Source organism: Citricoccus alkalitolerans (assembly GCF_039528175.1).
GTDB lineage: Bacteria > Actinomycetota > Actinomycetes > Actinomycetales > Micrococcaceae > Citricoccus > Citricoccus alkalitolerans.
Map to the genome: position 1 here is coordinate 977,847 of NZ_BAAALH010000002.1, position 56,326 is coordinate 1,034,172.

Below are 56,326 nucleotides of genomic sequence, written 5' to 3' on the forward strand. Positions count from 1 at the left end.
GCGTGGCCGGGGAACTGGGCATCGAGCGCTACTTCGCCGGGGTGCGGCCGGAGGACAAGTCCGCCAAGGTCAAGCAGTTGCAGGATGAAGGCGGCAAGGTGGCCATGGTCGGGGACGGCGTCAATGACGCCCCGGCGCTGGCCCAGGCCGATGTCGGGATCGCGATCGGGGCCGGCACGGACGTGGCGATCGCCTCGGCCGGCGTGATCCTGGCCTCCGACGGCCCCCGGGCGTGCTGTCCGTGGCGGAGCTGTCCCGCGCGAGCTACCGGAAGATGAAGCAGAACCTGTGGTGGGCCGCCGGATACAACCTGTTCTCTGTCCCCCTGGCCGCCGGCGTCCTCGCGCCGATCGGGTTCGTGTTGCCCATGAGCGTCGGGGCGATCCTGATGTACCTGTCCACCGTGGTGGTGGCGCTGAACGCCCAGCTGTTGCGGGAGGTGGGTCTACGGCCGGCCACGGTGGCCGATGGTGCCGGCGCAGGCCTGACGGATCTGCGACTGGTCAGCACCTGACCGGTCTTGCCGGGGCCCTGGCCACCGTGGAAGTCTGGCGTCATGCCTGACACAACGCCGAACCTGCCCGCCGCAGCCGTGCCGAGCCTTGGACCGGTGGACCAGGCCCGCGTCCTCATGCGGGTGCTGCTCGGTCCGGTCATCAAGGGGCCGATCGTCCGCAGGCCGAAGGCGGTGGGGCTGGCCGAGCGGATCGACGCGGACGCTGCAGGCGTTGCCGAGATGCAGCGGCTGCGATCCCGCCACGGGGCCGGGCCGGTCCAGTTGCGCCTGCCGGGCCGCAGGATCGCGCTGCTCCTGGATCCGGAGGACGTGCACCGGGTCCTCAACGGCAGCCCGGAGCCGTTCTCACCCGCCATGCTGGAGAAGCGGGGTGCCCTGAACCACTTCGAGCCCGGCAATGCGCTGGTCTCCTCGCCTCGGCAACGGCTGTCCCGCCGCCCGTTCAACGAGCAGGTCCTGGAGACGGAGCGTCCCGTTCACAGCCACGCCGAGCAGATGGGAGCCATCATCACCGAGGAGGTTGAGGCCCTGCTGGGGCACGCGGACTTCACCGGCACCCTGGACTGGGACGGCTTCGCGGTGATGTGGGGTCGGATGGTCCGGCGCATCGTGCTGGGGGAGGGCGCCCGCGACGATCATCAGGTCACCGATGACCTCCGCCGCCTCCGGGAACGGGGCAACTTCTCCTACCTCGTGCCCCAGAATCGCCGGCTGCGGGACCGGTTCCTCGGCCGGTTGCAGGAGTACGTCGACCATGCGGAGCCGGGAAGCCTGGCCGAGATGGTCGCGCGGACCGAGGCGTCAGCGGAGGCCGAGCCGGTGCAGCAGATGCCGCAGTGGTTGTTCGCCTTCGACGCCGAGGCGTGGGCGACGTTCCGGGCCCTGTCCCTCCTGGTGTCTCATCCCGGCGCCGTCGAGCGGGCCCGTGCTGAGATGCCCCAGGCACCCGACTTGCCCTCCCTGCGGACCACCGTACTGGAGTCCCTGCGGTTGTGGCCGACCACGCCACTGATCCTCCGGGACACCACTGCCGAGACGCGCTGGCGCAACGGGGTCCTTCCCGCGGGGACCGCCGTGGTGATCTTCGCGCCGTTCTTCCACCGCGACGACGCCACGCTGCCGGAGGCGCACCGGTTCAGTCCGGATCTGTGGATGCGGGACCGGGGTGACGGTGACTGGCCACTCGTTCCCTTCAGTGGCGGCCCCGGCATGTGTCCGGGCCGCAACGTGGTCCTCCTGACCTCATCCCTGGTCCTGGCAGAGTTGGTGGGCCAGCGTGATCTGGTGGCGGAGCAACCACTGGACACCGCCGTGCTGCCCGGCACCCTGAACCCGTTCACCTCCACCTTCACCGTCCGCCGCCACTGAGCGGGCCGGTGCCGGGGAAACCTGCCCGGCACCGGCCGGCGTCGCGCTGACCCGCAGGCATGCCGGCGTGCGGCAGCCGGTCTCAGAGCTCGACGGTGTTGCTCTCCCCGGGATGTGCCGGCCGGTCACCGACCATGCCCTTGATGACCTCCACGGCCGTAGCCGGCAGGCCGGGGGAGTCCCAATACTCGCCGGACTCCGGAGTGACCTTCAGCAGCACGATGTCAGGGTCCTCGGGCTTGGACTCACCGAAGAACGCCTCTGTGACCTTGGACCAGTAGCGCTTCTTGCGCTCCATGTCCCCCTCCACGGTGGCAGTGCCGGCGATCGAGGCCCAGAAGCCCCTCTCGGCCACGCTGACGTTGACCGGCTGGCTCCCGGAGACCTCGCCGATCTTCGGCGTACTGACCCTGGTGATGAACCAGATCGTGTGGTCCTCTTCGATCTCCTGGATCGCCATCGGCCGGCTGAAGATGCGCCCATCGGCATCCGTCGTGGCCAGCATGGCCACGCCCGCCTTCTCGGTCTTCTCCAACAGGGTCTTCACGGGATCGTGGTGAACCATGGTTCCTCCTCGGTGGTGTCGATCCGACAGGTCCGCGGACCATCGGGTGGGTGCGGCCAGTCCAACACAGATGACACGGAGCCCGACAGGGGTGCGGGCGAGCCTGGAGGCATGCACGGGAAGCTCCCAGGTGGAAACCGTACTCAGCTCCCCGACTGGCCCGTACGGTGGGGCTCATGACTTCCGAACCATGGTCGCCGTTGCAACTGTCACTCCCCGCCGGCCACGGGCGGCGCGTACTGGTCACCGGAGCCACCGGCTACGTGGGGGGCAGGTTGATCCCCGAGCTGCTGGCCTCCGGGTTCACGGTGCGGGCCACCGCCCGGAATGTGGAGAACCTGTCCCAGAGGTCCTGGGCCAAGTCGGTGGAGACGGCCCAGGCCGACCTTCAGCAGGGTGAGCAGGTGCGGACGGCGATGCAGGACGTGCACACGGTGGTGTACCTGGTGCACTCCATGGGCTCCGGCCAGGACTTCATGGAGCGGGAGGCGGAGATGGCGCACACCGTGGCGCAGGCCGCGGCCGAGGCCGGCGTCCGCCAGATCGTCTTCCTGGGAGGTCTGCACCCGGACAAGCCGCTGGAGGAGCTCTCGGACCACATGCGCTCCCGCGAGCAGGTGTCCCGGATCCTGTTGGCCGGCGAGGTGCCCACGCTGGTGTTCGAGGCGGGGGTGATCATCGGCTCGGGTTCGGTGTCCTTCGAGATGATCCGGCATCTGGCCGAACGGCTGCCGGTGATGCCCGGGCCCAGCTGGCTGGCCAACAGCATCGAGCCGATCGCCATCCGGGACGTGCTCTACTACCTGGCGCACGCCTGCGCCCTGCGGGAGGCGGTGAACCGCACCTTCGATATCGGGTGCGGACAGGCGCAGTCCTTCGCCGCCATGCTGACGGAGTACGCCGACGTCGCCGGCCTCTCGCCGCGCAAGGTCTATGCGCTGCCCATTCCGGCTCCGCGCCTCTCGGGGTTCTGGATCGGCGTCGTCACGCCCATCCCCAGGGGCATCGCCATGCCCCTGTCGGCTTCCATGGCCGAGGACGCCGTGTGCGAGGAACATGACATCGCCGCTCTGGTCCCGGATCCGCCCGAGGGCCTGACGGACTTCCGTGAGGCGTGCCGGCGGGCAATCGAGCGCCAGCGCACGGGAACCGTGGACCGGACCTGGGACGACGACGTCCTGGCGGCGATGGCGATAGATCCGGCTCAGCCGCTGCCCTCGGACCCGGAATGGGCCGGGAACACCGTCTTCACGGACGTCCGGGAGCGTGACGGGGAGGCCCCGCCGGAGGCGGTGTGGGAGGTGGTGGAGTCCATCGGTGGTCAGAACGGCTGGTACTCGGCCCCGGCGCTGTGGCGAATCCGCGGCCTGATGGACCAGGTGATGGGTGGCTACGGCCTGGCGCGGGGCCGCCGGGACGCCCGCCGGCTCCGCGTCAACGACTATGTCGACTGGTGGCGCGTGGAGAGAGTCGAGCCCGGGCACTCGGTCACGCTGCGGGCGGAGATGCGCGCCGGTGGCCGCGCCTGGTTGCAGTTCAGTGTGGAGCCGCTCGGCGGTGGCGGGTCACGTCTGCGCCAGCGTGCGGTCTTCTTCCCCTCCGGCCTGGCCGGCCGGGCCTACTGGCGGGCCATCCAGCCGTTCCATGCCCTCGTCTTCCCGACGATGGCGAAGAACATCCTGGCTGCGGCCGCTCCCCGGGCCAACGGGGAGCGACCCGGTGCCGAATGATGGTTCAGCGCTTGAGCGGGGAGCGGTCCCCTTCTTCCAGCTTCAGCGCCACTCCGAGAGCGAAGAACGTCGGGGTCCATTCGCCGATGAACAGGCCCCAGCGGTCTGACTGCGCCCTCGAATCGTCCTTCTTTCCCCGTGAAACGGCCCAGGACAGAAATGTCAGGCCGATGGAGGCGAAACCGGCGGTGTAGAGGTGGTCGGACTTGATGCCCATGTCGGACAGCTTCTTCAGCATGGTCTTCCTTCCCTTGGAACGGAGTCCGAACCGATGGCTGCGGCCTGGAGGCCGCGGGGGTCGACGTCAGGATAGGTCCGGATGCGAGTATTCGATCATGGCCGGGAACGGAATTGCTAGCCCTGCCATCGAGTGACGCCGTCACGGATCGCGTCTGCTCTACAGATTCGTCGCGAACGCTGCGGCCTTCTGCTGCAACTGCATGATCCGGGTGTTCCGGGCAGCCTCCTGGTCATAGCCCTGATAGGGCAGGGGAGGGTCGCGGCGTACGTTCTCCGAGCAGCTGAAGTCCCGGCAGAGATAGGTTCCCACGGTGTTCCCCTGCCGGCCGGCAGCGCCGGAGCGCTTCGCCCCGTAGAAGACCACGTCGTTGCTGAGCCAGACGTCCTCACACCATGCGCACATCATGCGCAGTCCCACCGAGGCCTCGGCCTGCTTGAACATGATGCCGACCACGCGACCGGTCCCGAGGGGGATGACGGCGTAGGCACGGCCAGGGAGCTTGGGGTCCCGCCATCCGAGGTAGTCGAGGGATTCCCAGGGAGTCGAGGCCCACGACGGCGGGAGGCTCGCGTCGGTCCGCTCGCGTCGGGAGGCATTGACGAAGGAAGAGCGGATGGCCTCTTCCGTCAGGGCGAACATGGTCGGGATGTCCTTCCTACCGGTCTGGAGTGTCGTCAACGGCCTCCGGATCGAGGCAGTCCGCCATCGATTGTAGGAAATCCGTGACGGCCTGGCGGGACTCGTGAGGGACGCTGTGGGCGATCTCAAGCATCCGGCGGTGCATATCGGTCAACCACTCACGGATCTCCGCATGGGCGTGTTCGGTGGCGGTCACGATCACCGAACGCCGGTCGTCGGGATGGGGGCGCCGTTGGACGTGGCCGGATTCGGTGAGGCGGTTGAGCAGTTTCGCCGTGGACGCGGTCGAGATGTCCAGGTGAGTCGCCAGGCCCCTGGCTGTCACCGCTTCTCCCGTCGCGTGGTGGGCGATGATGTGCCGCAGTGCCTCGACGTCCGTCGCATTCAGGTCCATGTCAGAGCTCATGCGCCGCCGCATCCGCTGATCGGCTTGCCGGAAGCGGCGGAGGGCGTGGAGCAGGCCGACGGTGGGATCGGAGACTTCGTACCAATAGGGTGTGGAAGAGGCCCCGCTGCCCGGTGGATTGTCCATGGTGGTCAATGCTAATGTCGTGGTCACTAGACAGGCTAGCTAGATTGTCGAGTGAATTTTCGATCGCGTGAGGGAGAAGCCAGTGAGCACCGTACCGGAGGACCATGTGGTGCTCGTGGACGAACATCGCAACGCCCAGGGCCTCGCGGCCCGAGCCACGGTCCACACGGCGGACACGCCCCTGCACCTGGCGTTCTCCTGCTATGTCTTCCGGCCGAACGGAGACCTGCTCCTGACGCGCCGCGCTGTCACGAAGGTGGCCTGGCCCGGAGTCTGGACCAACTCGTTCTGCGGGCACCCGAGGCTCGATGAGTCGTACGAACAGACCATCGACCGCTACGCGGCCCATGAGCTGGGCCTGCAGGTGCACGGGCTCCATTGTGTCCTCCCCGACTTCCGCTACCGCGCCGTGGATGCCTCCGGGATCGTCGAGAACGAGATCTGCCCCGTCTACGTGGCCATGGCCCACCATGACCCCCAGCCGAACCCGGACGAGGTCGTGGACTACCGGTGGGTCCCGGCCCACGAGGCCGAGGGCCTGGTCCGGGCCGCACCCTGGGCTGTGAGCCCCTGGATGGTCGAGCAACTCTCCGGCGTGCTCGCCCACCGGAAGCGGCCGGCTGCGGGGACGGGAGGGGATGAGGCGTGAAGGACACCCCCGGTCGGGTCACGGAGGAACTGGACGGAGTCCTGGCCTCCGGTCTGGCCCGTTCCTTCCAATTGGGGCAGGATCACCGCGAACTCTGGGAGGCCCTGTCCCTGGCCACCGGTGACGGCAAGCGATTCCGCCCCGGGCTGGCGGTGGCCACCCATGACGCCCTCGGTGGGACCTCGGCCGCGTCCGTGGCACGCGTCGGAGCCGCCCTTGAACTGCTGCACACGGCCTTCGTGGTGCATGACGATGTGATTGACGGGGACGACGTCCGCCGGGGGCGCCCCAACGTCTCGGGGACCTTCGCCGCGGCGGCGCGGGAGCATGGAGCGGATCAGCCGACAGCCCGTCACTACGGTGACGCCGCCGGGATCCTGGCGGGAGATCTGGCACTGGTCTCCGCGGTCCGGTTGGTCGCGCGATGCCAGGCGCCGGCTCCGCTCGTGGAGGAGCTCCTGGACCTGCTGGAGGACACCGTGCACGCCACGGCCACCGGTGAGCTGGCGGACGTCCGGCTCGGACTGCACCTGACCGGCCGCCCGGTCACCCTGGGCGAGGCCCTGAGGGTGGCTGAACAGAAGACCGCCGTCTACTCCTTCCAGCTCCCACTCCAGGCCGGAGCCATCCTCGCCGGCGCTCCCGCCGAGGTGACCGCAGCGTTGGCCCACCTGGGCCGACTCGTCGGCATCGGCTTCCAGCTGCTGGACGATCTGCTCGGGGTGTTCGGCGACGAGACCCGCACCGGCAAGAGCGCCCTGACGGACCTGCGCGAGGGCAAGCACACCGCCTTGCTGGCCCATGCCCGCACCACTCCGGCGTGGGCCGACCTGCGAGGGCTGGTCGGGGATCCTGACCTGGACCACCGGGACGCCGGCCGTGCCCGTGGGCTGCTCGAAGACTGCGGCGCGCGGTCTACCGTCCAGGAACTGGCCGACCATCACCTGGAGGAGGCGCTCGCCGCAGCGGCTCGGGAACCGATCCCCGCCGCTCTGGCCGCAGTCCTCACCGAGCTGGTCGGAGAGATCCGGGACACCGCTGTCCTGGCACTGCATGATCCGACCCAGGGCAGGAGACCGGACCTCCTGACCCCAGCCTGGCTGACCAGCTCGCCCCGGGGCGCCCGGTGAACGCGCCCTCCGCTGCCGACCGCTACGACCGGGTGGCTCAGGCCAGTGCTGCCGAGGTGATCAGTGGATACTCCACGTCCTTCGGCTGGGCCTCCCGGCTTCTCGCCGAACCCGTGCGCTCCGACGTCCGCAGCATCTACGCCCTGGTGCGGGTGGCCGATGAGATCGTGGACGACCCGGACCCGGCGCTCACGCCCGCCGTGCGGGCGGCCCAGTTGGACGGACTCGAGGCGGAGACCATGAAGGCGCTGGAGTGTGCCCGCAGCACCAACCTGGTGGTCCACGCCTTCGCGAACGTGGCCCGGCGGTGCGGCATCGGCTCCGGGCTCATCCAGCCGTTCTTCGCCTCTATGCGAGCGGACCTGAGCCAGCGTGAGCACGACCATCAGAGCCTCTCCGAGTACATCTATGGCTCGGCAGAGGTGGTCGGGCTGATGTGCCTGAAGGTCTTCACCGCCGGTGACCCCGTGACCTTCGAACGGCTGGCCCCGGCCGCCCGCAGCCTCGGCGCGGCCTTTCAGAAGGTGAACTTCCTCCGGGACCTGGCCGACGACCATGACCTCCTGGGACGCACCTACTTCCCGGGCCTCGACCCGGGAACCTTCAGTGACACCGAGCGCGACGCACTGCTGGACGACATCGACGCTGATCTGGCCGTGGCCGCGACAGCGATCCCTTGCCTGCCGTCCAGCAGCCGGAGAGCAGTCGGGGCCGCCCATGGACTCTTCGCCGCGCTGTCCCGGCGCCTTCGTCAGACGCCGGCCGCACAGATCCGGCAGGCCCGGGTGCGCGTTCCGGACACCGAGAAGGCACTCATCCTCCTCCGGGTCCTGACGGGTCGGACCGCATGAGCCCTCCAGACCCCTCGAGTGGGAGGGCAGCGCACGATGTAGCGAACGGGGCGTCCCGTTCGGGCGGCGAGAGCCGCCTTGGCCCGCAGGAGGAGTCAGGCTCCCGCCCAGAGCGGGACAAGGTGGTGGTGATCGGCGGGGGCATCGCCGGGCTCGCCTCGGCTGCCCTGCTGGCCCGGGAGGGATACTCGGTCGACCTCGTGGAGGCCCGGGACTCCTTCGGCGGCCGCGCCGGAAGGTGGGAGCACGAGGGCTTCCGCTTCGACACCGGCCCGTCGTGGTACCTGATGCCGGACGTCTTCGAGCACTTCTTCCGGCTCCTGGGCACCACCGCCGAGGCCGAGCTCGACCTGCGGCAGCTCGACCCGGCCTACCGGGTCTTCTTCGAGGGCGACGGCACAGGCGCTGACCACAGTGAAGACGCCGGTTCGGGCCGCGATGCACGCGGTGACTCAGGCGCGGGCAGCCACGAGGGGCACCATCGGCCGGGCCCTCTCGATATCGCCGCAGACCGGGAGACCAACATCGCCCGCTTCGAGGCCATCCAGCCGGGCGCCGGACAGGCCCTGGCGCGCTACCTCGGCTCGGCCCAGCGCACCTACGACATGGCCATTGAACGCTTCCTGTACACCTCGTTCTCCTCCGTCCGGCCGTTCCTGTCCCGGAGCGTGGCCAGCCAGGCGCACCGGCTGGGCCCGCTGCTGCTGCAGTCGCTGGAGCGGTTCGTGGCCCGACGCTTCACGGATCCGCGGATCCGCCAGGTGTTGGGATACCCGGCCGTCTTCCTCGGCTCCTCACCGGACCGCACCCCTGGGATGTATCACCTGATGAGTGCCCTGGACCTCACCGGCGGAGTGCTGTACCCGCAGGGCGGCTTCAGCCATCTCATGGACGTCATGGTCCGGTTGGCCCGCGAGTCAGGCGTCCGCCTGCATGCCGGCACCGCCGCGACCGCCATCCTGACCACCGCCGACGCCGGCCGGGCCTGTTTCGACGCGGGAGTCACCCTGGACTCGGGGCGGCCGGGGCAGCCGACTCAGCCGCGGCGGTCGGGGTGGCGGATCCGGGACCAGCTGACCGGACGTGGCCCGCGTGCCCACGCCACCGGCGTCCGGGTCCGGGGTCGGGGCGGGGAGGAGCGGGAGCTGCCGGCCGACGTCGTGGTCTCCGCCGCGGACCTTCACCACACCGAGACGGCCCTGCTGCCGCGCCCACTGCAGACCTTCCCCGAGGAATGGTGGCGCCGGCGCACCAGCGGGCCGGGCGGTGTGCTGGTGATGCTGGGCGTGCGTGGTCCATTGCCGGAGATACCGCACCACAGCCTGTTCTTCACGCGGGACTGGAAGGCGAACTTCTCCGCGATCGCGGCCGGAACCGTTCCCGCTCCCGCCTCCGTGTACGTGTGCAAACCCTCGGCCACGGACCCGGGGGTGGCCCCGGAGGGGCACGAGAACCTCTTCGTGCTGGTCCCCATGCCCGCCGATCCGGACCTGGGCCGGGGCGGCATGGACGGCAACGGCGATCCGGTGATCGAGTCGATCGCGGACGCCGCCCTCGAGCAGGTGGCCCGCTGGGCCGGCATCCCGGACCTGACCGAACGCACCGTGGTCCGCCGCACCGTGGGGCCCACCGACTTCGCCGAGGACCTGGGCGCCTGGCGCGGTGGCATCCTGGGGCCGGCGCACACCCTGGCCCAGAGTGCCTTCTTCCGGGCCGGCAACGTCTCCCGGCGCGTGAAGGGGCTGTACTACGCCGGCTCCAGCACCATTCCCGGCATCGGCCTGCCGATGTGCCTGATCAGCGCGGAGATCCTGGTCAAGCGGTTGCGCGGGGACCACTCTGCGGCGCCCCTGCCCGAACCGGCGTCGCCGGCGGATCGGTTTCCCGCGGAACGGCTTCCGGCCGACCTGCTCGGCACCCCACTGCCCGGCACTCCACCGCCCGGCGCCCCACCGCCCGGCGCCCCACCGCCAGGTACTCCTGTGTCCACCGCGGGGCGGTCATGACGGCCTTCCTCTACCTGGCCGCCCTGCTCGTCTCGACCGGCTGCATGGCACTGCTCGATCACCGGTTCCGGCTCGTGCTCTGGCGCGCACCGCGGGCCGGGATGATCACCGTGGCCCTCGGCATCGTGTTCTTCCTCGCCTGGGATCTGGCAGCGATCGCCTCCGAGCACTATGCCGCCGGCCAGAGCGCAGGCATGACGGGCATCATGCTCGCCCCGGAGCTCCCGTTGGAGGAGATCATCTTCATCACGTTCCTCTGCTATCTCACCCTGGTCCTGCGTGGACTGTTCGTCCTCGCCCTGGGCCGCACCGGTCATGACGGGGCCACGCCGGCGGCCGGATCCACCGTGCCCGACGCCGGCCAGCGGTCCCCGCGTCCGGCCTCAGGCCGGGAGGTGGGCCCGTGACCTACCTTGCCCTCGCCCTGCTCTTCCTGGTGGTTCCGCTGGCGGTGGCCGGCTACGCCTCCTGGCGCCTCCGGCTCGGACGGAGGTGGTGGACCGCCACGGGGCTCACGGTCGTGGTCCTCGTGGTGCTCACCGCGGTGTTCGACAACCTGATGATCGCCGCCGACCTGTTCCGGTACAACGAGGAGCTGCTCACCGGCTGGCGGGTGGGGCTGGCCCCGGTCGAGGACCTGATCTGGCCGGTGGCGGCGGGGCTGCTGTTGCCCGCGATCAGCTCCCTGCTGATGGCCAGAGGGGAGGTGGAGGCATGACGGCCGGTGCCACCGCCCCTGCGGCGACCCGTCAGCTGCTCGGCTCATCCCGCCCGATCAGCTGGATCAACACCGCCTACCCCTTCGCCGCGGCGTACCTGCTGGCCGGCGGTGGTTCCACCGCCGAGTTGATCGTAGGCATCCTCTTCTTCCTGTTCCCCTACAACCTGTTGATGTACGGGATCAATGACGTGTTCGACTACGAGTCGGACCTGCGCAATCCGCGCAAGGGCGGGGTGGAGGGGATCGTCCTCTCGGACCGATGGCATCGCCTGACCCTGTGGTCCGCCGGGCTGCTCTCGCTGCCCTTCGTGGTGATCCTGCTGTCCGCCGGGACCCTCGTGTCCGGCGCGGTGCTCGTGGTGGTGCTGGCCGCCGTCGTGGGATATTCGGCCCCGCGGATCCGGCTGAAGGAACGGCCGCTGCTGGATTCCATGACCTCGTCCACGCACTTCGTGGGCCCCGCGGTCTTCGGGCTGGCACTGGCCGAGGCCACGCCGAGCCTTCCCGTGGTGGCGACCATGGTCGCATTCTTCTTCTGGGGCATGGCCTCGCAGGCGTTCGGCGCGGCGCAGGATGTCATCGCGGACCGGGAGGCCTGCATCGGCTCCATCGCCACCGCCCTGGGTGCCCGCGGAGCCGTCCGAACCGCGATGGCACTCTACGCCGCCGCCGGGCTCGTGATGCTGCTGACCGGCTGGCCCGGAGCCCTGGCCGGCCTGCTGGTGCTGCCGTACCTTGCCAGCATCCTGCCGTTCCGCTCCCTACCGGATGAGCGCTGTGAGGAGGCGAACCGGGGCTGGCGGCGGTTCCTGTGGCTCAACATGGTGACCGGGTTCCTCGTGACCCTGCTGTTGATCTGGATCGCCCGTGGCGGCTGAGACGCACGGGGGGCTCGCCGCGCGACTGTGGCAGGAGGCCGTGAGGACGTTGCGCGTGGACGGGCCACTGCCGGCCCGCCTGCTCGCCGACGCCGCCGCCCTGCTCACGCTCCTCAGCCTGGTCCTGGGGCTATGGGACAGCACCGTGGCCGTGGCCCTGTATGCCCTGGTGCTCCTGGGCCAGACCGTGGTCCGCCTGGCACCGTTGCGTGCGCCCGTCCAGGCCGGAACGGCCGTCACCCTGCTGTTCGCCGCCTGGGCGGCCATGCTGGACGCCTACCAGTTGATCCCGTGGCTCGACCTGATGGCTCACGTGGTGGCCACGGGCCTCCTGGCGGCCATCGTTGCCGCGGCGTTGTTGCGTGGCGGCTGGCTCCGGCCGGGTTCCACCGCCACCAGTGCCGTGCGCACCGGGCAGACGCTGCTCACCGCCGGGCTGGGTGCCCTGCTGGCCGTGCTCTGGGAAGTGGGCGAGTGGTTCGGCCACACCCTGCTCGATCCGGCCATCCAGGTCGGCTACGAGGACACGGTGGGCGATCTGGCCGCCGGGGTGCTCGGCTCCCTGCTGGCCGGGCTGTTCCTGGACCGGCTCGTGAAGGACGGGCCATGGCCCTGAGCCCGGAGTCGCACCGTTCACCCCGACCACCGGCCCCAGTGCCGGTGAGCGTGGTGATCCCGGCTCGGGACGACGCCGTCCTGCTGGACCGGTGCCTGCGTGCCCTGGCCCGGCAGACCGTAACTCCGGCCGAGGTGATCGTGGTGGACAACGCCTCCGGCGACGGTACAGCGGCAGTGGCGGCAGCCCAGGGGGCTCGGGTGCTGGTGGAACCGGAGATCGGCATCTGGGCCGCGGCCGCCACCGGGTATGACGCCGCCGGCGCCCCGGTGATCGCCCGTCTTGACGCTGACTCGCTGCCCAGCCCCGACTGGATCGAGCAGATCACCGCGGCCCTGGCGCGCCGTCCGGAGGCCGCCGCCGTCACCGGCTGGGGCCGTTTCGTGGACCTGCCCCGGCTGGTCGGGATCCCGGCGGCACTGCTCTACCTGGGCGCCTACTACGCCCTCGGCTATGCGGCGACCGCCCGGGCTCCGCTGTGGGGCTCCAACATGGCCATCCGCCGATCGGTCTGGCGGGAGGTGCGGGAACGGGTGCACCGCACGGAGCGGGAGGTGCATGACGACCTGGACTTGGCCCTCACGCTGGGGCCACACCGCGTCGTGGCCACGGCGCCACGCATCGTGGTGGGCGTCTCGGCCCGCTCGCTGCGGGGGATGGCTCAGCTCGGCCGCCGCTTCCGACGCGCCCTGCGCACGCTGTCCCTCAACTGGTCTCGGATGCCCCCGTGGAAGCGGTGGGCTCTGCGGTTCGTGGGGGAAGCTCGCCATGCACCCCGCTGACGGTCCCGAGTGCACTCACTGGCTTCTGCCGGTCAACCCCGCGGCCCACGTAGAGTACTTGCCCGCGGATTGGCGGACCAGGCGCGACGCGTCGGCGATCTGGGAAGCCATCGGCCGGACCCAGGCTATTGACCGGTGGTGTCTGAGCAGTGGCTTCCGCACCATGCGGGCCGGCGACCGCATCTGGGCCTATCTCTCCCGGCGGCAGGAGGTCTGTGCCGTCGGTGTCGTGCGGGAGATCGTTCGTGAGGCTGGCCGGTGGTTCGTGATGGTCGAGTGGGACGAGTCCCGCACGGACCGGCTGTGCCGTGACCCGTTGGGACGCAGCACTTTCGTCCAGGTTCCCCTGTCGACCTGCCGGGCCGACGCGCACGCGTCCACGGTGCTGTCGCGCCGCTACGTGGACCTGGGTTCCGTCTCCGCTCCGCCAGCTCCGTCCGGCGATGCGGCGCGTTAGCCCGGTCGCTCCCACGACTCCAGGGGCCCCGGAACCACCTCGAACAACGGGTGGACCTGCGGCGCGCTGACACCGGCCAGCCCCGCCAGCCGCTCTGGGGTGCGCTGGCTGATCTTGGCCATCAGGTGCTGCCACTCGTAGGCGACCTGGCCTTCGGTCACCGGGATCCGGGTGACGGGAAACCTGTGGAGAGCGGCGGAAGACCCGTCCGCCGCAGGGTCGGGTCCGACGTCGGACTGGTCCGACGACGGACGGCCGGGTCGGTCGATCCGCGTCAGATCGAAGGTGTAGCCCCGTTCGGCGGCTTCCTCGGCCGTCACCAGGAGGAAGGCGCCGATCGCGGCGGCAGGGTCCGGGTGAGAACGGAACCTCACCAGCTGCGGGTGCGAGCGATATCCCTTGGTGCGCCCGGCCAGCACGGCCTGGGCGAGTAGCGCCTCACGCCACCCGCCGGTGAGTCCCTGGCGGTCCAGGTATCGGGGATGGAGACTCCATAGGCGCATGCACCCATCATCCCGCACTGGCCAGACCGCACGCACGAGCATCGATTCGTGAGGTCGCGCCATGTCACCCGGCCGGTCGAGCCTTTTATCTCGATGATCAACATGGTTACGCTCGAAGTACTTGCACAAGGATCACCCCCCACCCGAGGAGAGACCCATGGATGCCACCGCCCCCCGTACCGTCGGACTCGCCGTCCCTCTGCTGGTGTTGATCAGCGGGATCGTCGCCACCGCGGGGGCGTTCCTGGGCAGCGGTGTGGTCGGCGGGACCCCCGTCGCCGAAGCCGCCGGGGGGTGGCTGAATGAGGACTCCACGCCGTTGGCACCGGCCTCCGGCGCCTTCCGCATCTGGTCCGTGATCTACCTGGGACTGCTCGCCTATGCCGTCTGGCAGCTGCTGCCCGCTCAGCGCCGGTCTGAGCGGCAACGGCTGCTGCGCCCGTGGGCCGTGGCGGCGATGCTGCTCAACGCCGCCTGGATCTGGGTGGTGCAGTTCGGCTGGCTCGTCCTGAGCCTGGTCGTCATCGTGGCCCTGCTCGCGGTGCTCGGCCGCATCATGATGCTGTTGGTCAGCACCGCAGTGGAGGGCCGGGCGGATGCCCTGATCACGGACGGGACGTTCGGTCTGTACCTCGGGTGGGTCACCATCGCCACCGTTGCCAATACCTCCGCCGTGCTGGGGGCCAGTGGCTTCGACGGTTTCGGGCTGCCGGTCACGGCGCTGTCCTCGGTGGTGCTGGCCGTCGCCACCCTCATCGGCGTCGCCACGGCCTGGCAAAGCCGAAAGATCGCGCCCGCCCTGGCACTGGCCTGGGGCCTTGCCTGGATCACCGTCGGCCGCCTGGACGGCGGACTGGAATCAACGGGCACCGCGGTCGCAGCGGGAATCGCGGCGGCTGTGGTGCTGACAGCGGCAGTGGTGTTCCGAGCCAGCGCATCACGTCGGATGAACGCGGGGGACGGCCACTGATATCCCGTCAGAATTCGTGCGATGCCGACTCTGTCAGCCGCTTCAACCGGTCCGCTGCGCGTTCCAATCGCTGTTCGACCTCCATGTCCCACCAGGGATCGGAGCGTTCTCCCAATCCCTCCTTGGCCAACTGGACCCGATCGCGGGCGGCGCGCCGGCCGGCGTCGGACGATGCGGCACGCACCGCAGCACGGGCTTGGCCAAGATGTGAGCGCAACGCTGCCGCCATCGGTTCCGGCAGCTCCGGATCCATGGCTCGCCATCGGCGTCCCCGGACTACGATGTATCGTCCATTCTCCGTGCGCTCCATGGGCCCGAGCCTACGTCGAGACCCGGCTTCGTCGGCCACGGCTCGGCCGGTGCGCCGGCCGCCGCCCACGGCAAGGCCCCGGAGTCCAGCCCCAGGCGCACAGTCGAAGCACGTGGGACACGAGACGGAGCGGGGCCTCTCCACGCCGGTGCAGAGGCGGATGACTTTTCCCGGGCCCGGCACCAACCGAACGGCGGCGAGAGACCAGATGGCACCGGACCACCCCCTGTCCGATCGGGACCACAACCTGGGGGCACTCAGGGCCTGTGCCGCCACTCCGGACGCGTTCGAGGGTGCCGAGACCGGATGCCTCCAGCTGCTGGCGGATTCGATGGCCGTCCTGATGTCCCGCGACGGCCTCAGTGGACCGGACGCGCGACTGGTCTTGCTGGAACGCGCTCGATCCGGGTGCGGGACGATGCTCGAGATCGCCACGGAGGTGCTGGACGGGGAGGGCCACCGCCGGGAAGAGCGGGCACGGTGGCCTTCGCGGTCCTGGACGTGTACGCCCACCGGCCGGATGCCTTCGACCAGGGGGCCGTCGAGACGATCCCCACCCCGCGGTGGCCCACTGAGCCGTCCCATGCACCGGCCGGAGCGGTGCCGCCCGGATGGCTCATGGCCGGACCCTTGCGTCATATGTGACGTGTTACAGGTCACATACTTGGTACGCTAAACGTCACTCTTCGTGTTAACGGTCAAGCAGCGGCCGCGAACTCTTCGAACGACTCTCGAGGAGGCCGTCGTGCCCATCCCTGTTCCATTGACCACCGTCCCGCGCGTCCCCAGCCGGGGGACGGCTGCACTCGCCTCGCCCGCCCGGCCCCCGTGGCCCCCCGGACTGCGGATGCCCAGGGCTGCGTCCAGCCAGCGGGGGACGTGACGATGGGCATCGCCGGAGAGGTCTCCGTCCGGGGAGCGTGGGCAGATACCGCCAGTGTGGACCGGATGATCCAAGCCCTGGACGCGCCGAGGGACGCCGAGAGGGACGCGGGCTGGCCAGCGGAGCCCGGCATCTGTGACTGGGGTTGGGTGGCGGTGGGCCACAGCCCGCCCGGGACCGGAGAGCCGTCCGGAGCCGCTGCGCAATGGCTGCTCGATGAGCGGCTGGGCTGGTGCCTGGTGTTCGAGGGTCGGCTGGACAACGGACCGGACCTGCGGGTGGACCTGGATGAGTGCTTCCCTTTCCGGTCGGGTTCGGACGCCGAGGTGGTCCTCGCGGCCTACCACCGGTGGGGTGAGCACTTCGTGGACCACCTGCAGGGAGTCTTCGCCCTGGCCCTGGTGGATGCACCCCGGGAGAAGGTGCTGCTGGCCCGGGACCGGAAGGGGGCCAGGCCGCTGTACCTGTGGACCGGAGCCGGACGGTTGCGTTTCGCCTCCACTCTGCCTGGTCTGCTGGCGGCGGACGGGACGGACACGGTGGTCGACCGGGCCACGGTGGCACCTGCTCTGGAGGACCACGGCATGGCTGCGGCCCCGCAGGTGATGCTCTCCGGTGTCACGTTGTTGCCGGCCGCCACCCTCCGCGTGCTCGAGGCCCGCGGCCGCGCGCGGGACCGGGCCTTGCTCGACGATGAGGGCGTGCCGCGGCTCGGAAGCGTCGGCAGGAGTTGAGCCGGCACAGCCGTGCCGCGAGGACGATCACAGGAAGGACTCACGCATGCGCACCTTTGGGGTAGAAGAAGAGCTGTTGCTGGTGGATGCCGCCACCCTGGAGCCCTTGCCGGCCGGGGAATGGGCCGTGGACCTCCAGGGTGATGACCACTTGGCCAGCGGACACCGCGTGGCCGTTGAACTGCAGCAGGAGCAGATCGAGGTCATCAGCCCGCCGCAGACCACGGTGGCCGGCCAACTGGAGGCCATCAGAACCGGGCGGGCCCTGGCCGAGCAGGCAGCCCTGCGGGTGGGGGGCCGGGTGGCCGCCCTGCCGACGGCCCCGGGCCGGCTCAGCCCCCACCCAGTGCCGGGTGTGCGCTACCGCCGGATCGGCGAGCAGTTCGGGATCATCGCCGCTGAACAGCTGTTAAACGGCTTCCACATCCATGTGGGGGTGGAATCCCGGAATGAGGCGGTGAGCGTGCTGGACCGCATCAGGGTCTGGCTGCCGACCCTGCTGGCCCTGAGCGCGAACTCCCCCTTCTGGTCCGGCCGGGACACCGGCTATGCGTCCTACCGTTACCAGGCCTGGTCCAGGTGGCCCACAGCGGGGCCCACCGAGATCTTCCGCTCACCCGCGGGCTACGACCGCCACCGGGCCCACATGCTGGACACCGGAGTGCCCCTGGACAGCGGCATGCTCTACTACGACGCCCGGCTCTGTGAGCACCAGCCGACCCTGGAGGTGCGGATCGCGGACGTATGCCTGGACGTTGCCGACGCTGCGGCCCTGGCCGCCCTGGTCCGTGCCCTCGTGGAGACCTCATCGAGGGATGGACGGTGGCCGGTCCCCGAGGTGCCGGCGTCCCTGCTGAGGACCTGGTCCTGGCTGGCCAGCCGGTCCGGAGTGGAGGGGCAGTTGATCGACCCGGCCACGGGCGCACCGGCCCCAGCCGGGGACGTCGTCTTCCACCTGCTCGACTACGTCCGGCCCGTGCTCGCCGAGTACGGGGAGGAAGCCACGGTGGAAACCGCCATGGCGGACATCTTGCGGCGGGGGACCGGCGCTCAACGCCAGCGGCATGCCTACGAGGACCGTCGGGAGGCGCGTGATGTCGTCGCTGATGCCCTCGAGGTCACCCACGCCGGTTCCTCGCTCGGGGGAACAGCCGGCCTGGTGGAGTCGGGCACTCCGGAGGAATCGGACCGCACCGGAGCGAGCCCGGCGGACGAGGAGGGCCTGTCGCCGCTCAGCGGCAAGGACTAGGGCGCACCCGGCCCCTGCCTCCATGCTCTCCGGGAGGCAGGGGTCAGTCGTTCTTGGAGACCAATTGCATGGCCTCGGTCTCGCCCTCGCGCCACAGGCTCACGCCCCGGGCCTCGGGAAGACTGGAGGAGCGGAAGACGGGATTGAGCCCCAGGGCCCGCTGCCGGTCGTAGTCCTTGAGCATCTTCACGGCCAGGCCGCCCAACGGGATGATCGCGATCAGGTTGATGGTGGCCATGAATCCCATGAAGAGATCCGCCACGTTCCAGATCAGGGCGACCGAACCCAAGGCGCCGCCGAAGACGCACAGCACCACCAGGAGGCGGTAGGCGAGGATCCAGGGACGGGCACGTTCGCCGGCCAGGAATTCGATGTTGGACTGGCCGTAGAAGTAATTGCCGAGGATGGAGGACCAGGCCAGGAAGAAGATCATCACCGTCAGGAGCGGGCCGACCCAACCACCCAGCTGGGCTTCCAGGGCCGACTGGGTCAAGGACACACCCTCCACGCTGTCTGCCCCGAAGCTCGGGTTGGACAACAGGATGATGAAGGCGGTGGCCGAGCAGACGATGATCGTGTCGAAGTACACGCCGAGTGACTGGGTCAGCCCCTGCTTCACCGGGTGGGAGACGGCTGCCGTGGCCGCAGCGTTGGGTACCGAGCCCATCCCGGCCTCGTTCGAGAAGAGACCGCGGCGCATGCCCTGCATCAGGGCGGCGCCGAAGGCAGCGCCCGTGACCTGCTCGAATCCGAGGGCATGGCCGACGATGAGGGCGATCATGGCGGGGACCTCGGTGATGTTGATCAGCACCACGATGAGAGCGATCACAATGTAACTCACCGCCATGACCGGCACGATCACATTGGTCACCGAGGAGAGCCGCCGGATGCCGCCGAAGATGACCGCGGCGGTCAGGAGGGCGACGACGGCTCCGGTCACCACGGCGACCGTGGTGGAATCGCCCACATTGGCCTGCACGGAGTCACTGATGGAATTCGACTGGACGGCATTGAACACGAATCCGTAGGTGACGGTGATGATGACAGCGAACAGCGTGGCCAGCCACGGCTGACGCAGTGCGTAGCGGATGTAATACGCCGGCCCGCCGACGAAGCCATCCTTGCCGCGCACCTTGTAGAGCTGTGCCAGAGACGATTCCACGAAGGCGGTTGCCCCGCCCATCAAGGCCAGGAGCCACATCCAGAACACGGCTCCCGGGCCACCGACGCTGATCGCCAACGCGACGCCGGCGATGTTGCCGGTTCCGACCCGGGAGGCCGCGGACACGGTGAACGCACGGAAGGCTGAGACACCCTGCTCAGCATCGTCTCCCCCGGGCCGTTCCACCACCGTGCGGAACATCTCCGGCAGGAATCGGATCTGGACGGCGAAGGTCCGGATGGAGAAGTAGATGCCGGCGATGACCAGAAGCGCGATGACCAGATACCAGTAGCGGTCATTGAACCAGAGGACGTGGCCGGCCAGGGTGTCCATGAAGTTCTGCATGGATCATGGTAGTCACAGCAGAGCGCCGTGGGGCGAGCTGCCCGGTGTAGCGGGCCACGTCAGGGGTCAGCGGTGTGCCTGGGCACCGTCCCGCACGAGCAGTCGATCCGAGGCCGCGAAGGTGTGGTGGAGCACGAGGGGTGCCAGCTCGGGCTGGTGCCGTTCGATGATCTTCCGGACGGCGTTCTCCGCAGAGGGCCCCAGGCCGTCGTAGAACAGGGCGGTGGCCGTGGCGGCGCGTCGCAACGGCGGTTCCTCGGGCAGCAGGGCGTTGGGCAGCCCGGGGTCCTGGTGGACGAGCGGCCGCCATTCGGAGAGGACCTCCGTGCGCAGGCGAAGGGCCTCCACGCCGGTGGGCCACTGGTCTTCCAGGTCTCGGGCCCGGCCCTCCCACCGCAGGGCGAAGGACAGGTACTCCTCGTCCAGGGCGTCCGCGTCGAAGGCCCGGCGCAGTTCCAAGGGGGAGACGAAGTCCGGCAGCCGGGCCCCCTCGAAGAAGGAGACGAGGGACAGCACGGGTTCATCGCCCTGGTTCAGATGGGCGAACGCCTCCTCGGCGTGGCGGCCAGGCTTGATCCACACCCCGTCGTTGAGGTGCCCGAACCGGAGCTGACGCAGGGTGTCCCGCACGGCCCGGCGCAGGGGGGCCGCCGTCTCCGGGACCCGGTAGGTGATGATCGTCCACGTCCCGTCCCAGGGGCGCTCGCGGTGGGCCTGGAAGATCCGCTCGACGCGCTGTGCCTGCGTCTTCCGGCTGCCGGCGTGGACGGAGTAGGAGGTGCGCCGCCCGTCCTTGTGGGCCGCGAGGAATCCCCGCTGCGCGAGCCGCTGGATGGCGGCCCGGGCGCTGGAGGGCGTGATCTCGAGGGCCCCGAGCAACTCGACCAGGGCGCTGGAGGGCAGGGGCTCGCCGCGGCCGAACCAGTAGTCGCCGAGCAGCACCGTGAGCATGCGCTGGGGTGCCACACCTGATTGGTAGCGGGGGAGGCTCCCGCGGCTCGGATCCGTGGGGCTCACGGCTTCCTGTCAGCGGGCCGCAGGGTCAGTGGGATGGAACGGGGGCCGTACTCGAGCCAGTTCATCATCACGATGTCCCCTGCCAGTGAGAAGGTCCCCGTCCGGGCGAGCAACTCCTCTAGGGCGACGAGCAACTCGAGTCGTCCCATCGTAGCGGCCGGGCACTTGTGTGAACCGCGCCCGAAGGACAGGTGGGAGTTCTGCTTGCGCCGCAGGACGAAGGTATCCGGGTCCTCGAAGCGGGTCTCGTCCCGGTTGGCGGAGGGGAAGATCAGGGCGATGGGCTCGTCCTGGGCCACCGCCCGCCCGTGGACTACGGTGTCCCGCTTGGCGGTCCGCGCGAACACCCGGTAGGGGGCGTGCAGGCGGAGCATCTCCTCGATCGCCGAGGGCAGGTCCTCAGGGTGGGTTCGCAGGTGCTCCTGGAGGTCGACGTCCGTGGCCAGGTGGGCGATGCAGCTGCCCAGAACGGCCTGGGGAGCCCCCATTCCGGCCACGATCAGCTGACGGATGGTGGCGACGGCACTGGTCTGGGTGATGGCGGTCTCCGGGTCCAGGGCGGCGCGGTGCAAGCTGGCCACCAGGTCCCGGGACGGGTCGGGATCCTCCGTCAGCCGCCGGTCGTAGATCTCGCGGGCAATCTCATACAGCCGCTTGCTGCATTCCTCGATCACGGGGTTGTCCATGTCCTGGATGGCGAAGCCGTAGCGGACGCCGATCTCCCGGATCTCCCGGGCCTGGTCCCGGGCCAGGCCGAGCAGCGAGGCGAAGCAGTCCATGGCGAACGGCGCCGCCAGATGCCGGACCCCGTCCGGGGAGGACTCCATCAGCATCCCGTCCACCAGGCGGCGGGCGCTGTCCCGGAAGGCGCCGACGTGCTCGGTGACCACTGAGCGGCGGAACACCGGGTCGATGGCGGTGCGGTAGTCGGTGTGCTCCGGCGGGTCGAAGTGCAACGGTGGCCGGCGGGAGACCCGGGGCACGTGCGGGACAACGTTCTGCTTGGCCGTGCTGAACAGTTCGTCGTCCTGCGTGATGGCCAGGATGTCCGCGTAGGTGGTGGCTGCCCAGAAGCCGCCGTAGTCCGTGCTCCAGGGGAACGGGTTCTGTTCGCGCAGGGCCGCATAGTCGGCGTGGGCGGAGCCGAAGGTCTCGTTGCGGTCCGGCGACCACTCGGAGGCACGGGCCCCTCCGGTCGTGGCCGGCCCGGGAACCGCCGCACCGGACATCCCGGTGCCGGGGTCCTCGGGGGCCGAGTGCCCGGTGAAGGGACAGCGGCCGGTACCGGCCGGCGTCGTGCTCGGGGGGTGGGGGGTTGCCATCTCAGATGACCTTCCTGCGCGCCCAGCGCGCCATTTGCTCCACCGCGACCACCACGACGATGAGGCCGATGAGGATGCCGGCGGTGGTCTGGTAGTCGATCGAGGTGACGGATTCGTGCAGCAGGAAACCGATGCCGCCGGCGCCGACGATCCCGAGGACCGCCGATTCGCGCAGCGCCAGGTCCGCGGTGAACAGGCTGTTGCCGATGAAGGAGGGGACGAACTGGGGCCAGGCGCCGGCCACGAAGGCCTGGAGTCGGCCCGCGCCCACGGCCTCGAGGGCTCGGATGGGGCCTGGATCGATGTTCTGCAGCGCATCCGTGAAGAACTTGGAGGCGAGCGCCGTGCAGGAGATGGCCAGCGCCAGGAAACCGGCGAACGGACCCAGTCCCAGGGCGGCCACGAAGATGATCGCATAGACGATGTCCGGCACGCCGCGGACGACCACGATGACACCGCGCAGCGCCCACCCGAGCACCGGCACCCGCACCAGATGGTCCGTGGACAACACGGCGATGATCAGTCCGATCAGCACGCCGAAGGTGGTGGCGGTGAAGGCCATCAGCAGGCTCTCGAACAGGCCCAGGGCGATTTCGGCAGTGAACACCGGCGGCACGAACCCGGCGAGCATGGCCACCGCGTTGTCCCAGCCCCGGGCCAGCCGGTCCGGGGAGACACTCAGGGCGGACAGGGACAGAAGGAAGAGCACGACGCCGGCCAGCAGCCCCGCGCTCCGGCCCACCCGGGGTGCGTTCCAACCGGGGGTGGCGAGGTCCTTTCCCGGGGGGAAGGCCATCGAGTGCTCGGTGTCCCCGGCGTGCTCGGACACGGCGCGCTGCACTAGGTTCGAGATGAGCTCGAGGACGAGCAGCAGCACGATGATGACGGCGATGATCCCGGCGGCGCGGGGGTAGTCCAGGCTGCCGATGGAGCGCTGCAGGGCCACGCCGATGCCACCGGCGCCCACGAGGCCGAGCACGGAGGACGCGCGGATGTTGATGTCCAGGCGGTAGAGGACGAACGAGGTCATCTGCGGCAGGGCCTGGGTGAAGGTGGTGGCGATGAAGACCTGCAAGCGGTTTGCGCCGGTGGCGTTCACGGCCTCGCGGGGGGAGGCCGAGATCTCCTCGAAAACATCCGTCATCATCTTGCCGATCATGCCCACGGAGTGGAACGCGATGGCCAGCGCGCCGGCCGCCGGGCCGAGCCCGAAGATGCGCACGAAGATGATGGCGAAGACGAGGGAGGGCACGGCGCGGCTGACCACGATCAGCGTGCGGCAGAGCCACTGGATCCAGCGCGGCCCGGTAAAGGTGGTGGCCGCGCCGGCCGCCAGGGGGATGGAGACCAGGGCGGCGATGCCGGTGCCGGCGATCGCGATCTGCAGGGTCTCCAGGACGAGCGCCGCCAGCTCCGGCACGGGGCCGGTGGTGGCGGGGAACATCCGGCCCAGCAGGCGGGTGATGTCCTCGAAGCCGGCGGCGATGGCCGCGGGGCGGACGTCGATCCACCACAGGCCGAAGACCGTGACGGCCCCCAGGATCAACGGGATCACCCAGGTGGCCGCGGTAGCCCGGGGCGGCCGGGCCGGCGCGGGATCCGGTGTCCGGCCCCGCGTGTCCGGCGGGGTGAGAGTGGTGGGCATGTCAGGCACCCCGGTGGGCTTGGTAGATGGCGCGGATCTCCGGCTCGTCCGTGGTGTGCGTGGGCTTGTCCAGGATGAACTGACCGTCCCGCACCGCCACGATCCGGTCCGAGACCTGCAGGGCGAGGTCCACCTGGTGCAGGGAGCACACCACGGTGAAGCCGTCCTCGGCACTGAGCTTCTTCAGGGTCTCCAGCACGGAGATGCTGGCAGCCGGGTCCAGGGAGGCCACGGGCTCGTCCGCCAGGACCAGCCGGGCGTCCTGCATCAGCATGCGGGCGATGGCCACGCGCTGCTGCTGGCCGCCGGAGAGCGTGTCACACCGCTGGAAGCGCTGGTCCACCAGGCCGACCCGCTCCAGGTTCTCCACGGCGCGTTCGCGCAACTGCTTCGGGTAGGTCATGATTCCGTAGCGGGGCATGCTCAGCGAGCCCAGGGCGCCCATCAGCACGTTCTCCAGCGCGGTCAGGCGGCCGACCAGGCCGAACTGCTGGAACACGAAGCCGATCTCGGTGCGCAGGCGCCGTAACTCGCGCCGGCTGCAGCGGGCCGGCTCCCGGTCGAGGACCCGCACGTGGCCCTCTGTCGGGGAGTGGCTGCCGTTCAGCAGGCGCAGCAGGGTCGACTTGCCGGCGCCGGAGGGGCCCACGAGGGCGATGAACTCACCCGGGTGGATCTGCAGGTCCACCCCGTGCAGCACGGTGTTGTCCCCGAACCGCTTGACGACCCTGTCCAGGGTGATGCTGGGGGAGTGCTGCGCGGTCTCGGCCGCGGGCTTCTCAAGTGTCATCACGGCAGACCTCCGCCTGGGTGGTCTCGCAGATCTCTCGGATCGGGTCGTAGTCGGCGTCCGTGGCCGGCTCGAAGGCGAAGGCGCCCGTGCCGCCCCACTCGCAGGCGGGGCTGCCGGCCACGTCCTCGCCCCAGGGGGCCGGGGCCTCGCGCTGGGCGTCCTCCTCGCAGAACCCGGCCTCCACGGCGGAGACGGCGTCGTACTTCTCCATGGCGCGGACCACGCCGTCCTTGATGTCCTGGGAGAGCCAGGAGCCCACCACCATGGGCGTGCCCGGGATGGGGTCGGAGGTGAAGAAGGTCTCCGTGTCCCCATCCTCGATGATGCCGCGGGCCGGGAGCAGTTCCGTCACGAAGGTCTCGGCCACGAACGCGGCATCACAGTCACCGGCGATCATCTGCGTGACCGCCACGTCATGGGAGCCGGCGAAGACCGGGTTCAGGTCCTCCTCCGGATTGATGTCCGCCTCCATCAGGGCTGCGGCCGCGGCCAGGTACCCCGTGGTGGAGGCCGGATCCGTGAAGCAGACGTCCTTGCCCCGGAGATCTTCCAGCGTGCTGATGCCGCTGTCCGGCGCGGTGACGCCGAGGGAGCTGACCGAGCCTGAACCGGGCTCGGGGGAGAGCTGGTCCTTCGCCACCGGCTCCACCTCCGCCACGTCCGAGGCCAGGTAGTAGGAGAACGCCCCGTAGACCGCGATGTCCACGCGCTCGGAGACCTGGGCCTCGATCACCCCGGCATTGTTGCTGACCGCCTGGATCTCCACCGGCAGGCCGGTTTCCTCCTCGATGGCCGCGACCACCGGTTCGAAGGAGGCCAGCAGCTCCTCGCTGTTGTCCGTGGGGACCACGGCGAAGACCAGTTCGGCGGGGGCATCACCGGTGGTATCTGCCGGTCGGGCGTTGGGGCTCTCGCCGCACGCCGTCAGGGCGATCGCGGCTGCGGCCAGGAGGCCCAGGGTCTTGAGACGGGTGCGCATGGTCTCTCCTCGGGAAAGTCCAGATGGGGGTCAGAGGTGTGTCGGGTGCGAAATCGATACAGGTCAGGTGGATGTCTGACCGACGGGATAAGTGTGGCCAATCGAAGTGTATGACTGACGGTGCAGAGTGAACGTGTTTCGTATCACACCAGAATCCGTTGTGGATGTCAATGGAAATCTCGGACGCATAAGCGTTGACAGGCATTCATGGGCATGCCACGGTATGAGCCATCCCACGTAGTTCCCCGAGAACGGCGGCGGTCATCAGCCGCAGTTAGTCATTGAAGCGGTACGAAATATGCAGCCCGTGTGACCTCCCGCCGATCCGGGGGGCCGACGTTGGCGCAGCGGCGTGCCCCATGATCCGCATCCCCCTGCGTCTCGTGCTCGTCTCGTGGTCCCTCTTCCTCGTATCTCCAGCACCGAAGGCGAGCTCGACACCATGTCCACTATCCCTCCCGAGAACTCCTCCGACCGGAGTCACGACCACCACCGTCGCCGGTCCCACGCCGGCGTCTCCCTGCCACCTCGCACGGATCACGCGCCGCGACGCCGGCGCGGACGCGTCCTCGCAGGCGCCACCCTGGCGGCTGCCCTCGCCGCCGCACTGCTGGTTCCCGTGCCCGCGCTGGCCGGCCCGGCGGGCGCGGTCGGTGCCACGCCGACGTCGTCCACGGACGGGACGACGGGTGGTTCTGAGACCATCCGCGGAGACCTTCCGAACGGGGGGCACTACGTGCTGATGACCCCGGAGCGGTGGAACGGCACCGTACTGGTCTGGAACCCCGGTTACGGTGGCGGTGGTTCCAACCCCTCGGCCGGGCCCAGCGAAGGACTGACCGATTGGCTCGTGGAGCGCGGTTATGCCCTCGCGGGGACCTCCGCGGCCGAGGGCGGATGGGCCGTGGAGGGGCTGCTGGAGAACCAGCCGCTGGTGATGGACGCCGTCCGTGACCGGCTGGGGGAGCCCGAGGACGTCATTGCCTGGGGCTCGTCCATGGGCGGGCTGACCTCCGTGGCAGCCCTGGAGCAGCATGCCGACGTCATCGACGCGGCCCTGCCCCTGTGCGGGTCCGTAGCCGGGGCCATCCCCATGCTCAACGGCAGTCTGGACGGCACCTTCGCCCTGCGGACCCTGCTGGCTCCCGGGGATGAGCGACTCCAGCTGGTCAACGTCAGTGATGAGGCCGAACGCCAAGCCGCCTTCCGCGAGGTGCTCGACGAGGCGCAGGCGACTCCGGAGGGCCGCGCCCGCATCGCGCTCGCCGCGAGCCTGGCGCAGATCCCGACCTGGACGCAGGCGGATGACGAGAAGCCCTCGGCGCGCGACTGGGCCGCCCAGCAGGACCAGCTCTACCGGGCGTTCATGTTCGGGGTCGTCTCACCGCGGCAGCCTCTCGAGGACCAAGCCGGCGGCAATTTCTCCTGGAACGCCGGCGTCGACTACACGAAGGCCCTGCACGGCTCGGACCAGCAGCAGTTGGTGCGGAACCTGTACCGCCAGGCAGGGCTCTCCCTGGACCAGGACCTGGAGACCCTGGCCGGCGCCGAGCGGGTCTCCGCCGATCCGGAGGCGGTCGCCTACATGCAACGGAACGCGACGCCGGCCGGCGAGATCGACGGTCCCGTCCTGTCCCTGCACGAGACCGGGGACACCGCCCCCACCGTCACCCAGGCCCGCACCTATGCGGACCGCGTGCGGGAGAACGGGAACGAGTCGCTGCTGCGCCAGGCCTTCGTGGACCGTCCCGGCCACTGTGACTACGCCGATGCGGAGATCGCCGCGCTCGTGGAGGCGCTGCAGCAGCGGCTGGACACCGGGCGCTGGGGCTCCACCACGAAGCCGTCACACCTGAACCGGGCCGCCGATCAGATTGCCCGCCAGGACGGCCTGGACCGCGGTGGCTCGTACGCCGCCGTCCGCCCCGATCCCCAGAACCGACCCGAACGGGGACCGGCTCCGGCGGCGGTCTCCCACCAGGGGACGTTGGACGGGGAGCGAGCCTTCTCCCTGCACAAGCCGGCCGACTGGAACGGTGACCTGGTGGTGATGCCGGGCCGTGACGACCTGACGGGGACGACCGCCCAGTGGTTGGCCGAACAGGGGTACGGCACGATCGGATACGAGCTGAGCGATGGCTGGGACCTCGAACTGGACGAGGCCAACGCCGGGGCTGCCGTGGACACCTTCGAGCAGCTGGCCGGAGCGGCGGACGACGTGGTGGTGGCAGGCCGGTCCCAGGGCGGGCTGACCACCAGGATCGTCGCCGACACCGCGCCGGAGTGGCTGGACGGTTCCCTGCCGATGTGTGGCGGCGGCGCGGGGGCCGTCAGCACGTGGAACTACAAGCTGGACACCGCCTTCGCCCTGCGCGAGCTGGTGGATCCGGACTCGGCCATGCGGATCCAGGGCATCGAGGACCGTGCGACCGAGCTGGAGGCCATGAACGAGCTGGTGGCGCTGGCCGATTCCACGGACGAGGGCCGCGCCCGGGCCGTCCTCGCCGCCGCGCTGAGCAAGATCCCGGCAGTGGACCCGGAGACGGGGCAGGAACTGCGTCGGGGCCAGCTGGAGAAACGGATCGACCGGTACATCGAGCACCTGCCGTTCGCGATGGGCAGCCACGTGCGGGCCGGCTATGAGCAGACCGTGGGCGGCACGTTCTCCTGGAACACCGGCGTGGACTACCAGCGTGAGCTCCAGCGCTCAGGCCGCTGGGCCGAGGTCCAGCAGGCCTACCGGGAGGCTGGACTGTCCCTGACGGAGGACCTGAGCACCCTGGACCGGGCCGAACGGCTCTCCGCCGATCCGGAGACGGTACAACTCGTGGAGCAGACCGCCACCTTCACCGGAGAATTGGACTCCCCGCTGCTGTCCCTGCACACCACGGGGGACGGTGCCGGGACCGTGGCGGACGATGCGGCCTACCGGTCCACCGTGAACGCCGCCGGGTCTGCGCGGCAACTGCGCCAGACCTTCGTGGCCTCCGAGGGGCACTGCACCTTCACCCCCGCGGAGGAGGCCGCAGCCCTGACCGCCCTGTTCGACCGGATCGAGACGGGGCGGTGGCAGTCCACCGCGCCTCGGCAGCTCGACCGTCTCGCCGCCCGCCTGGACGCCGGTTCGGATCTGGACCTGGGCGCCCCGCGGTTCACCTCAGGCGAGGCTCCGGGCCAGCCTGCGCGGATGTGGGACGTGCGGAACTGGGGTGACTACCAGGGCTGAGCGCGCCTCACCCGAGCCCCGAGGTCTGAGTCTGGATATCCGAGCCCGAGAACCTGGGGTGGTTTAGTGCGGGGCGGACCGGGACTGTCCGGTCTGCCCCGCAGGAGTTGTGCGGCAGTCCAGCACGTCGAGGTCCTCCGGCACCATGAACTCGCCGGAGAAGCGCGCGCCGGCATTCAGCCAGTGCTCGCGGGCCACGGTTCCGGGAACCAGATGGTGCAGGGCTAGTCGCGGGACGCGGGCCTGCTCGGCGACGCGAAGGGCATCCGCGACGGAACTGTGGGACTTGTGGTGGTGCTCCAGCGAGGCCACCGAGGTCGGGTCGGGGCGGTCCTGGTACTGCCGTTCCATGAACTCGAAGTCCAGGGCCTCGTGCAGCAGGAGTCCCGCCCCCGTCGACAGTCGTACGAGGTTGTCCGTGAAAGCCGTGTCTCCGGAGATGACGACCGCGCCGTCGCTCGTATCAAACCGGAAGGCGAAGGCGGGTGCTATCGGTGGGTGGCGCACCAGCGTGGCGCTGACGACCACCTCCTCGTCGCGGAAGATCACCCAGGGCTCCATGTCCGGCGTCGGATTCTCGTTGGGGTGGTATCCCGAGCCGTCCGGTATCTCGATGTCCTGCGCACGGAAGATCTCCGTGGGACTCGGGCGCAACGCGTCCATGACGCGGTCATTGATGTCCGTGGCGTGGGCCTCCATCAGCTTGCGGAACATGACCTCTGTCCCCGGCGTAGGGTGCGCGGGGTTGAAAGGTACCGGGGTTGTCCTCGCCCGGGTGGACGGCGGTGGGAGGACGCCACGGTCGCCCGGCCCGAGGATCGGCACCGGACTGCCGCGGCGGTACTGCAGCGCGGTGAGGGAGAACAGGGCCACGCCGTTGAGATCCACCGTGTGGTCCGAATGAAGGTGGGTCAGGAAGATGCCCTTCAGCCGAGCCGGATCCAATCCAGCCCGTATCAATTGACGGCCGACGCCCTGGCCGCAGTCCACCAGATAGAAACCATCCGGGACGACGACGGCCGTGGCAATGCCGGAGCGGTCCGTGTTGCGCCAGAACCTCGGCCCCCCGGCGGTGCCGAGGGTGATCACCCGGGTCTGCGCTGACTCCATGGTGGTCGGCATTCAGGCGTCCACCCCGGTCCTGGTGCTCTCGGCGGACTGATCGAGCCGATCGCGGGACGAGCGCCGGCGGATGAGGCGCACGACCTGTGGCACGGCGATGAGCAGGACGGCCAGCCCCAGGATGAGCAGTGCGATGGGACGGTCCAGGAAGATGGACAGCGTCCCATCGCCGATGGCCAGTGAACGCCGCAGCTCGGCCTCGACCATGCCGCCCAGCACCAGACCGAGGACCAGCGGGGCAACGGGGTAGCCATGCTGCTTCATGAGGACGCCGAACACGGCCAGCCCTGCCGCCAGGAACGCATCGAACAGCCGGGAGGACACCGCATAGGCGGCCACGACCGCCACGATCAGCACCACGGGATACAGGTAGGTGTACTTGATGCGGAGCACGGAGGCGAACACCGGGGCCAGCGGCAGGTTGAGCGCCAGCAGCAGGATGTTGCCGATGTAGAACGAGGCGATGAGACCCCAGACCAGGTCGCCCTGCTGCTCGAAGAGCTGGGGGCCGGGTTGGATGTCGAACAGGATGAAGGCCCCGAGCAGGATGGCCGTGGTGGCCGATCCTGGGATTCCCATGGTCAGAGTGGGGATGAAGGCACCATTGACCGCTGCGTTGTTGGATGCCTCGGGACCCGCCACGCCGCGGATGTCTCCGTGGCCGAATTGTGACTTGTCCTTGGCGATGCGTTGTTCCACGCCGTAGGTGAAGAACGTGGCCAGGGTGGGACCTGCACCCGGCAGGACGCCGATGATGAACCCCAGCAGGCCTCCTCGGCCGATGGCGCCACTGGCCTTGCGAAGGTCCTTCCGGGACAGGACCATGTCCCGGAAACGGGTGCGGATCGGCTTCAGGTGGCCCGAGGCTCCCTGGGTCGCCAGCTCGGCCAGAGCCACGATGCCCACCACGACAGCCACGAGGCTGACCCCGGAGTACAGTTCCGCGCGATCGAAGGCGAACCGCAGGGTAGAGGTCTGTGAATCGATGCCGACCATCGCGACCATGGCGCCCACCACGGCCATGAGAATGCCCTTGAGGGGATTCCGGCCGATGATCCCGCTCACCGTCAGCAGTCCGAGCAGCATCAGGGCGAACATCTCCGGAGGGCCGAAGTTGAGGGAGACGGCTGCGAAGAACGGGGCCAGCACACTGAGGAACACCACGGAGAAGGTTCCCGCGACGAACGAGGAGATGGCCGCGATGGCCAGGGCCTGTCCGGCCCGGCCCTTGAGCGCCATCTGGTGACCGTCGATCACCGTCACCAGGGCCGCGCCATCACCGGGCGTGCTGATGAGGACGGCGCTGATGGTGGAGCCGTACTCCGTGCCGTAGTACAGGCCGGCCAGCATGATCAGCGCGGTCACCGGGTCCAGGGTCAGGGTCAGGGGCAACAGGACGGCCACGCCGGAGGCAGAGCCCATGCCAGGCAGCATCCCGATGACAGTGCCCAACAGGACGCCGACGAGGCAGAACAGGAGGTTCTCCGGTTCGAGCGCCACGCTGAAGCCGTTCAGCAAGTTCTGCATCAGATCCATGTCAGAGTCCGATCAGGTTGGTGGGGAACCGGATGGAGAGGAGCTGCTGGAAGACGAGCCAGAGCATGAGCGCGGTGACAGCGGCCATGATCAGCGCCGGCACGGGCTTCAGCTTCTCCACGAACAGGGCGATGGCCAACACCACCAGCGGCATCGCGATCATCATGCCGACGACGGGGGTCAGCATGAGGCCTGCGACGACGATGAGCAGGATGAGCACGGGCTTGACGAGATCCCGGACACCGGGTTCCGCGACCTCGGTCGGCGCGATGCCCTGAGCTGCCGCAGCAGCTGCCTTGCGGTGGGTCCGGACCTCCTGCATCAGCAGGACCAGGCAACCCACAACGAGCAGGATGCCCAGGGCGGCCGGTGCGGCTCCCGGTCCCAGCGGATTCGTCTCGGCAGACAGCCCGTAGGACAGGGACATGGCCACATAGGCGATGCCCAGTACCGCCAGGAAGACCAGGAAGGCCATGCCCACGTAGTTCGGCCGGGGTGGGCCCCCAGAGTGCTCCCGAGCGAGGGAGCCTGTCGGCAGGGGATCTTGCCGCCGTTCCGCATCGGTCATCATCGGGATCACTCCGTGTTCTCGAGCAGGTCCTGCTCACTGTCCTCGATGTACGAGGTCAGTTCGTCCCCGGTCACGAGCGCGGGGGACAGGGCGTTGCTCTCGATGTACTCGTCGTAGGCGTCGCTCTCGGTCCAGGCCTCGATGGCGTCCATCCAGTACTCCTGCTGTGCCTCGTCGAGGTCCGGGGCACCGAAGATGACGCGCCATTGCGTGGAGAACCGCTGATCCGTGCCGAGGTCACTGGCCAACGGAACGTCGGACAGTTCGGCGTGCTCCGCCGGCTCGGTCCCCGTGCTGAGGACGACGTCCAATTCGCCGGCCTCCACCTGGGGGAGGAACTCGGCGGCCTCCAGCACGGCCAGTTCGACGTCACCGGACAGCACGCCGCGGATCGAGTCGCCGCCACCCTCGTAGACCACCGGCTTGAGGGTCATGTTGAAGGCATCCGCCAGTTGCCCGGTCAGCAGGCTGTCCGCGGCGCCGGAGCCGACCTGGGCGATGGTCAGCCCTTCTCCGGAGGCCTGCTCGATCATCTCCTCGGCGGAGCTGAAGACACCGGACTGGGCGACCACGTAAGAGACGTCCTCGGCCACGAGGGCCAGCTGCGTGTAGTCCTTCCAGGTGTACCCGACGTCCTGCTCGTGGGGGCGGACCACCATGTTCGAGTAGTTCCCGACCCCGACGATGTCGGCCTTGCCGGGTTCGTTCTTGACGATCAGGACGCCCTCCACCGTGTCGTAGTTCTCGACGACGGCCGAATCACCGGTGTGTTCCTCGACCCCGGAGGCGAAGGCGCGGCCCAGGATGTCGCTGCCTCCGCCGGGCTGGGCTCCGACCGCGATCTCGACTGTGCCTGAGGGACTCCAGGTGCCGTCGTCGTGGGTCTCACCGCTGGACCCTTGGCCGCAGCCGGTGAGGAGGAGGAGGGACAGGGCGGAGGTGGTGGCGACGATTTTCCGATTCATGAGATGTCCTTTCGGTGGTGCAGTGGTGCGGTGGTGTGGAGGATCGGGGTTCAGCCCAGGGTGGAGGCGGTGTGACGGATGGATTGGCCTGCTTCATGGAGCGCCGAGAGCTCGTGGTCTGACAGCTCGGGCAGGGTGGCGCGGGGCCGGCCGTCCTCCAGGTGTGTGGGGAGTGCCATGAAGGTCTCGGGAAGACCTTCGATGCCCGAGGTGGAGACCGTGGTGATGACCTGTTGACCGGCGGCCAGGGAACGGACGAGGTGCATGACGCCGGTGCCGCTGGCCCAACCGGAGCTGCGCCCCGGTTTGAGTCGGGACCACCGCTCGAACCAGCCGTCGACGTCGGCCCGTACCCGGTCGACGGCACCGTCCGGCCAGGCGACGGGTTCGCCGTTGACGCGCACCGTGGAGAAGACCGGAACCTGGCCCTTGCCGTGCTCGCCCAGGACGCTGGCCGTCACCGAGGTGACTTCCGTGCCGAGCTCCCGGGCGATGGCCAGCCTGAACCGGGCGGAGTCGTTCAGGGCGTAGCCGATCAACCGTTCTGCGGTGAAGCCGTGTTCGCGGTGCAACCAGTCGGCCAGGATGTCCACGGGATTGGTCAGCAGCAGCACCAGGCCCTCGTCGCCGGCCTCTCGGCGGATCTGCTCCGCCAGCGAGGCGAGCAGATGCGCGTTCGCCGCCAGGAACTCGCGCCGGTCGCCGTCCGGGGTCTCCGGCAGGGAGGCGGCCACGACCACGAGGTCGGCGTGTTGTTCTGGAGAGCCAGCAAGGATGCGGGGGCGGTCGACGCCCAACACCGCCTGAGCATCGGAGAGGTCGATCCGGTGCGCCTCGACGAGGTTGTCCCGGCGGTCCTGCAGGTACAGCTCCCGGCCGATCCCCTGGGTGGCCAGGGAGGCGGCGGCCGAGGAGCCGACCAGGCCGGCTGCGCCGATGATGGAGATCCGTTCGGGCCAGGAGGGCGTGCGGGCGCTCATGCGATCCGGTACTTCGAGAAGGTCTCGTCGGTGAACTCGATCCCGTGACCGGCCGCCGTCGGGACCATCGCCCGTCCGTTGGCGATTTCCAGCCGGTTGGTGGTGTACGGCTCGAGGAAGGGGAAGTACTCGACGTAGACGGTGCTGTTCGTGGTGGCGGCCAGATGGATGTTGAGGTCGGTCATCAGGTGGGGGGCGAAGCCCACGCCGTGCGACTCGGCCAGGTGCATGATCCGCACCATCTCGGTGACGCCGCCGACCATGCAGACATTGGGCTGGACCATGGTGAAGGCCCGTTCGGTGACGTAGTCCAGGAACTCTGCGGAGCTGCAGTGGTGCTCTCCCCCGACAATGGGCATGGGCAACTGCCGCGCCAGTTCTACGTGGGAGCGCCGGTCCGTGTACACGACGGGCTCCTCGAACCAGAAGATGTCATGCTCGGCCAGCTTGCGGCCCAGCGACAGTGCGCTGGAATAACTGAGGCGTTCGTTGGCATCGATCATGATTTTCACGTGCTCGCCCAAGGCCGAGCGGACGGCGGCAATGCGCGCGGGGTCCTCGTCCAGGTCCCGGCCCACACGGATCTTGACGGCGTCGAAGCCGGAGTCCACGTACTCCTGGGAGAGCCGGACCAGTTCATCCACAGAGAGGCGGCCGCCGGCCTTCCCGGATCCGTACACGGGGACGTCGTCCGTGATCTGGCCGATCTCGGCGGCCAGTGAGTGGCCGTTCGACTTGGCCTTGAGGTCCCACAGGGCGATATCGATGCTGGCCATCGCGAACCGGTTGATGCCGGTGCCCATCCGATGTGTGAGATCCTCCATCGCATTCCAGATCCGCTCGGGCTGCGAGGCGTTCTGTCCGCAGAGGTACGGGACCAGGAGGTCGTCGAGCAGGGCCTTGACGGAAGTGCCGCCGGCATGGTCGGTGATGAAGCTGTATCCCATCCCGGTGAGTCCCTCGGAATGGACCGTCACCCCGATCAGCTCATGGTGGGCATCGTCGAAGTCGGCCGTTTCCCGCAGGAAGGGCACCCGCAGGATCCAGGTGTCGATGTTCTCAATCTTCATGCCGCTCGTTTCGTGATGGTGCTGGCGATTTGCGCCGTGAGATGGAACAATGATGTTCCAGGTGGCACAAATGATCGTGTCTCACGTCACACTGTCTGTCAACAGGTGCGGGCGAATTCCGGATACGCGTCCGGTTGACGACCGTGCTCTCACCCCAGGAGAGATGCCCATGCAGGTCGTCACCAACACCCTTCGCGTTGTCGAATGCGTCATCATCCACCAGCCCGTGGGGGTATCGGAGATCGCCCGGCAGCTGGATCTGCCGAAGTCGTCGGTACAGAGGGCCCTCGAGGTCCTCCAGCGGAACGGCTGGCTCAAGCGGGACCGCACCAATCCACGGCAATGGATCCAGACCCCGCGCATCTGGACGCTGGCCCACGCCGGCCCGGGGCTCGAGATCCGCGAACTGACCTGGGAGGTCCAGCAGTGGCTGAACGAGAGAACCGATGAGAGCATCCACGTCACCCACCAGGAGGGGGACAACATCGTGGTCATCGACAGGGTGGAGTCAACGAAGTCGATCCGCGTGTTCGATCCCATCGGCACCACCGTGCCGATGCACCTCTCCGGATCAGGCCGGGCGCTTCTGGCGAGCTGGGACACGTCCGATCTGCAGGCGTACATAGACCGTCAACTGGCTGCGCTGCCTGCCGAACAGCGTCCGGATCCGGAGCATCTCCTGGCCGAGGTGGACGAGATCCGGGGCCGAGGCTTCTCGGTCAACCGCGGCAGCTGGCGTTCGGAGATCTCAGGGGTGGGCATTGCCCTGCCGCTGGCCGGGCCGGGGAATCAGGCCGAATACGGATTGGCCATCGCCATTCCCAGTCACCGTTTCGAGGAGGACAAGGTCGTGTACTACGGCGAGCTCGTGGAGGAGGGGCGTGATCGAATCCTGGCTGCGGCTGGTCTCCGTCCGATGGCCTGACGGTGCACGTCAACGGGCTGAACTCAAGGCGAGCCGCCGTTCCATCTGGTCGACGAACGGCCGGAGGCGGCGGGCCAGAGAGCGGGCATCCTCTGACCGACTGAGCCGCAGGTAAGGAACCGTGACGGTCACCGCGGCCACCGACTGCCCGGAGCCGTCCCGGACTGGCATGGCCAGTGCGGCCACTCCGGGCTGCGCCTCGCCGACCTGGATGGCCCAGTCTCGGTTCCGCACCTTCTTGATCTCTGCCTTGAGCTGGGCCCAGTCCTGGATCGTTCCCGGCTGGACCGTCTCCAGGGTGGCCTTCTGGTACCGGGCCTCCAGGTCGTCATCGGTCAGCCCGGCCAGCAACGCTCGCCCCGCCGCCGTGGCATGGGCCGGGGTCACGGTCCGGACCGGTCGGGCGATCCGCACCAGGTGGGTGCCTTCCTCCGTCAGGACGAACCGGATGTTCCGGCCCTCCAGGACGGCAAGGCTGGTGGTTTCCAGCAGACCCTCGGCCACCTGCCGCAGTACCCCGCCGAGGAGCGTCGGCAGGGTTGAGCCTCGCCTGACATCGGCGGCGATGTGCCGCAGTGCGGGTCCGACGGTGTAAGCGCCGTTGCGTAATGGCTGGTCGAGAAAGCCCGCATCTGCGCAGGTCCGCAGCAGTCGATGCGCCATGGAGGGGCTGACCTGGAGGGACCCGGCCACTTCGGTGAGGGTCACTTCGCCCCTGGACGCCACGAGGCGGACAAGGTGGAGGGCGCGGTCAACGGTCTGCAACATGGCCATCGGATTTCCTCATATCGGAAAGAATGTCACGGGTGATCGGTGTCACACAAGAGGTCCCATCGACTGAAGGGTGTGCCTCGTTTCGGAGGGGTTCCTGTGGGAGGAAAAGCGGCCGGAATCCGTTGTCGATTTCCCGAATCCGGCCTTTACTTCTGGAATCACCCGCTCCCGTCCCTGACAAAGGAAGCACCATGACCTCCCACGCTGCATCCCTCCCCTCGCAGATTCGTTGGGGCTTGGCCACTGCACTCGTGGCCGGCACCCTGGCTTTGGCCGGTTGCGGCTCCGGGTCGCCGACCGGGGCGGAGGGCTCCGCCACGGACACGGGCGCGAACTCCGCCACGTCGGGCTCCGGTGAGCTCACCCGCATCTCCGTCGGTACCATCGCCATCGCGTCTTCTACCGAGCTGCGCTACGGCGTGGCCGAGGGAATCTTCGAGGAGCACGGCTTGGACGTTGAGCTCGTCGAGGGACAGGGCGGTGCGGCATTGTTGCCGGCTGTCCAGAACGGGTCCATGCAGTTCGCTGTGGGTAACCCCATGTCCGTGCTGACCGCGGCGGACCAAGGGCTTCCCATGAAGGTCGTCTCCGGGTATTCGTGGTCGGCCGCCGAGGGAGAGGACATCAACGCCGTCATCGCCCGCAAGGATTCCGGCATCACCGGGTTCGAGGACCTGGAGGACCAGACCGTATCCGTGAATGCCGTCCACACCCTCGGCGACCTCTCGATCATGGAGTCCACGGAGATGGCCGGGGGAGACCCGGAGAAGATCAACTTCAACGAGATGCCGTTCCCGGACATGCTCGCCCAGTTGGAGCAGGGGAACGTGGATGCCGTCTGGCTGCCGGAACCGTTCATGGGCCGGGCATTGGCCGATCCCAAGAACGTCGTCGTCGGGTATCCGAACCAGGAGGTCATGGACGGGATGCCCTTGACCATTGCCTTTACCAGCGAGGCGGTGGCGGAGGAGAGCCCGGAACTCGTGACCTCCTTCCAAGAGGCGCTGACGGAATCCGCCGAGCGTGCCGCCGAGGACGAAGAAGGAGTCCGGGCCATGCTGCCCGAGTTCCTGAAGATGGACGAGGAGACGGCCCAGTCGATCAGGCTGGAGCCGGCACATACGGACCTGCCGGTCTCGACGATGCAGACCATCTATGACCTCATGCTCAAGTACGGCATGGCCGAGAACCCGCTGGACGTCGAATCCCTCTACGTCCAGCCGTAAGTCCCCTGCCGTCCGGACCGCCATCGCCACCTTGGAGGAGTACGAATGAAAGTTGCTGTGATCGGAGCAGGCATCGGAGGGTTGGCCGCGGTGGCCGCCCTGCGGCGGCGTGGCGTCGAGGCCGAGGTGTTCGAGCAGGCCCGGGCGCTCGGGGAGATCGGGGCGGGGATCTCGCTCGCGTCCAACGGTTGGCGTCTGCTGGAGCGCCTCGGTCTGCTGCCGCAGATCGAGCGGGTCGGCTCGCACCTGGACCAGGGGTATTTCCAGCTGCGTGAGGACGGCTCATTCATCTCCACGCTCCGCGAGCCCGGTGCCGCGTGGGATCGCCGGGTCTTCGGGGTGCACCGTGCCGATCTGATCGAGGTGCTGGCCACGGCGCTGCCGAGCTCCGTGATCCATACCGGTCGCCGCCTGCTCGAGCTCGAGCAGGATGACTCGGGCGTGCGTCTGCGTTTCGAGAACGGTGAGACGGTCCGAGCCGATGTGGTGATCGGCGCAGACGGCATCCACTCCGTCGTCCGCCGCCACGTCGTCGGGAAGGTTGCCGCCCCGCGTTCCTCCGGGACCGCGGCCTACCGTGCCCTGGTGCCCGTCACGGGGCCGGATGACTGGGAATGGGGCACCTCGAAGATGTGGATCGGCCCGGGGAAGCACTTCCTGGTGTACCCGATCCGTGCCGACCGGCTGATCAATGTGGTCGCGGTGGTCCCCGCCCACGGGGGCGAGCGGGACTCCTGGACGGCTCCCGGGGATCCGGTGCAGCTCGCGGCGGAGTTCGCCGGCTGGGATCCCGTGGTCACCGGGCTGATCGAACGTGTGACGGACACATTCCAGTGGGGGCTGTTCGACAGGCCGCCGCTGACCAGCTGGACCAGCGGACGGCTCGCCCTGCTGGGCGACGCCGCCCACGCCATGCTGCCCCACCTCGGCCAGGGCGGCAGTCAGACCATTGAGGACGCCTTCGCCCTGGGCGCCGCGCTCGAAGGGTCCACCGTGGCGGACGCCCCCGCGGCCCTGGAGCAGTACCAGGCGTTGCGCCTGGAGCGGGCGAATGCCGTGCAGCTGGCATCCCTGGAGGCGGGGCATCTCTACGATTCGGTGGTCGAGGAGGAGTACGACGCGCGGGATGAGAGGATCCGGCGCATGGCGCCGTTCTACGGATGGCTGGGCAACCATGACGCGGACTCGCTGGTGGCGCCGCCCCTGGCGCCGTCACGCTGAGGAGATCACCTCCGCAACTGAGGCCGGCCGGCGGGACCGCCGGCCGGTGCCGATAGAGGACCTCCACACCTGAAGGAGCCGCGCCTATGGCCCAGGAACTGATGCACCACACCGGCCACGAGTCCACACAGGACGTGGTGGTGGAGATGCAGGACGCCGTCCTCACCATCACCCTCAATCGCTCTGCGAAGAAGAACGCGCTGACTGAGGCGATGTACGGCATGCTTGCCGACGCGATCGAACGAGCGGACTCGGACGCCGCAGTCCGGGTGGTCCTGCTCCGCGCCGAGGGTGACATCTTCAGTGCCGGCAATGACCTCGCGGACTTCAGCCGCCTGGCCGAACAGATTGCCGGCACCCCTGCCGACCAGACAGCTACCGAGCCCGCCGGGGTGGCTACGACCGAGTCGGCGGACCCCACCGGGCCGAGCGCGCCGGCGTCGGGCATCACCGGACAGATGAACGTGTGGCGGTTCCTGCACGCGCTGGCCGCCTGCACCACGCCGATGGTGGCAGCGGTGCAGGGCAAGGCCGTGGGCGTGGGGACCACCATGCTGCTGCACGCCGACTACGTGGTGTTGGCAGAGGACGCCCAGTTGATCACCCCGTTCGTGGACCTGGCCCTTGTCCCGGAGGCCGCGTCCACCCTGCTGTTGCCCCAGCGGATCGGCCACGTGCGGGCCTTCGCGATGTTTTCGCTCGCCGAGCCATTGGACGCCGCGGAGGCCGTGGCCACCGGCCTGGCGAATCGGATGGTCCCGGCGGATGCGTTGCAGGACACGGCATGGCAGGTTGCCGCAGCGCTCGCCACCAAGCCGGCGGGCTCGCTGACCGCCACCAAGCGCCTCATGCGGGATGCGGCGGCGGTGAGCCCGGTGATCGACCGCGAGGTCGCCGTGTTCACGGAGCTCCTGGCCGGTCCGGAGGCCCGCGAGGCCTTTGCGGCCTTTGCCAAGCGGCGCTCCCCAGACTTCTCCCGATTCTCCTGACATTCCCATCGGAGGCAACCCCATGACCGAGAACACCGGCCGCCCCGACTCCGAACGGTCCCTGGCCGGGATCGACATCGTGGTGAACAACGCCAGTGCCATCGACCTGTCCAATACGGCCGAGCTGCCGATGAAGAAGTATGACCTCATGCAGGACATCAACACCCGGGGCTCGTTCCTACTGGCCCAGACGGCGCTGCCCTGGCTGGAAAAGTCAGCGGCCCGGTCCCGCACCCGGGAGACCCTGGAGCGGGACCTGTTCCTGGACGGCTAATCCACAGCGAGGGGGTCACGGCATGCCCTCCAGCCACGTGGACGGACGGGCTCCCTCTAAGGGAGGTCAGCCCTCCAGATTCAGCACGATCGACTTGGTCTGCAGGTACTCGTTCAGGCCTTCAGGGCCGTTCTCCCGTCCCCAACCGGAGGCCTTGACGCCACCGAAGGGAACCGCCGGGTCCATTAGGCCCCAGCCGTTGATCCAGACGATTCCGGCCTTCAGGCGTCGGGACACCCGTTGACCCCTCACCACGTCGCCGGTCTGAACGCCCGCTGCCAAGCCGTACGGAGTTCCGTTCGCCGCCTCGATGACGGCCTCCTCGGTGTCGAAGGGCTGCACCGTGAGTACCGGACCGAAGACCTCTCGCGCCACCGCCGGATGGTCCTCCCGCACGTCCGCCAGGACCGTGGCCGGATAGAAGTATCCCGGCCGATCGGGATCGGGGTCCCCTCCGGCGATCAGGCGCGCTCCGGCGGCAACGGTCTCTGAGACCAGCGCAGCGACCCTGTCGAACTGCTTGCGGCTGATCAGGGGGCCGAATACCGACTCCGGACGGGTGATGTCTCCCCAGGGAATGCCCGCGACGGCCTGCGAGAGCCGTTCGATGACCTGCTCGTAGACCGGGCGTTCGACGTACAACCGGGAGCCGGCCATGCAGAACTGACCCGCATTGAAGACGAAGGCCTGGATCACCGTGTTGATGGCGCGGTCGAGATCCGCGTCCGCAAACAGGATGTTCGCCGAATTCCCGCCTAGTTCTGACACGACCGGCCGCAGGTTCTTCCCTGCATGGCTGGCCACACGGGCCCCCACCTCGGTGGATCCCGTGAAGGCCACCTTGTCGACCTCCGGATGCCCCACCAAATGGTCACCCAGTTCGGAGCCGACGCCCGTGATGACGTTGAAGACACCATCCGGGATGCCCGCCTCCTGGAGGATTTCGGCCACCATCAGCGAGGAGAGCGGTGTGTCGTCGGCGGGCTTGAGGACCACCGAATTGCCGGCGGCAAGGGCCGGGGCGATCTTGGAAGTGGACAGAATCAGGGGGAAGTTGAACGGGGTGATGGCCGCGACGACGCCCAGCGGCTCACGCCGCACATAGGCGTGGACGTTCCCCGGAGTCTCCCGGACGGCCCCGTCGAGCTGCTGGGCCAACATGGCGTAGTACTCGAACGTTTCGGCCGCACCGTTCACGTCGACGGCTGTGGCCATGGTGATCGGCTTGCCGGCGTCCTGGCTCTCGATCTGCCCCAGGCGCTGGGAGCGCAACCGGATCAGGCGGCCGACCTCGAGGAGGATCCGGGCCCGTTCACGTCCCGAGAGGCCGGACCACACCCCGGAGTCGAAGGTGGCTCGGGCTGCGCCGGCGGCGGCGTCTACATCTGCGGTGGTGGCGCGGGCGACGTCGGTCAGTTTCTTCCCGGTGGCGGGTGCCTCGACGGCCATGAGGCCGCCTCCGGCGGCGGCCCGCCATCGTCCGGCGATGAAGAGTTGGCCGGTGGGGAAGAGGTTCTCGCCGACGTGCGGTGTGGTTTCAGTGACAGTCATGCTGGGCATCCTTCACGGTTGAGGTGGGCAGGGGGGGTAGCCCAATGCTTGATGAGTCCCCGGATGTTCTTGCCGGCCTTCAGGTCCACGTACCCCTCGTTGATCTCTTCCAGGGCGTAGGTGCGGGTGATCAGGGAGTCGAGCACCAACTGTCCCTGCATGTAGAGGGAGAGCAGGCGCGGTATGTCATAGGTGGGGTTGCAGTCGCCGAAGAGGGTGCCGCGGAGTGTCTTCTTGAACAACGCCAGGATGGTGCCGGGTACCGCGACGGAGGTCTCTTCGAGGACCCCCATGCTGGTGACGACCGCGGTCCCGCCCTTGCGGATGGCCTCGAAGGCGGCCGTGGTCACAGATTCCTCGAGGTGCCCCACGGTCACGATCGCCTTGTCCGCGCCGATGCCGAGGGTGAGGTCCCTGGCGAGGTCGGCCGCCGCGGCGGCATCCGCGGCCACGTGCGTGGCCCCCAGTTGTTGGGCCATCTCCCTCTTGAACGGCTCCGGATCCACGGCGATGATGTTCGAGGCACCCGCGTGGCGGGCCCCCTGGACGGCGTTGGAGCCGATCCCCCCGACTCCGTAGACGATCACGGTCTCACCGGCACGGACGTCAGCGGCATAGACCGCCGAACCCCACCCGGAGGGGACGCCACAGCTGACCAGAGCGGCCTTGTCCAAGGGGATGTCCTTCGGGATAGGGACCACCGAGTTCTGGTGGACCACGCCGTGTTCACTGAAGGTGCCGAGGGAGTTCATGCCACCGTATTGGCCGTGCTCCCCGGTGTAGACGAAGCGATCCCCGGGCAGGTTGCCTACCAGCGCGTTCGCACCCAGGTCGCACAGGGCCTGCTGACCGGTGGCACACCAGCGGCACGTACCGCAGTTGGGGATGAAGGAGCAGACCACGTGGTCTCCCTCCTTGACCCGCGTTACTCCCGGACCGGTTTTCTGGACGACGGCCGAGCCCTCGTGCCCGCCGACGAGTGGAAGCCTCGCTTGGGAATCCCCCTGCAAGATGTGCAGATCCGAGTGACACAGGCCCGAGTAGGCATATCGGATCAGGACCTCGCCGGGGCCGGGCTCGTCCAGATCGAGCTCCTCGATCTGGAACCGCTTCCCGGGTTCCACGATGACGGCCGCTAGGGTCTTCACATTGCCTCCTGGTGGGTCACCCAACGTTCAAGCTCACTCCAACCGACTTCGCTGAAATGTGATCCATGTCGCTGTGAACCCTAGGCTGGCGCCTGGGAGGTTGCAATGGCACTTTCGTCCAGGGAAAGGCCGGGCCCGGCGGAGACCCTGGAACGGGACCTCTTCCTGGACGGGCGAGCGCTGCTCAGAGCAGCCCGTGGTGGCCACGGCCACCTGCCTCCTGCGGTCGGTTGTTCCGGGCGTGCGAAGGCACAGGCTAGCAAGCCATCCGAACCGTAGAGAGGGTGGGTCTGCGGCACCGTTGGACCAGTCACCACCGGGCCAACAGCTGTACGCCATCCGTCAGTACTCCCAGGAGCGCCGCCCCCATGCCGGCCACTGCCACCAGCGAGACCACCACGGCCACGGTCCACTCGCGTCGCGATCCAGTAGGGCCCAACACCGGGAGCTTCATCCGCCCACCGGAGCTCCACAGGGCGCGGACCAACGGAGTCCTCGGCAGGGAGCGCGGTGGCCGCAGCTTGAGGGGCCAGAAGGGGTTGCAACCACCGTCGGTCAGCATGTCCCCGGCGATGTGGGCCGCGGCCCCCACCGCAACGGCGAGAACGAACCAGGATCCCTGGTCCCCGAATCCGAGCGCCGTCATCGCGCCCAGTGGAACCGCGAACAGCCAGGGCGCTCTCTGCGCCCGGTCGGGCATGAACGTCAGGGCCTTTACGGCGAAGGAGGCCAGAAGGACGGTTCCGAGTCCGGCGCCGACCTGGACGGTGCCAGCGGCGGTGGGCATGGCCAGCAGGGCCAGCAGCCAGGCCAACAGGGTGAAAACGGCCAGGCCGAGCAGTGAGTGGGTGCCATTGCGGTGCCCGCCGGCGCTCCTGCCGACGGCCGCGCAGATCCACTCGGACACCGGGGGCAGCGAATGGGCGATCGACGCCCTGCGGTGATCGGCGTCCGGCAGCAGTGCTGCCCCGGCTGCCACGACCGCGCCGGTCAGGATGCCGAGGTCTGTGATCCCCGGGAGCAGTCCGAAGCCCAGCGGGATCGCCTCGGGCAACACCACCGCCGAGCCTGGGCCCAACAGTCCGACGCCGGTCAGCGGCCCGAGCGGTACGGCATGGTCCGCGGCGATCAGCACCCAGCCTGCGGCTCCACAAGCGGCATGGTGCGGTCCCATCATGCGGTGTTCCTTCCTGGCGGGCCTCCGAGAAGGCGGCGAGGGAGGGCCAGCTGTCGATTCGCCAGCGATCTAGTTAACCACGCCGCGTCCGTGAAGCGGCTGAGAAGGCGGCTGCGGAGGAAGCGGCACGGGAGGTTGAGGCCAAGAAGGCAGCTGAAGACAGGGTGGCCGAAGAGAAGGGCGCTGCCGATCGAGCTGCACAGGCTGAGGCTGATCGGCAAGCGGCGGCTGAAGCCGAAAGGAAGGCCACGCGGGAACGCGAAGCGGCACCTGCGCCGGTGCCAACGAAAGCGCCAGAACCAACGCGCGCCCCGGCGTCGGCCTTCTATGCCAACTGCGACGCCGCCCGTGCCGCAGGCGCGGCACCGGTCTACCGGGGCGATCCGGGCTATAGCAAGAAACTGGACCGCGACGGAGACGGAGTCGGCTGCGAGTGATCACTCGTAGCATCAGACGCTCTACTATCGTTCTCGGCCTTCTGGTGGGGCTCGGTGTGGTGGGCTGCGGCGTCCACGACGTCGCAGCGCCGTCATCTGCCCCTCTGGTGATCGGTTCCGAGGTGCCGCGCCTGGAACCGATCATCATCGGGTCAGAAGCACCTGGCACACCCCTCGCGCCATCAACCAGTCCTTCAATCGTGCCGGTCGAGGAGAGCCACGCGACTGGAGCAGCTGTGGAGGAGGCGCGTGGTGAAACGAGCACTGTGCTCGTCCAATTGGAGGCCATCCCCGTCAAGGGGCGTGCACCCCAGACCGGATACGACCGCGACCTGTTCGGCAGTGGTTGGCAAGATCCTGACGGTAATGGCTGCGACGCCCGCAATGACGTCCTCGGCCGGGACCTGACGGAGACGATCTCGAAACCGGGCACCCACGGTTGCGTCATCACCTCGGGCGTTCTCCATGACCCGTTCACGGCGCAGACCATCGATTTCGTCCGTGGACAGGACACCAGCACCCACGTGCAGATCGACCACGTGGTGGCACTGTCGGATGCGTGGCAGAAGGGTGCTCAGCTCATGGAGCCGGACGAACGCGCCGAGTTCGCCAATGATCCGTTGAACCTTCTCGCCGTGGACGGTCCCACGAATGCGGCCAAGGGTGACGGTGACGCCGCGACGTGGCTCCCTCCAAACTACGCCTACAGGTGCGACTATGTCGCGCGACAGTCAGCGGTGAAGGCCAAGCACGGCCTGTGGATGACTCAGGCTGAACACGAGGCCATCCGGCGGATCGTCACCACGCAGTGTCCCGCACAAAAGGTCGCGACGGAGTAGGGCCCCGTTGGTCAGAACATCCCGGCGATCCGGCCGACGATGGCCAGAACCACGAAGATGAAGACCAGCGCGAGGATGACCACGAGCCAGGTCTTGTTCTTGGCACCCACGCCGGGCTGGTCGACGTCGAGCTCGTTATTGGTGGGCCCTACTCCTAGGCCTTCCGCGGGCGGAGTGTCGCCGTCAATGCTGTAGCCCGAGTCCTCATGCGTCGCGTCGGCCGCCTTGTCGCGGTCGCTGCGTGCATCGTCGGGATTGGTATCTGTCACGGAGGCCTGCCTTCGGGCGTTGGTCGTGCGGGGCGTGTTTAGGGCCAGGCTAGCAAGGCGGGCAGTTCCTGGAGACTGATTTCCTGTCTACGTTCGTCACGAACCTACGGTGGCCCGGTGCCCGCCGGACCTTTCACCTAGGCGGGTTTAGTGGCCTTGGCGTCGAGCCAGAGCACGTCCGACTCGTCACGGTGCGAGCCGGTGGTTCCCACGTGCTTCGCGTCGATCTGTGGGCCCTTCTTGATGACATGGACCAGGGCCATCCCGTGGCCACGGCCGAGCCCGTAGTCGGCCTTGAGCCAGTCGAGGATTACGCCCGCCTTGACCGAGGCGTCATCATAGCCGCGGCTCTGCGCGATCTCGAGCAGATGGCGCGGGGTGAGGCCGGTCTTCTCCTCGATGGTGTCGAGGTAGGCCTGAAAAGACATGGTGGCTCCTGGGTCAGGTGTCCGCAGAGTGGTGGGCACCATTGTCTGCCATGCCGCGACCGTCCGCTACATCATCGACCTCGTCGCGCCAGTCTGCTCACTGATCTGGCGCACGTACCGGACCACGAGGTTCAAGAATCCCGCGATGGAGATCAGCGTCACGAGCGCGAAAATCAAGGAGGCCACGCACAGGATGACGAAGAAGTTGAGGCCATAGCCCTCCAGCCCGAAGTAGAACGGGACCACAGAGGCTGCGCCGCCGGTGATGATGGAGCCGATAGTCCCTACGGCAAACCAGCTGCCGACGCTGTCCGACATGGTGGAAGCACATCCGTTCTGTGGAGTGTTGGGTGCGATCAAATGAGTAGAGGAAGGTACCGAAACCTGGGGCACGGCACCGCTGGAGAGGAACGACGGCGGCCCCACCGGCCCGCTGTCAGCGGAACCGGTGGGGAGGGCCCGGTCAGCCCGGGCCGGTCGGACTACAGCCCCGTCTGGCTCACACCATACTGAGCCTGCTCGGCGCTGAAGCCCTCGAAGACCAGCTGGTCGATCAGCCCCTGGCGGGAGAATGAGGTGTAGTCCAGATAGTTCTCGGCGGACTTGGCTGCCTGCTCGTTCCAGTCGACTTCCACGCGATCCACAGCCCACGTCGCATCAGCGGTCGAGTAGTCCTCGAACTCCAGCTGGCCGATGAGCCCGGTCCGGGAGAAGGCCGTGTAGCCGAGGTAGTTCTCGGCTGCCCGCAGCGCGTTCTGCTGGCTCAAAGTGCCGCGTTCGGCTTCGGCTTCAGCCTCTGCTGCGGCTTCCTCGGCTGCCCGGGCCTCTTCTGCTGCCTTAGCCTCTTCCGCGGCTTTCTGGGAGGCCTTTGCCTCTTCGGCTTCTTTGGCCTCGGCTTCTGCCTTCGCGGACGCCTCGGCCTCCTGCGCCGCCTCGTCTTCCGCGGACGCGGTGGCCTCGGCGAGCTGAACGTCCTCCGTGGTGGATGGGCTCGAGGTGGCAGCCGTCGGGTCGGTGTCTTCACCACCGCCGCCGGCAATACCGATGGCGATGAACAGGGCCAGGATCCCGGCAGGGATGATGGCGCGCTTCTTCTTGTACCAGGGTCGGGTGGCCCGGGCGGCTGCCTTGGCGGCCTTGCCGTCAGTCGGGGTGCCGCCGGTGTTGGGCTCCTGGGGGTATCCGTAGGGTGAGTGCTGGTTCTGGGTCATGGGAAGGTCCTTCATGAGGATCGCGAGGGAAGCGATAGACGGTGCGAACCGGTGCAGCGGAGGGGTTCCGCCGTGCCGGCTCTCCGGATCTGCCGGAACAGAGGCCGAGGGACTCCTCCAGATGAGGGGATCGACCTGTGCTGAACCTTACGGATGGGGGTGGACGCGATAAGGAAGGATGCCACCGGCATGCGCACACCCGAGAGGCTGTTGTATGCGAGGCGGGGACGAATGCTCACGGAACCGCTGTTGCGTGAGCGTCTTCCATCAGAGAGTCACGGACGTGGTCAACCGTCGCGTTCGAGGAGGACACCCACGATGCGGGGGGCAAAGTAGCGACGACGGTAGCTGCTGTCCGGGTCAAGGACCTGCAGGACTCCCACCTCCACCAGCTGGTCGATGATCTTGCGCGCTCCACCAGTGGACAGCCCCAGCTCGCGAGCGGCGATCGTCGCGGTGAAGGTTGGTTGCGCGGTAGCCAGGTCGACCATGGCGCGGGCGCTTTCCGATCGGATCGTGGAGGACCGGACGGTGTCCTTCAGCTCGGCTTGGACGGTGCCGAGGCGCAGCATCTGCCGGTGGGTCGAGACCGCCGCCTGATCCAGTCCCTGGGCGAAGAACCGAAGGAAGGAATCCCAGTCGCCGTCGGTGCTGACGCGGAGCAGATGGTCGTAGTAGTCCGTTCGGCGGGCCTCGAACCAGGGGGAGACTGTCAGGGTCGGCTCGCTGAGCAGTCCCAAGGCCAGCAGGTCCATGACGATGAGATATCGCCCCAAGCGCCCATTGCCGTCCCGGTACGGATGGAGGGTCTCGAACTGGTAGTGGGCCATGCCGGCCTTGATGAGGGGATCGATCCTGCCGGTGTGGTCGGCGGCCTTCCACGTCATCAGCTCGTCGACGCCGGCGGCCAACTGGTCGCCCGGGGGAGCAGGAACGAACCGGGCAGCCTCGATGGGAAGCGCACCGGGCTTCGCCCCTTCCTGCCTGCCGATGACGACCTGGCTGTGCCGAAGCCGACCGGACTCCGCGTCGAGAGGCGTGCCCGACATCAGGATGTCCTGCAGCTCGTTGAGCAACGTCCTGGACAGGGAACGTCCCGTGGCCTGTGCTGCGTAGCCGTGGTTGGCCATGCGCACGTAGTTGAGGATCTCCCGCATCTCGGGGGTGGCCGCAAGCTCGACGTCGGCGGTCACGACGTCGGACAGCGGTGCGTAGGTGCCCTCCAGGGCCGATGTGCTCTGGGCCTCCTGGCGCAGTGTCGGCTGGCGGAGTAGTTGTGGGTTGGGCAGGTGCCGTGCCGTGTTGTCCAAGGCGGCCAGCGCAGAGCGGGCGTTGCCCAAGGACAGTACGGTGTCCATGGACAAAGGGGGCATGGAGTCCGGGAGCCCATGGGGGAGAAAGGCCTTGTGCTCCCATGAACCCAGAGCAGGGTCGGAACCACGAACGGTGATGAGATCGCCTGTCGCCTGCTCGCCGAAAAGTGTCAGATCCACATGCTCACACTACGGGCCTTTCGTGACCATGTCAGCCATCAATGCTCACAAACCGGTCAATCTGTCATCATTTCGCGCCTTGACGCGACACCACGGCTTCGATCGGTGACCCTCACTCGGGAAGGAGCAGGCCGCTCTCATCCTTTCGGCCCCCGCCCAGCCCTGCTTGGCGCGGGCCGGGGATTCACTAGCCAGGGTGGCGTCGGATCATCCCGGTCAGCGGCCGAGGAACTCCTGGAGGCCGGCCAGGTCGTCGGTGTTGATGTGGTCCACGCCGGCGGCCTCGAGCTCCGCCCAGAGGTTCTCGCGGGCCTGTCCGGCGATGTCGTTCGTGGCCCAGAACCGGACCCGGTAGCCGGCGGCGTGGGCCGTCTCCACGTACTCGTACAGGCGCTCGCGCTCGATGGCCGCCATCTCGCCCACGCCCTGCCAGGTGAACAGCTTGGTCCAGTTCTCACTGACCAGCGGCATGAACTCCGGATCCATCCCTGAGGCCAGGTCTGTGGACCGGCCGTCGTAGGCGGAGTAGCGGGTGTCGGCGGACTGCATGTCCGCCAGCGGGCGGTTGCCGCTGATGACGGCCTCGACCGCCCGGTCCTTGACCTGCCCGTTCTTGTAGCGGGTGATGAACTGAGAGTGCTCGGCGAGCTCGTCCTCGATCGCGGCCCAGGTGGCAGGGCCCTCGCTCTTGATGTCGATCAGGAGCTGGAAGTCTCCGTCGTAGCCGGGGTAGAGCTGCTTGCCGTTGGGGGAGACCAGCTCGGACAGCGGCTCGAGGTAAGCCTCCTCCAGGGTGGGGGCGTCGTCGAGTTCCCAGGAGTCGTGGGCCACGAGCAGCTCGCCTTCCACGAGCCAGACGTCCGCCTCCACGGAGGTGAAACCGTGCTCCAGGGCGTCCAGCAGCGGGCGCTCGTGCTCGTAGTCGTTGTGGGCGTGAGCCTGAGCCAGCGGGGTGCCCAGCGTGATCGCGGGAGCCGTGGCGGTCGCTGCGGTGGCGGCCTGTGGGCTGGCCAACAGGAGCGCGACGGCGGCGCCGGAACCGAGCGTGCGGAGGAGGGACTTCATGGCGTGGGGACCTTCCGGTGGGGAACAGGACCCCTCGATCCTTCATCTGCCGGGTATCTGCCACAGTGCCCCGCCGTGAATATCAGGGCAACAGCGGGTGACGACGCCCGGTGCCCGTCGCCTGGGCTCAGCGGATGGTCAGTGGCGTGGTCGGATACCGGCTGTTACCGAACGACCATCTTATTGGATTTGGTGCGGTTGCACTTCCAACAGAGCGTCTGCAGGTTCTCGATAGTCGAAAGGCCACCCTTGGAAACGGGGACGATGTGGTCAACTTCGAGCAGGAGGTGGGGTTCCTTGGTAAGAGAGATCGAGCAGTTCTGACACGTGTGGTTGTCGCGACCCTTGATGAAATTTCGAAGTCGGGCCGTCATGAGGGCCCGCTGCCCTGCCGCGCTGCGCTTGAACTTGATCTTTTCGGAGAGCCGCTCAGAAAGCGCATCAATGGTTCTTGTGTCCAGCTTGATTGTCGTCTGCTGCGAGCTGTTGCCACCCGCACTGACATACTCAAACTTGTAGATGGGGTAGGGGACGCTGATGGGGGAGAGCTTGACTCCGGCATGCTGCATGAACTCTTCCGCGTAGTACTCCAGGATGAATGCCGGCGGGACGAAAGATTTTGTGATGCTCTTTTCTCGTTGCTTCAGATTGATGACCGCGTTCTCAAGCTGGGCGATTTCCGATCCCAGAGCTTCTACTTCAGCTAGTCGCGGTTCCTCGGCTTTGATGTTGAAATACTTCATCAGGTACTTGATGGGGTCTGCTTTGGCGTTGCGGACCACCTGGAGAGAAGAGTTGTGCACGTTGGATGCCTTGTACTGCGCTACATTGCGGTCACGGCGGTAGTTGTGAGTGCTGGTGTTCTCAAAGGCCGCAAGGTGCGATTGGGAGCCCGTAGACGAAATGCCGAGTGCGAAGGTGCCGCGGTTGCGGATCTCGGACGTGTAAGCGGCGATCTCGTTGTGCTCGGCCACGCAGGAAGCGATCTCCGACTTCTTCTGCTGAAATTCTTCGCTGGCGAAATACTTGTTCTTGCGTACGTCCCGAATGATTCCTGGAAGCACTGCCGCGGCCACCACGATGACGATGACGATCAGCGCGATGTACCAGTACTCAACGATGAAGACTAGAATGGCTGCGATGAGGCCAATGGCGATGAGGTAAGGCAAAGCATTCTCCTGTCAGGGCGAGGGGAGGGGGATCTCTAATCGCGGGACCCAGTTCCGCGTGAGGTCATCAGGGGTGTTGTATGCGCTGGTACAGACCGGGCAGAGCCTTGCCAACTGCGTGGCGAAGTCTCGATGGTGGAACATCCTTCGCGGCAGAGAACGAGCAGATACCTCAAGGCATTACTCTAGGTTAAGGCCTTTCTGGCGATTCAGATCTTTCCAGGTCACGACGTTTTCTGCGGATCACTTGAAGTGTTTCGTAGTTCCAGTCAATGGAGTGCAGGTCACGCGGACAGTGACCGCTCTAGATGCTCACGAACACCCTTGGCCATGCGCCTCCTGCCGAAGGTCCGCAGGATCCGGCGGCGGTGTGCGTCGTCGGAATCCGCGGGGTACTTGCCCCGGAGGAAGGCGGAGGCGTTGCGAATCTCCTGTGGGGCGATGCCCTCGAACCAGCGGTTCGCGGCGCTCGAGTTCGGGCGGAACTCTGTCCACCCGGTCGGGTTCAGGTCGGCGGAGCGGCGCCGGTTGGAGGCCTCAAGCGATGACCAGCCTGCGACCTCCGACGTCTATAGGGATAAGGTTCGCGCATCTGATTAGACGTCATTCGAAATGTCGTACTGCCATGTCCATCCAGTTCCATCCATGAACCATGGGCGATGCGCGATCTCACCCTTGGTGTCGCTGACCTCCAAGATCACTGAACCCAGTGCTTTCTCGGCAGAGCCGATCTGATAGGGAATTTGGCCGCTCTCATCGAGACACATTTGAGTTGCACCTGAATCGATGGAGTTCATTCTTGTCCCATTACTGGCGAATCCATGCCAATCGTTATGGAACATCAAGCTGGCGGGCGAGGCCCCTGACTCCTCAAAGACCTCACGCATCTCTTTGGTGGTCTCGACTTCTAGGTCCACTTGCAGAAAGTAGTTGCCGTCGGCAGGTGCGTCCGAGTATGTAGATGTGCAGACCCCTGGATTGATGCCGGTTATCTTGAACTGAAAGATATTCGGCGCATCCGGATCATTAGGGTTTTCCATGCCTGCTACCTCACCGACTGCCTTGATGAGATCGCCGCGGTCATTCTCGTTCCGTGTGGGTGACGGGCTGGCACTTGCGGATGCGGATGCGGTTGCTTCGGCGCCGGCTGGTTCCACGCTGAACGAGGTCGGACCGGACTGGGGTTCGGCGTTGCCGCAGGAGGCGAGGAGGGCGGTGGCGCTGGCGGCCAGGGACAGTGCGAGGGCGCGGCGAAGTAGGCGCATGAGATACCCCTTTGAGAAGAGTGACGGTGGGAAACTGCGGTGGAGATGAAACCAGCTTAGGAAGGTGAGCGGACTGGATAAGAACGTGTCCTGGAAATCGTCATAAAGGACGACACAGGTCGAACATCGGAGGCTTTCTCCATGACAGGAGATGGCCTTGGGCCACAATGGACACCATGACCATTTCCTCGGACACCGTTGTCCCTGCCGGTACCGATCATCACGCCGTCACGTTCGCTGAGCTGCTGGACCGGCTGGTGTATTCAGGGCTTAGCGAGCAGGAGCAGGGACGACGGTTCGAGCGGCTAGCCAAACGCTTTCTTGAGGTTGAGCCAAAGTACGCCGACCAGTTCTCGGACGTGTGGTTGTGGAACGAATGGCCCGGCCGGGACGGCAAGCCAGATACCGGCGTTGATATCGTCGCCAAGGACCGGTACACAGGTGAGCTGACGGGCATCCAGGCGAAGTTCTATCCGCCGGAGAAGAAGCTGCAGAAGGGGCAGATCGATTCCTTCTTCACTCAGCTTGGCAAGGTGGATTTCGCCCAGGGAATGGTGGTCAATACCAGCATCGAGTGGTCCAAGCATGCCGAGGACGCACTGCAAGATCAATCCAAGCCGGTCACCACCCTCGGGATCAATGAGCTGACCGATTCCACGATCGACTGGTCCCAGTTCACCTTCGAGAACCCCGAACGGCTGGTCCAGAGCCCGAAGAAGGAACCGCGCAAATACCAGCGGGAAGCTATCGACGACGTCATCAAGGGGTTCGAGACCGACGACCGTGGCCGGCTGATCATGGCCTGTGGCACGGGCAAGACCTTCACCTCGCTAAAGCTGGTGGAGGAGATGGTCCCAGTCGGTGGTTCCGTCCTGTTCCTGGTCCCGTCTATCGCATTGCTCCAGCAGACACTGAACGAGTGGACCGCGCAGTCGGAAACCCGGATCCGAGCCTTCGCCGTTTGCTCTGATTCGTCGGTGGGCAAGAACGTCAGCGAGGACATCTCCGCAGTTGAAATCGGTTTCCCTGCCACCACGGACCCGGTGAAGCTGGCCAACCGCTCGAAGATCAGCACCGGCCCGGACGCCATCACCGTGGTGTTCTCTACCTACCAGTCCATCGACGTGATCAACCAGGCCCAACAGATGGGCCTGGCCGATTTCGATCTGGTCATCAGCGACGAGGCGCACCGCACCACCGGCATCACCGAGCCCGGTCAGGACGGCTCCACCTTCACTGCCGTCCACGATCCCGCCAAGCTCAAGGCCGCCAAGCGCCTCTACATGACCGCGACTCCGCGCCTCTATGTCCAGGAGGCCAAAGCCAAGGCCGCCCAGGACGACGTAGCGGTGTACTCGATGGACGACGAGGCCACCTATGGCCCAGAGTTCCACCGTCTCGGCTTCGGCAAAGCCGTGGAGATGGGGCACCTGACTGACTACAAGGTCCTGGTCCTTGCCGTCAACGAGGACGCGGTTTCCCGTTCTTTCCAGTCCTTGTTCGCCGAGGACGCGGATTTGAAGCTGGACGACGCCGCCCGGATCGTGGGCTGCTGGAACGGGCTATCCAAGCGCAGCGTCAATGGGCAGAAGTTGGACATCCAGGACATCAAGCCCATGGGCCGCGCGGTGGCGTTCGCCCGGAACATCAAGGAGTCCAAGCGTCTGGCCGAGCAATTCGAATCGATCGGTCGCGAGCTACTCGCCAACCAATCCGACAGTGAAGAGCTTGGCCTGAAAATGGAAGCCGAGCACGTGGACGGCACCCATTCCATGCTCGAGCGCACCAAGAAGCTGGATTGGCTTAAGGAATCAACGGACGGCAACACAGTCCGGATTCTGTCGAACGCCAAGTGCCTGTCCGAGGGCGTGGACGTCCCCACCTTGGACTCGGTGCTGTTCCTGAACCCCCGCAACTCCCAGGTGGACGTCGTCCAGTCCGTGGGCCGGGTGATGCGCAAGGCAGAGGGCAAGGAATACGGATACATCATCCTGCCGATCGCGGTGCCGGCGGACCAGGACCCGGAGACCGCGCTGAATGACAACGCCCGGTACAAGGTGGTATGGGATGTACTTCAAGCCCTGCGTGCCCACGATGACCGCTTCGAAGCCATGGTCAACAAGATCGACCTGGGCGGGGCCACGGACCGCCTGGACGTCATCACCGTCAATGACCCCTTCAACCCCGACGACGGCGGGGCCCCCACCGAGGGAGACGACGCCGCCCAGCGAGGCAGCGCCGAGGCCCTGTTCCACCTGGCCAACGCCGCCGACTGGAAGGACGCGATCTACGCCCGGATGGTCCGCAAGGTCGGCGACCGCCGCTACTGGGAAGACTGGGCCAAGGACGTCAAGGACATCGCCGACCGGCACATCAGCCGGATCCGCGGGATCCTGGACGGCGAGGACCCCCGGCCACGGGAGGAGTTCGCGGGCTTCCTGACCGGGCTGCGCGGCAACCTCAACGACTCGATCACCGAGTCCGGGGCGATCGAGATGCTCTCCCAGCACCTGATCACCAAGCCCATCTTCGACGCCTTGTTCGAGGACTACGACTTCACCGCGCACAACCCGGTCTCCCAGGTGATGGAGTCCATGCTCGAGGTGCTGCAGTCCTATCACCTGGACTCCGAGGTGGACACCCTGGAGGACTTCTACCGGGGCGTGAGGATCCGCGCCGAGGGTATCACCAGTGCCGAGGGCAAGCAGAAGATCATCACCGAGCTCTACGAGCGGTTCTTCAAGCTGGCCTTTCCCCGTACCGCCGAGTCCCTGGGCATCGTCTATACGCCGCTGGAAGTAGTGGACTTCATTATCCGCGTCGTGGACGACGTGCTGCAGCAGGACTTCGGTGTTGGGATCACGGACGAGGGCGTGCACGTGCTCGACCCCTTCACTGGAACCGGCACCTTCATCGTTCGGCTGCTGCAGTCTGGCCGCATCCGACCGGAGGACCTGCTGCGCAAGTACACGCAAGAGCTGCACGCCAACGAGATCCTGCTGATGGCCTATTACATCGCGGCCCTGAACATTGAGGCCACCTTCCACGGCCTCCAGGTCGAACAACAGACCCACACCAACCCCGCACACGCCGCCGGACCGGTCGCCTCTCTGGAGGAGGCGGTGGTTCCAGAGGCGTGTGCCGAGGTGGTCGGTTCGGCCGACGGGGTCGGCTATGTGCCCTTCGACGGGATCGTGCTGACCGACACTTTCCAGATGACTGAGGAAGGTGACACCCTCGACGACCACGTCTTCACGTCGAATAACGACCGCGTCGTCGCCCAGAACCAGCTCGACATCCGAGTCATCATTGGCAACCCCCCTTACTCAGCGGGACAGACCTCTGGCAACGACAACAATGCCAATCTGAAGTACCCCACGCTGGATGAGTCCATCCGGTCGACCTATGCCGGGCGGTCCACGGCGACCCTGAAGAACTCTCTCTACGACTCCTATATCCGGGCCATCCGCTGGGCATCCAACCGCATCTTGATATCCGATCAGGGCGGTGTGGTCTGCTATGTCACCAATGGCGGTTACATCGACGGCAACACGGCTGATGGTCTCCGCCTGTCGTTGGCGGATGAATTTCATGACATCTACGTCTACAATCTCCGCGGCAATCAGCGCACGGCCGGAGAACAGAGCCGCAAGGAAGGCGGCAAAATCTTCGACGCCGGATCCCGGGCCACCGTGGCCATTCTCTTGCTCGTCAAGCGGCCCGGACCGGTAAATCAGGGCCAGCTGCACTACAAGGACATCGGCGACTACCTCACCCGCGACGAGAAACTCCAACTCGTCG

The 56,326-nt window shown here is 67.6% G+C and carries 53 protein-coding genes and 2 pseudogenes; 25 read left to right on the forward strand and 30 right to left on the reverse strand.

What is annotated here, in order from left to right; translation table 11 throughout:
- A pseudogene (locus ABD134_RS10325) lies at window positions 1–514 on the forward strand (HAD-IC family P-type ATPase); the annotation flags it as partial.
- Between the two features lie 42 nt (window positions 515–556).
- Window positions 557–1,885, forward strand: a complete 1,329-nt coding sequence (locus ABD134_RS10330) for a cytochrome P450 (protein ID WP_344229180.1) — start codon at window positions 557–559, stop codon at window positions 1,883–1,885.
- A gap of 82 nt (window positions 1,886–1,967) precedes the next feature.
- On the opposite strand, the gene ABD134_RS10335 is transcribed toward ABD134_RS10330, so the two are convergent.
- Window positions 1,968–2,450 carry a pyridoxamine 5'-phosphate oxidase family protein gene (locus ABD134_RS10335; protein WP_344229182.1) on the reverse strand — a complete coding sequence of 161 codons (483 nt, stop codon included), beginning with the start codon at window positions 2,448–2,450 and terminating at the stop codon, window positions 1,968–1,970.
- 176 nt (window positions 2,451–2,626) lie between these two features.
- Here ABD134_RS10335 and ABD134_RS10340 point away from each other — a divergent pair, with 176 nt between their 5' ends.
- A complete protein-coding gene (locus tag ABD134_RS10340; RefSeq protein WP_344229184.1) occupies window positions 2,627–4,180 on the forward strand; it encodes an SDR family oxidoreductase in 1,554 nt (517 codons plus the stop codon).
- A gap of 4 nt (window positions 4,181–4,184) precedes the next feature.
- Here the strand turns inward: ABD134_RS10340 and ABD134_RS10345 are convergent, their stop codons facing one another.
- The 3 genes from ABD134_RS10345 to ABD134_RS10355 form a co-directional block, all read right to left on the reverse strand.
- Window positions 4,185–4,418, reverse strand: a complete 234-nt coding sequence (locus tag ABD134_RS10345; protein WP_344229186.1) for a hypothetical protein — start codon at window positions 4,416–4,418, stop codon at window positions 4,185–4,187.
- A 159-nt stretch (window positions 4,419–4,577) separates the two neighbouring features.
- Window positions 4,578–5,060 (reverse strand): FBP domain-containing protein, encoded by a 483-nt coding sequence (locus ABD134_RS10350; RefSeq protein WP_344229188.1) that lies wholly within the window; start codon window positions 5,058–5,060, stop codon window positions 4,578–4,580.
- Between the two features lie 16 nt (window positions 5,061–5,076).
- A complete protein-coding gene (locus tag ABD134_RS10355) occupies window positions 5,077–5,592 on the reverse strand; it encodes a MarR family winged helix-turn-helix transcriptional regulator (protein WP_344229190.1) in 516 nt (171 codons plus the stop codon).
- Window positions 5,593–5,674: 82 nt separating this feature from the next.
- On the opposite strand from ABD134_RS10355, the gene idi reads away from it, so the two are divergent.
- The 10 genes from idi (at window position 5,675) to ABD134_RS10405 (ending at window position 13,682) form a co-directional block, all read left to right on the forward strand.
- Window positions 5,675–6,241 carry an isopentenyl-diphosphate Delta-isomerase gene (gene idi, locus ABD134_RS10360; RefSeq protein ID WP_344229192.1) on the forward strand — a complete coding sequence of 189 codons (567 nt, stop codon included), beginning with the start codon at window positions 5,675–5,677 and terminating at the stop codon, window positions 6,239–6,241.
- Window positions 6,238–7,371: a polyprenyl synthetase family protein gene (locus tag ABD134_RS10365; protein ID WP_344229194.1), complete on the forward strand. Its 1,134-nt coding sequence runs from the start codon at window positions 6,238–6,240 to the stop codon at window positions 7,369–7,371. The genes idi and ABD134_RS10365 overlap by 4 nt, the downstream gene beginning before the upstream one ends.
- A complete protein-coding gene (locus tag ABD134_RS10370; protein ID WP_344229196.1) occupies window positions 7,368–8,222 on the forward strand; it encodes a phytoene/squalene synthase family protein in 855 nt (284 codons plus the stop codon). The genes ABD134_RS10365 and ABD134_RS10370 overlap by 4 nt, the downstream gene beginning before the upstream one ends.
- Window positions 8,219–10,228 carry a phytoene desaturase family protein gene (crtI, locus tag ABD134_RS10375; RefSeq protein ID WP_344229198.1) on the forward strand — a complete coding sequence of 670 codons (2,010 nt, stop codon included), beginning with the start codon at window positions 8,219–8,221 and terminating at the stop codon, window positions 10,226–10,228. Before ABD134_RS10370 ends, crtI begins: the two co-directional genes overlap by 4 nt.
- Window positions 10,225–10,635 (forward strand): lycopene cyclase domain-containing protein, encoded by a 411-nt coding sequence (locus tag ABD134_RS10380; protein WP_344229200.1) that lies wholly within the window; start codon window positions 10,225–10,227, stop codon window positions 10,633–10,635. The genes crtI and ABD134_RS10380 overlap by 4 nt, the downstream gene beginning before the upstream one ends.
- A complete protein-coding gene (locus ABD134_RS10385) occupies window positions 10,632–10,946 on the forward strand; it encodes a lycopene cyclase domain-containing protein (protein ID WP_344229202.1) in 315 nt (104 codons plus the stop codon). The genes ABD134_RS10380 and ABD134_RS10385 overlap by 4 nt, the downstream gene beginning before the upstream one ends.
- The gene (locus ABD134_RS10390; protein WP_344229204.1) at window positions 10,943–11,827 is read left to right on the forward strand and encodes a prenyltransferase; all 885 of its coding nucleotides are present in this window, start codon (window positions 10,943–10,945) and stop codon (window positions 11,825–11,827) included. Before ABD134_RS10385 ends, ABD134_RS10390 begins: the two co-directional genes overlap by 4 nt.
- Window positions 11,817–12,443 carry a DUF2238 domain-containing protein gene (locus ABD134_RS10395; RefSeq protein ID WP_344229206.1) on the forward strand — a complete coding sequence of 209 codons (627 nt, stop codon included), beginning with the start codon at window positions 11,817–11,819 and terminating at the stop codon, window positions 12,441–12,443. Before ABD134_RS10390 ends, ABD134_RS10395 begins: the two co-directional genes overlap by 11 nt.
- Entirely contained in the window at window positions 12,434–13,225 is a 792-nt protein-coding gene (locus ABD134_RS10400) for a glycosyltransferase family 2 protein (RefSeq protein ID WP_344229208.1), read from the forward strand. Before ABD134_RS10395 ends, ABD134_RS10400 begins: the two co-directional genes overlap by 10 nt.
- A 163-nt stretch (window positions 13,226–13,388) precedes the next feature.
- Window positions 13,389–13,682 (forward strand): hypothetical protein, encoded by a 294-nt coding sequence (locus tag ABD134_RS10405; RefSeq protein ID WP_344229210.1) that lies wholly within the window; start codon window positions 13,389–13,391, stop codon window positions 13,680–13,682.
- Here ABD134_RS10405 and ABD134_RS10410 read toward each other — a convergent pair.
- Window positions 13,679–14,185 (reverse strand): pyrimidine dimer DNA glycosylase/endonuclease V, encoded by a 507-nt coding sequence (locus ABD134_RS10410; protein WP_344229212.1) that lies wholly within the window; start codon window positions 14,183–14,185, stop codon window positions 13,679–13,681. The genes ABD134_RS10405 and ABD134_RS10410 overlap by 4 nt on opposite strands.
- 157 nt (window positions 14,186–14,342) lie before the next feature.
- Here ABD134_RS10410 and ABD134_RS10415 point away from each other — a divergent pair, with 157 nt between their 5' ends.
- Window positions 14,343–15,155, forward strand: a complete 813-nt coding sequence (locus tag ABD134_RS10415) for a tryptophan-rich sensory protein (protein WP_344229214.1) — start codon at window positions 14,343–14,345, stop codon at window positions 15,153–15,155.
- Window positions 15,156–15,162: 7 nt separating this feature from the next.
- Here ABD134_RS10415 and ABD134_RS10420 read toward each other — a convergent pair whose 3' ends face one another.
- Window positions 15,163–15,408, reverse strand: coding sequence for a biopolymer transporter Tol (locus ABD134_RS10420; RefSeq protein ID WP_344229216.1), 246 nt, complete (start codon window positions 15,406–15,408; stop codon window positions 15,163–15,165).
- A gap of 885 nt (window positions 15,409–16,293) precedes the next feature.
- Here ABD134_RS10420 and ABD134_RS10425 point away from each other — a divergent pair.
- Entirely contained in the window at window positions 16,294–17,082 is a 789-nt protein-coding gene (locus ABD134_RS10425) for a class II glutamine amidotransferase domain-containing protein (RefSeq protein ID WP_344229218.1), read from the forward strand.
- 46 nt (window positions 17,083–17,128) lie between these two features.
- The gene (locus tag ABD134_RS10430) at window positions 17,129–18,331 is read left to right on the forward strand and encodes a glutamate--cysteine ligase (protein WP_344229219.1); all 1,203 of its coding nucleotides are present in this window, start codon (window positions 17,129–17,131) and stop codon (window positions 18,329–18,331) included.
- Between the two features lie 43 nt (window positions 18,332–18,374).
- On the opposite strand, the gene ABD134_RS10435 is transcribed toward ABD134_RS10430, so the two are convergent.
- From ABD134_RS10435 to ABD134_RS10460, 6 genes are all read right to left on the reverse strand, one after another.
- Entirely contained in the window at window positions 18,375–19,826 is a 1,452-nt protein-coding gene (locus tag ABD134_RS10435; protein WP_425549744.1) for an alanine/glycine:cation symporter family protein, read from the reverse strand.
- 78 nt (window positions 19,827–19,904) lie between these two features.
- Complete coding sequence (locus tag ABD134_RS10440; protein ID WP_344229222.1) at window positions 19,905–20,804, reverse strand: PaaX family transcriptional regulator; 900 nt, start codon at window positions 20,802–20,804, stop codon at window positions 19,905–19,907.
- A 47-nt stretch (window positions 20,805–20,851) separates the two neighbouring features.
- The gene (locus ABD134_RS10445; RefSeq protein WP_344229224.1) at window positions 20,852–22,177 is read right to left on the reverse strand and encodes a cytochrome P450; all 1,326 of its coding nucleotides are present in this window, start codon (window positions 22,175–22,177) and stop codon (window positions 20,852–20,854) included.
- A 1-nt stretch (window position 22,178) separates the two neighbouring features.
- Window positions 22,179–23,822: a phosphonate ABC transporter, permease protein PhnE gene (gene phnE / locus ABD134_RS10450; protein WP_344229226.1), complete on the reverse strand. Its 1,644-nt coding sequence runs from the start codon at window positions 23,820–23,822 to the stop codon at window positions 22,179–22,181.
- Window position 23,823: 1 nt separating this feature from the next.
- Entirely contained in the window at window positions 23,824–24,612 is a 789-nt protein-coding gene (gene phnC / locus ABD134_RS10455; protein WP_344229228.1) for a phosphonate ABC transporter ATP-binding protein, read from the reverse strand.
- Complete coding sequence (locus ABD134_RS10460; RefSeq protein ID WP_344229230.1) at window positions 24,602–25,594, reverse strand: phosphate/phosphite/phosphonate ABC transporter substrate-binding protein; 993 nt, start codon at window positions 25,592–25,594, stop codon at window positions 24,602–24,604. The genes phnC and ABD134_RS10460 overlap by 11 nt, the downstream gene beginning before the upstream one ends.
- A gap of 442 nt (window positions 25,595–26,036) precedes the next feature.
- On the opposite strand from ABD134_RS10460, the gene ABD134_RS10465 reads away from it, so the two are divergent.
- On the forward strand, window positions 26,037–28,820 hold the full coding sequence (locus tag ABD134_RS10465) for an alpha/beta fold hydrolase (protein ID WP_344229232.1): 2,784 nt from the start codon (window positions 26,037–26,039) through the stop codon (window positions 28,818–28,820).
- 63 nt (window positions 28,821–28,883) lie between these two features.
- Here ABD134_RS10465 and ABD134_RS10470 read toward each other — a convergent pair whose 3' ends face one another.
- From ABD134_RS10470 to ABD134_RS10495, 6 genes are read right to left on the reverse strand one after another with little or no spacing between them, the layout of a single operon-like run.
- The gene (locus ABD134_RS10470; protein ID WP_344229234.1) at window positions 28,884–29,942 is read right to left on the reverse strand and encodes an MBL fold metallo-hydrolase; all 1,059 of its coding nucleotides are present in this window, start codon (window positions 29,940–29,942) and stop codon (window positions 28,884–28,886) included.
- The gene (locus ABD134_RS10475; protein WP_344229235.1) at window positions 29,943–31,469 is read right to left on the reverse strand and encodes a tripartite tricarboxylate transporter permease; all 1,527 of its coding nucleotides are present in this window, start codon (window positions 31,467–31,469) and stop codon (window positions 29,943–29,945) included.
- Between the two features lie 10 nt (window positions 31,470–31,479).
- Window positions 31,480–32,049, reverse strand: a complete 570-nt coding sequence (locus ABD134_RS10480; protein ID WP_344229237.1) for a tripartite tricarboxylate transporter TctB family protein — start codon at window positions 32,047–32,049, stop codon at window positions 31,480–31,482.
- Window positions 32,050–32,054: 5 nt separating this feature from the next.
- Entirely contained in the window at window positions 32,055–33,014 is a 960-nt protein-coding gene (locus ABD134_RS10485) for a tripartite tricarboxylate transporter substrate-binding protein (protein WP_344229239.1), read from the reverse strand.
- A 50-nt stretch (window positions 33,015–33,064) separates the two neighbouring features.
- Window positions 33,065–33,994, reverse strand: coding sequence for a malate dehydrogenase (locus tag ABD134_RS10490; protein ID WP_344229241.1), 930 nt, complete (start codon window positions 33,992–33,994; stop codon window positions 33,065–33,067).
- The gene (locus ABD134_RS10495) at window positions 33,991–35,064 is read right to left on the reverse strand and encodes a mandelate racemase/muconate lactonizing enzyme family protein (RefSeq protein ID WP_344229243.1); all 1,074 of its coding nucleotides are present in this window, start codon (window positions 35,062–35,064) and stop codon (window positions 33,991–33,993) included. Before ABD134_RS10495 ends, ABD134_RS10490 begins: the two co-directional genes overlap by 4 nt.
- A gap of 163 nt (window positions 35,065–35,227) precedes the next feature.
- Between ABD134_RS10495 and ABD134_RS10500 the strand changes: the two genes are divergently transcribed.
- Entirely contained in the window at window positions 35,228–35,989 is a 762-nt protein-coding gene (locus ABD134_RS10500) for an IclR family transcriptional regulator (protein WP_344229245.1), read from the forward strand.
- A 9-nt stretch (window positions 35,990–35,998) separates the two neighbouring features.
- Here ABD134_RS10500 and ABD134_RS10505 read toward each other — a convergent pair whose 3' ends face one another.
- Window positions 35,999–36,763 carry an IclR family transcriptional regulator gene (locus ABD134_RS10505; RefSeq protein WP_344229247.1) on the reverse strand — a complete coding sequence of 255 codons (765 nt, stop codon included), beginning with the start codon at window positions 36,761–36,763 and terminating at the stop codon, window positions 35,999–36,001.
- Between the two features lie 191 nt (window positions 36,764–36,954).
- On the opposite strand from ABD134_RS10505, the gene ABD134_RS10510 reads away from it, so the two are divergent.
- The 4 genes and pseudogenes from ABD134_RS10510 to ABD134_RS10525 all read left to right on the forward strand — a co-directional run.
- A complete protein-coding gene (locus ABD134_RS10510) occupies window positions 36,955–37,989 on the forward strand; it encodes an ABC transporter substrate-binding protein (protein WP_344229248.1) in 1,035 nt (344 codons plus the stop codon).
- 45 nt (window positions 37,990–38,034) lie between these two features.
- Window positions 38,035–39,210, forward strand: a complete 1,176-nt coding sequence (locus ABD134_RS10515) for an FAD-dependent monooxygenase (protein WP_344229250.1) — start codon at window positions 38,035–38,037, stop codon at window positions 39,208–39,210.
- A gap of 86 nt (window positions 39,211–39,296) precedes the next feature.
- Window positions 39,297–40,199 (forward strand): enoyl-CoA hydratase-related protein, encoded by a 903-nt coding sequence (locus ABD134_RS10520; RefSeq protein WP_344229252.1) that lies wholly within the window; start codon window positions 39,297–39,299, stop codon window positions 40,197–40,199.
- A gap of 67 nt (window positions 40,200–40,266) precedes the next feature.
- Window positions 40,267–40,419, forward strand: a pseudogene (locus ABD134_RS10525) (SDR family NAD(P)-dependent oxidoreductase); the annotation flags it as partial.
- Window positions 40,420–40,539: 120 nt separating this feature from the next.
- On the opposite strand, the gene ABD134_RS10530 reads toward ABD134_RS10525, so the two are convergent.
- From ABD134_RS10530 to ABD134_RS10540, 3 genes are all read right to left on the reverse strand, one after another.
- Window positions 40,540–42,024, reverse strand: coding sequence for an aldehyde dehydrogenase family protein (locus tag ABD134_RS10530; RefSeq protein WP_344229254.1), 1,485 nt, complete (start codon window positions 42,022–42,024; stop codon window positions 40,540–40,542).
- Window positions 42,021–43,172, reverse strand: a complete 1,152-nt coding sequence (locus tag ABD134_RS10535; protein WP_344229255.1) for an NDMA-dependent alcohol dehydrogenase — start codon at window positions 43,170–43,172, stop codon at window positions 42,021–42,023. The genes ABD134_RS10530 and ABD134_RS10535 overlap by 4 nt, the downstream gene beginning before the upstream one ends.
- A gap of 310 nt (window positions 43,173–43,482) precedes the next feature.
- Window positions 43,483–44,349: a metal-dependent hydrolase gene (locus ABD134_RS10540; protein ID WP_344229256.1), complete on the reverse strand. Its 867-nt coding sequence runs from the start codon at window positions 44,347–44,349 to the stop codon at window positions 43,483–43,485.
- Between the two features lie 278 nt (window positions 44,350–44,627).
- On the opposite strand from ABD134_RS10540, the gene ABD134_RS10545 reads away from it, so the two are divergent.
- Both ABD134_RS10545 and ABD134_RS10550 read left to right on the forward strand, forming a co-directional pair.
- Entirely contained in the window at window positions 44,628–44,786 is a 159-nt protein-coding gene (locus ABD134_RS10545) for an excalibur calcium-binding domain-containing protein (RefSeq protein WP_344230849.1), read from the forward strand.
- Window positions 44,787–45,022: 236 nt separating this feature from the next.
- Complete coding sequence (locus ABD134_RS10550; RefSeq protein WP_344229257.1) at window positions 45,023–45,625, forward strand: HNH endonuclease family protein; 603 nt, start codon at window positions 45,023–45,025, stop codon at window positions 45,623–45,625.
- Window positions 45,626–45,636: 11 nt separating this feature from the next.
- Here the strand turns inward: ABD134_RS10550 and ABD134_RS10555 are convergent, their stop codons facing one another.
- From ABD134_RS10555 to ABD134_RS10590, 8 genes are all read right to left on the reverse strand, one after another.
- A complete protein-coding gene (locus ABD134_RS10555) occupies window positions 45,637–45,894 on the reverse strand; it encodes a DUF6480 family protein (protein WP_344229259.1) in 258 nt (85 codons plus the stop codon).
- 137 nt (window positions 45,895–46,031) lie between these two features.
- Window positions 46,032–46,322, reverse strand: a complete 291-nt coding sequence (locus tag ABD134_RS10560) for a DUF4287 domain-containing protein (RefSeq protein WP_344229260.1) — start codon at window positions 46,320–46,322, stop codon at window positions 46,032–46,034.
- Between the two features lie 66 nt (window positions 46,323–46,388).
- Window positions 46,389–46,640: a hypothetical protein gene (locus ABD134_RS10565; protein WP_344229261.1), complete on the reverse strand. Its 252-nt coding sequence runs from the start codon at window positions 46,638–46,640 to the stop codon at window positions 46,389–46,391.
- Window positions 46,641–46,804: 164 nt separating this feature from the next.
- A complete protein-coding gene (locus tag ABD134_RS10570; protein ID WP_344229262.1) occupies window positions 46,805–47,533 on the reverse strand; it encodes an Ltp family lipoprotein in 729 nt (242 codons plus the stop codon).
- Window positions 47,534–47,820: 287 nt separating this feature from the next.
- Window positions 47,821–49,026 carry a Fic family protein gene (locus tag ABD134_RS10575; protein WP_344229263.1) on the reverse strand — a complete coding sequence of 402 codons (1,206 nt, stop codon included), beginning with the start codon at window positions 49,024–49,026 and terminating at the stop codon, window positions 47,821–47,823.
- A 216-nt stretch (window positions 49,027–49,242) separates the two neighbouring features.
- The gene (locus tag ABD134_RS10580; RefSeq protein WP_344229264.1) at window positions 49,243–50,091 is read right to left on the reverse strand and encodes a phosphatidylinositol-specific phospholipase C/glycerophosphodiester phosphodiesterase family protein; all 849 of its coding nucleotides are present in this window, start codon (window positions 50,089–50,091) and stop codon (window positions 49,243–49,245) included.
- A gap of 164 nt (window positions 50,092–50,255) precedes the next feature.
- The gene (locus tag ABD134_RS10585; protein WP_344229266.1) at window positions 50,256–51,260 is read right to left on the reverse strand and encodes an HNH endonuclease; all 1,005 of its coding nucleotides are present in this window, start codon (window positions 51,258–51,260) and stop codon (window positions 50,256–50,258) included.
- 596 nt (window positions 51,261–51,856) lie between these two features.
- Window positions 51,857–52,525, reverse strand: coding sequence for a hypothetical protein (locus ABD134_RS10590; protein WP_344229268.1), 669 nt, complete (start codon window positions 52,523–52,525; stop codon window positions 51,857–51,859).
- 176 nt (window positions 52,526–52,701) lie between these two features.
- On the opposite strand from ABD134_RS10590, the gene ABD134_RS10595 reads away from it, so the two are divergent.
- The coding region (locus tag ABD134_RS10595; protein WP_344229270.1) for a restriction endonuclease at window positions 52,702–56,326 on the forward strand (3,625 nt) is incomplete at its 3' end.

Bases quoted from the DNA above. Each gene is read 5' to 3' on its own strand.
- ABD134_RS10330 (WP_344229180.1), top strand. From the start codon at position 557: ATGCCTGACACAACGCCGAACCTGCCCGCCGCAGCCGTGCCGAGCCTT.
- ABD134_RS10335 (WP_344229182.1), bottom strand. From the start codon at position 2,450: ATGGTTCACCACGATCCCGTGAAGACCCTGTTGGAGAAGACCGAGAAG.
- ABD134_RS10340 (WP_344229184.1), top strand. From the start codon at position 2,627: ATGACTTCCGAACCATGGTCGCCGTTGCAACTGTCACTCCCCGCCGGC.
- ABD134_RS10345 (WP_344229186.1), bottom strand. From the start codon at position 4,418: ATGCTGAAGAAGCTGTCCGACATGGGCATCAAGTCCGACCACCTCTAC.
- ABD134_RS10350 (WP_344229188.1), bottom strand. From the start codon at position 5,060: ATGTTCGCCCTGACGGAAGAGGCCATCCGCTCTTCCTTCGTCAATGCC.
- ABD134_RS10355 (WP_344229190.1), bottom strand. From the start codon at position 5,592: ATGGACAATCCACCGGGCAGCGGGGCCTCTTCCACACCCTATTGGTAC.
- crtI (WP_344229198.1), top strand. From the start codon at position 8,219: ATGAGCCCTCCAGACCCCTCGAGTGGGAGGGCAGCGCACGATGTAGCG.
- ABD134_RS10380 (WP_344229200.1), top strand. From the start codon at position 10,225: ATGACGGCCTTCCTCTACCTGGCCGCCCTGCTCGTCTCGACCGGCTGC.
- ABD134_RS10390 (WP_344229204.1), top strand. From the start codon at position 10,943: ATGACGGCCGGTGCCACCGCCCCTGCGGCGACCCGTCAGCTGCTCGGC.
- ABD134_RS10400 (WP_344229208.1), top strand. From the start codon at position 12,434: ATGGCCCTGAGCCCGGAGTCGCACCGTTCACCCCGACCACCGGCCCCA.
- ABD134_RS10405 (WP_344229210.1), top strand. From the start codon at position 13,389: ATGCGGGCCGGCGACCGCATCTGGGCCTATCTCTCCCGGCGGCAGGAG.
- ABD134_RS10410 (WP_344229212.1), bottom strand. From the start codon at position 14,185: ATGCGCCTATGGAGTCTCCATCCCCGATACCTGGACCGCCAGGGACTC.
- ABD134_RS10415 (WP_344229214.1), top strand. From the start codon at position 14,343: ATGGATGCCACCGCCCCCCGTACCGTCGGACTCGCCGTCCCTCTGCTG.
- ABD134_RS10420 (WP_344229216.1), bottom strand. From the start codon at position 15,408: ATGGATCCGGAGCTGCCGGAACCGATGGCGGCAGCGTTGCGCTCACAT.
- ABD134_RS10430 (WP_344229219.1), top strand. From the start codon at position 17,129: ATGCGCACCTTTGGGGTAGAAGAAGAGCTGTTGCTGGTGGATGCCGCC.
- ABD134_RS10435 (WP_425549744.1), bottom strand. From the start codon at position 19,826: ATGGACACCCTGGCCGGCCACGTCCTCTGGTTCAATGACCGCTACTGG.
- ABD134_RS10445 (WP_344229224.1), bottom strand. From the start codon at position 22,177: ATGGCAACCCCCCACCCCCCGAGCACGACGCCGGCCGGTACCGGCCGC.
- phnE (WP_344229226.1), bottom strand. From the start codon at position 23,822: ATGCCCACCACTCTCACCCCGCCGGACACGCGGGGCCGGACACCGGAT.
- phnC (WP_344229228.1), bottom strand. From the start codon at position 24,612: ATGACACTTGAGAAGCCCGCGGCCGAGACCGCGCAGCACTCCCCCAGC.
- ABD134_RS10460 (WP_344229230.1), bottom strand. From the start codon at position 25,594: ATGCGCACCCGTCTCAAGACCCTGGGCCTCCTGGCCGCAGCCGCGATC.
- ABD134_RS10465 (WP_344229232.1), top strand. From the start codon at position 26,037: ATGTCCACTATCCCTCCCGAGAACTCCTCCGACCGGAGTCACGACCAC.
- ABD134_RS10470 (WP_344229234.1), bottom strand. From the start codon at position 29,942: ATGCCGACCACCATGGAGTCAGCGCAGACCCGGGTGATCACCCTCGGC.
- ABD134_RS10475 (WP_344229235.1), bottom strand. From the start codon at position 31,469: ATGCAGAACTTGCTGAACGGCTTCAGCGTGGCGCTCGAACCGGAGAAC.
- ABD134_RS10480 (WP_344229237.1), bottom strand. From the start codon at position 32,049: ATGATGACCGATGCGGAACGGCGGCAAGATCCCCTGCCGACAGGCTCC.
- ABD134_RS10485 (WP_344229239.1), bottom strand. From the start codon at position 33,014: ATGAATCGGAAAATCGTCGCCACCACCTCCGCCCTGTCCCTCCTCCTC.
- ABD134_RS10490 (WP_344229241.1), bottom strand. From the start codon at position 33,994: ATGAGCGCCCGCACGCCCTCCTGGCCCGAACGGATCTCCATCATCGGC.
- ABD134_RS10495 (WP_344229243.1), bottom strand. From the start codon at position 35,064: ATGAAGATTGAGAACATCGACACCTGGATCCTGCGGGTGCCCTTCCTG.
- ABD134_RS10500 (WP_344229245.1), top strand. From the start codon at position 35,228: ATGCCCATGCAGGTCGTCACCAACACCCTTCGCGTTGTCGAATGCGTC.
- ABD134_RS10505 (WP_344229247.1), bottom strand. From the start codon at position 36,763: ATGGCCATGTTGCAGACCGTTGACCGCGCCCTCCACCTTGTCCGCCTC.
- ABD134_RS10510 (WP_344229248.1), top strand. From the start codon at position 36,955: ATGACCTCCCACGCTGCATCCCTCCCCTCGCAGATTCGTTGGGGCTTG.
- ABD134_RS10515 (WP_344229250.1), top strand. From the start codon at position 38,035: ATGAAAGTTGCTGTGATCGGAGCAGGCATCGGAGGGTTGGCCGCGGTG.
- ABD134_RS10520 (WP_344229252.1), top strand. From the start codon at position 39,297: ATGGCCCAGGAACTGATGCACCACACCGGCCACGAGTCCACACAGGAC.
- ABD134_RS10530 (WP_344229254.1), bottom strand. From the start codon at position 42,024: ATGACTGTCACTGAAACCACACCGCACGTCGGCGAGAACCTCTTCCCC.
- ABD134_RS10540 (WP_344229256.1), bottom strand. From the start codon at position 44,349: ATGATGGGACCGCACCATGCCGCTTGTGGAGCCGCAGGCTGGGTGCTG.
- ABD134_RS10560 (WP_344229260.1), bottom strand. From the start codon at position 46,322: ATGTCTTTTCAGGCCTACCTCGACACCATCGAGGAGAAGACCGGCCTC.
- ABD134_RS10565 (WP_344229261.1), bottom strand. From the start codon at position 46,640: ATGTCGGACAGCGTCGGCAGCTGGTTTGCCGTAGGGACTATCGGCTCC.
- ABD134_RS10570 (WP_344229262.1), bottom strand. From the start codon at position 47,533: ATGACCCAGAACCAGCACTCACCCTACGGATACCCCCAGGAGCCCAAC.
- ABD134_RS10580 (WP_344229264.1), bottom strand. From the start codon at position 50,091: ATGAAGTCCCTCCTCCGCACGCTCGGTTCCGGCGCCGCCGTCGCGCTC.
- ABD134_RS10590 (WP_344229268.1), bottom strand. From the start codon at position 52,525: ATGCGCCTACTTCGCCGCGCCCTCGCACTGTCCCTGGCCGCCAGCGCC.